Origin of the sequence: Nitratireductor indicus C115 (assembly GCF_000300515.1) — a bacterium.
Taxonomy (GTDB): Bacteria; Pseudomonadota; Alphaproteobacteria; order Rhizobiales; family Rhizobiaceae; genus Nitratireductor; species Nitratireductor indicus.
This window is the reverse complement of record NZ_AMSI01000005.1, coordinates 113767-169430: the sequence shown is the minus strand read 5'-3', so window position 1 is coordinate 169430 and position 55664 is coordinate 113767. Positions and strand designations below refer to the sequence as shown.

The following is a 55664-nucleotide window of genomic DNA, read 5'->3' as shown; positions in this document are numbered from 1 at the left end:
AGGGGCCGCGCTCGCTTTGGGAAATAGGCGTGTTGCGAAAATGGGTTTGCCCCGAAAGCATCAACGCTGAGGCGACCGTATCGCCAGTAGAGGCCTCTATGGGCTGCCCCTCGAAGCTGAAGGAAACCCTTGGGGTTTCGGTGGCTTTAATGCGCTTGAACATGCAGTCTCTTTCTCGAAAAGGCAGACATGGGCTCCTCCAGCCGGCCGCGAGCAATCATCGGGGCAAGGGTGCGTGCATGCGCGCCGGCAAGTGTGACGCCCGAATGGCAATTGACCGAGAAGACGCCGGGATGGCTCTCGGACTGTTGGTAGATGGGAAATCCGTCCGGGCTCATCACTCTGAGCGCTGCCCAGGAGCGTATGAGGCGCAGGTTCTTCAAGAACGGAAAGGAGCGGATTGCACGCGTCGCGATGTCGGCCATGATGCCGGGACGTGAGGTCAGGTCGAAGCCGGCATCCTCGTGGCTATCGCCGAGCAGGAAGGAACCCTCATCGGTCTGGCGGACGAAAAGTGTCGGCATGGAGAACTTCATCTCCGTGCGCTCCGTGACCAGGATCTGGCCCTTCTGCGGAAAGACCGGCACTTCCAGGCCGACAAGTGGGCCGAGCGAGCGGTTGCCGAGGCCTGCCGCCAGGACAACTTTTGCCCCGGAGAAGGAACCAGCCCTCGTGGTCACACGATAGCCTGAACCTTCCTTTGCAATGCCCTCGACACGGGCTTCGGCTCGGTATTCGCCGCCCGAGCGCGCGATGCTGTCGTGCAGCGCACGCAGCAGATAGAGCGGGCTCGCATGGCCATCATGCGGCGACCAGCTTGCTCCCACCACGTCCGGTCCGAGCCCGGGCAGCATCGTGTCGAGTTCCTTGCGCTCGATCATCACCGCGCCGTATTCGGCGGCCCCATGCACATTGTGCATGCGCTTGATGAGTGCCGACTGGCGCTCCCATGCTTCCTCCGAAAGGCACAGATGCGCGCCGCCAGCCTTGTGATAGGCCGTGTCGATGCCCGTTTCCTCGAGCAGGTCCTGCGAGAATTCCGGCCAGACATCGGCCGAATGACGGCTCCAGCGGGCATATTCAGGCATGCCGTCGCCTTTGGACTGCACCCAGACAAGGCCGAAATTGCCACGCGAGGCGCGGAATGCCACATCCCCCTCGTCCAGAACCAGAACCTTCTCGCCGAGCTTGCAAAGCCCCCGCGCTATGGCTGCGCCGACGAGCCCGCCGCCGACCACGATCGTGTCATAGCTCATCGCGCTTCTCCTCCGATCAGAAGCCGGTCGAGCCCATAGAGCTTGTTGACCGCAAGCATCAGGAGAACCGTCAGCAGGATGACCATGGTGGAGATCGACGCTATCAGCGGATCGGTCGTCTGCGTGATGTGCGAGAACAACCGGACGGGCAGTGTGGTCGTCGACGGATTGACGATGAACACCGTCACGGTCAACTCGTCGAAACTCGTGATGAAGGCCAACACCCAGCCGCCCACTACGCCGGGCAGAATGAGCGGCAGCGTCACGCGGCGAAACACGGTCCAATGGGATGCGCCGAGCGATGTCGCTGCCATCTCGATGGAACGGTCCACACCCGTGACCGAGGCAAGAACCAGCCTGAGGACGAAAGGCGTGACGATCACCGCATGGCACAGAACAAGCCCGAAAAACGTGCCGTTGATGTCGAACAGGCTCAGAAAGCGCAGGAAGGCGACACCCAGCACCACGGTGGGGACCGTGAGTGGCGACAGGAAAAGTCCCTGCAGCGCATCGCGCCCGCGAAAGCGTTCCCGTCCGATGGCCAGAGCGGCCGGTACTGCGAGAACCGTCGACAAGGTCGCCGATGCAAGACCGAGTTCGAGGCTGATCCAGGCCGCGTCGATAAAGTCGGGATTGTCGAGGATCGCCTTGAACCAGCGGAACGAGATCGCGCTGGGCGGAAACTCCAGATAGCCGGTCGGGGTAAAGGAAACCCCGATCACGATAAGCAGCGGGCCCACCATGAAAAGCGCAAACAATGCGTTGAAACACAGAGCGAAAATGCCGTTGCGGTTCATTCGAAGACCCCCGAATAGCGGCGCTCCACCAGCTTGTTCCAGGCGAGCATGATGGTCAGGACGGAGACCAGAAGCAGGATTGCGATGGCCGCACCCAGTGGCCAGTTGAGTGTGTTCAGGAACTCGTCATAAACCGTGGTTGAGACCATCTTGATGCGCCGCCCACCCAGCACCGCCGGCGTCGCAAAGGCGCTTGCCGACAGTGAGAAGACGATCAGCGAACCCGAGAGAACGCCGGGCATGGCCTGCGGCAGGACGATGCGCATGAAGATCGTGAGCGGACCGGCGCCAAGCGATTCCGCGGCGCGTTCCGTTGCCGGGTCCTGCCTCTGGAGCGCTGCCCAGACTGCCAGGATCATGAAGGGGATCATCACATGCACGAGCGCGATGACGATCCCTGTGGAGGTGTACATCATCCGGATGGGCGAGCTGATGAGGCCGATATCGCGCAGGAACTCGTTGATCACGCCCTTGTTGCCGAGCAGGATCGCCCATCCCAGCGTGCGCACCACGACCGAGATGAGGAGGGGCCCGAGCACGATGAGCAGCATGAATGAGCGCCAGGCGGGCTTCATGCGAAACAGGATATAAGCTTCGGGCAGGCCGAGCAGGGCGCAGATCGCCGTGGTGATGAAGGCGATCAGAAAGGTGCGACCGAAGATTTCATAGAAATAGACGTCACTCAGCACCTCGGCGTAATTCTGGAAGCCGAACGTGTTCTCGATGCCCCCGTAAAAGGAGAAGCTGTTGAAGGAAAGCAGGAAGGTCATGGCGAGCGGCGTCAGAAGCAGCGCTGCAAAGAGTGCCAATGCTGGTGCGCTGAGGAGCCATGGGGTACTGGTTCCGGTGGTTTTCATCAGCCCTCTCCGCGTGGCAGAAGCCGCATGGCCTCCGGCTCCCAGGAAAGGTGCAGCCTCTCGCCGACATTGGCTTCGCGCCGCCCCAGATTGCGCTGCATGACGAGCAGCTTGCCGATGGGCGTCTCGACCCGGAAGAGCCATTGATCGCCCAGGAAAACGCGCTCTATCACATTGCCTGAAATGGTCGCTTTCTCCGCATCTGTGAGTTCGATGCGTTCGGGGCGCAGCGAGACCTCGACCGGTCCGGCTGCAAGCGCCGTATCGGGGCCGGAAAGACGTGTGCCGTCGATGACGATGGTTGTCCCCGCCTTGTCGCGCTCCAGGGTTGCGGCAAGGCTGTTCGTCTTGCCGAGGAAGGTCGAGATGAAGGACGTTGCCGGTTTTTCATAGACGTCGAAGGGACTGTCTTCCTGAATGAGACGTCCGCCCTGCATGACCGCAACCCGGTCGCTCAAGGCCATGGCCTCCGACTGGTCATGCGTGACGAGAAGGGTCGTGACACCCGCTTCCTGCTGGATGCGGCGCAGCTCCAGCTGCATCTCCTCGCGCAGTTTCGCATCGAGGTTCGAGAGCGGCTCGTCCAGCAACAGGAGTTCCGGTTCGATCACGAGTGCACGGGCAAGCGCCACGCGCTGCCGCTGTCCGCCGCTCATGTTGCGGGGAAAACGGTCGCCGAGATGCGTCAGATGAACGAGGTCAAGCGCATCGGCAACGCGTCGCCGGCGCTCGTCGGCAGGGATTTTACGCATCTCCAGGCCGAAACCGACATTCTGCTCCACCGTCATGTGCGGGAAAAGCGCATAGGTCTGGAACACGATGCCGAGGCCGCGCTTGCGCGCCGGAACCGCACCCAGATCGCGCCCGTTCAGCATGATCGCGCCCGATGTCGGTTGCGTGAAGCCGGCGATCATCTGCAAGGTGGTGGTTTTGCCGCAGCCGGAAGGCCCCAGCAGCGAGACGAATTCGCCGCGCTCGATGCTGAGATTGAAGTCCTCCACGGCAACGACGTTGTTGTAACGCTTGTTCAGCGCCTGAAGCTCAAGAAAAGCCATTTGCAGCCCGTGATTGAAAGCTGGTTGATCCATGGCCGCCGCACCTGTCCGAAAGCTGCTGCCTTCTGACAAAGGCGCCCGACATCCGCAGCATGCGGAAATTCGTTCGGCAAAGCATCCCTTGTGCGTCCGTCTGGACGCACATCGCTCTGGCCGGGGCGGGTGCGGCGATCTCGATGTCGCGATCAGCGTTCGATTTCGCGGGCCCAGCGCTTGGTCCATTCCTCGCGCGCCGGGTTGATCGTATCCCAATCGACGGCGATCAGCTTGCCGATCTGCTCGGGTCCGTAAGGCAGCCACGCAGCCAACTCGTCAGGCAGCTTGGCGTTCTTGTTGACCGGGCCCGATCCCATGGCGTCGGCAAGACGCACCTGGATTTCGGGTTCGAGCAGGAAATCCACAAAGGCGTTGGCGAGGTCGGAGACATCGTTTTCAACGACGGGGCAGGCAGCAAGCATCAGCGCCACCGCGCCCTCCTTGGGGTAGGCGAACTTTGCCGGGAAGCCGGTGTCCGCAAGCGACTTGGTGCGGCCTGATCCCCAGATCGACAGTGCGATCTCTTCGGACTGGAACAGTTCGGACATCTTGCCGGAAGAGGGTTCGAATACCAGCACATTCGGGGCGACCTTGTCTGCCATCGTGCTGAAGCCGGGATCGATATCCTTTTCGCCGCCGCCGTTCAGGCGCGCCATCATCACGAGCGTATGCAGGCCATAGGTGTTGGAGATCGGCGGAATCGAAAGAATCTGGCTGTACTTCTCGTCCGCCAGGTCCATCCAGCTTGACGGCGGCTCCCAGCCCTCGCGCTCGAACCACTTGGTGTTGTAGGTGAAGCCGGTGGCCACGAAGCCGATGCCGATGGAGTTCGGTCCAAGCTTGGCTATGTCGTAGATTTCGTCGCCGGGTGTCGAGGTTTTCATGGGCGCGCAGAAGCCGAGCGCATCGGCCTGATACATCGGGCCGTCGTCGAGGATGACGACATCGAGTTCCTGATTGCCCTTCTGAGCCTGCAGGCGGGCGAGGTTCTCGGTGGAGTTTCCGGGCACGAACTGAATCTTCACCTCATGCCGGCTTTCGAATTCCGGAATGATGAGTTCCTTCATCAGCGTCTCGAACGACCCGCCATATCCTCCAACGGTCAGGGTCTTGTCCTGGGCCAGGGCCGAGCCCGTGGCGAGAATGGAACAACTCGCTGCCAGAATCCCGCTCGCAAGCGACAGCCTAATCCTTTTCATATGCTTCCCCTTTGTTCTTATACGGTGGCGAGCCTATTCAACGGAGAGCTTCCCTGAATTTCAAATCATATTATTTGCGATCCGTATTCCAAAAGGTTATGCAATTTGCATGCGCAAAACCAATGTCCGGCAGATCGAGGCGTTTAACGCTTTCATGACCAGCGGTTCGGTAACCAAGGCCGCCGAGGCGCTCAACGTGAGCCAGCCGGCTGTCAGCAAGCTCTTGCGATTGTTCGAGGATTCCTGCGAAATCACCTTGTTCAACCGCGATACGGGCAGGTTGGTGCCGACGCCGGAGGCGCGCGTTCTCCATACGGAGACGGCCAAGCTCGAAGCCGGAGTTCTGCGCGTTCAGAAGGCGGCGCGTGAAATCAGGGAGTTTGACCGGGGTCAGCTCACCATTGTCGGCTTCCCCGCGATCAGCCTTCAGCTCATTCCACGCGTCGTGGCCGACATGCTGGGCCGCGGCACCGGGCTCAAGGTCACGCTTCTCACGCGCACATCGCCAAGTATTGCCGATGTGATGCTGACGCGGTCCGCCGATTTCGGCCTGTCCCTGGTTCCCACCACCCACAGCATGCTGCATTGCGAGCCGTTCGCGCATCTCTCCATGATCTGCGCCCTGCCGGCCAACCACCGTCTGGCCAGCAAGGAAGTGGTTTCCCTGCGCGACTTGTGTGACGATCCCTTTATTGCGCTTGGGCGTAGCGACATGTCCTATCCCGCCATCTACGAAGCGTTCCACTCGATCGGCCTTGCGCCGCGCGAGGCTGCCGAGGTGCAGATGCTTGAAGCCGCCTGCGCCATGGTAAGCGCCGGTTTTGGCGTTTCGATCATCTCCAGCCTTGCAATGGTCGCCCCGCGCGACCCGTCCATCGTGTTTCGTCCGCTCGCCGAGCGTATCGAAACCCATGTCTGGCTCGTCACCTCCAGTGTTCTGGAGTTGCCGCTGGTCGCCCGGGAAATGATTGATCGTATTCGGGAGTCCGTCATACGGATCGAGACGGACTACGCAAATGTGCTGAGCCGCGGATAGAGGCCGGAGGTCCCGGCTGCGGGGCGTTTAAAGCGTTTGGAGAAAGCGCGCGAAGGTCAGCGAGCCTTCGGGCCATGGCCCGAAACCGGCTTCCGAATTGATGTGCCCGGCATCGCCCGCATCGAGAAAGAGCGATCCCCAGCTTGCTGCGATGTCTTCCGCGACGTCGAAGTCGCAGAAATGATCGTTGCGGCTGGCGATGGTCATGGAAGGGAAGGGCAGCGGGTCGCGCGGATACGGACCGAACGTCATGAGATGTTTTGGCCGAATCTTCGGGTTCGCAACATCCGGCGGCGCCACAAGGAACGCGCCGGCCACGGGCTTCTGAAATTGCGGGATGGCGTGGATTGTAGCCGCGACACCAAGCGAATGGGCGACGAGCACCACGGGGCGCTCCGCCGCGTTGACGGCCTCTGCGACCTTTGCCACCCAATCCTCGCGCACCGGCTTCGACCAGGCGTCCTGCTCTACCCGCCGGGCGGTTGAAAGGCGCGATTGCCAACGGGTCTGCCAGTGATCGGGGCCGGAATTGGTATAGCCCGGGATGATGAGAATATCGGCTTCAGCTGTTTTCATGGCCGGGCATGTAGCTATCTCGCACGCAGCATTCAACCTTGATTGTGCATCCGCCTTGAGAATGAACAGATTTTAGGAATTGGTTCGAAAAATGTGAACAGCGTGTTCGCTCTTGTCTTGTTGCCTCAAACCCCATTTCGCTCCAGCTATAGGACAGATGAAACGAACGAACGGCCACTGACCTTCTGGCGAAAGCGCTGTGCGCAGGCCGCCCTTGAAGAAAGACTTGTGTCGGGAGACTTGAAATGAGCGAATTTCCCTTTGCGGTGACGACGCCCGTCAGCGTCGAGAGCGTAGGCCTGAAGGCTCGCGATGCGGGGCGGCTGGCAGACTTCTATGGAAAGGTCCTCGGCCTTGAGGACAACGGGCGATCCGGCAATGTCTACAGGCTCGGCGCCGGTGGCCGCACGCTGCTGGAGATCGAGGAAGATCCATCCGCCATGCCTGACGATCCCCGCGAGGCCGGCCTCTTTCACACGGCTTTTCTTCTGCCGGAGCGGTCGGACCTTGCGCGCTGGTCAGTGTTTGCTCGTGACAACAGGCTGCCACTGGAAGGCGCTTCCGACCACCTTGTCAGTGAGGCGATCTACCTGTCGGACCCTGAAGGCAACGGCATCGAAATCTATGCGGATCGCGCACCTGAGAGCTGGCGCCGCACGACCTCTGGCATAGAGATGGCTACCAATCCTCTGGATTTTCAGAGCCTTCTCGGTACGCTCGGCGAGGGCGACCGGGGCTGGCAGGGCGTGCCTGAAAAAACGGTCGTCGGCCATGTGCATCTGCGTGTCGGTGATCCGCGCACGGCCGAGGGCTGGTGGCATGAAGCACAGGGCTTCGACACGATGGCACGCTACGGTTCGCAGGCGGTGTTCCTGGCAACCGGCGGCTATCACCATCACATCGGCGCCAACACCTGGCGGAGTGCCGGAGCAGGCGCTCGCGATCCCCGGCGCACCGGCCTTTCCTGGGTTCAACTGCAAAGCCGCAATGCAAGCGCGGAAAAGGAATTTGCCGACCCGTGGGGCACGGTGATCCGCGTTGCGCCTATGGCAAGGGATGGTGGCTAAAGCGTATCGCGATCTTTCAGATACGCTCCCTGCGCTTCAAGTTCTTGATCTAACGCATGTCCTTATCCCGGAACCGGTACCCACTTCCGGGAGACATGCGTTGGAGCATTTTGCAGTCGGATGGAAACATCCGACGCCCGCGCGAATGCGGCAAAATGAGGAGATGGAGCAGAAAAGCGTCTCCGTAAATCCCCGGGCTTGTCCCGGGGATTTACGTCATCAGGTTGGCGGTTGAGGAGAGCCTCAGCTCTCGCCGAAGACCCGCTTGAAGATCGTGTCGACATGCTTGGTGTGGTAACCAAGGTCGAACTTGTCGCGGATTTCCTCTTCGGAAAGTGCTGCACGCACATCCTTGTCGCCAAGAAGTTCCGTCAGGAAGTCCGCTCCCTGTTCCCAGACCTTCATGGCGTTGCGCTGCACGAGACGGTAGGCGTCCTCGCGCGAGACGCCTGCCTGCGTGAGCGCCAGAAGCACGCGCTGTGAGTGAACGAGGCCGCGGAAGCGATCCATGTTCTTCTGCATGGCTTCGGGGTAGACGACCAGCTTTTCCATCATGCCGGTGAGACGGCCAAGCGCGAAGTCGAGCGTGACGGTGGCGTCAGGCCCGATCATGCGTTCGACGGAAGAGTGCGAAATATCGCGCTCATGCCACAGCGCCACATTTTCGAGCGCTGGCGTTGCATAGGCGCGCACCATGCGTGCAAGCCCCGTCAGGTTTTCCGAAAGCACGGGATTGCGCTTGTGCGGCATCGCGGAAGAGCCTTTCTGGCCGGGCGAGAAATACTCCTCGGCTTCCAGAACTTCCGTGCGCTGCAGATGACGCACCTCAACCGACAGCCGCTCGATGGACGAAGCGATAACGGCAAGCGTTGCGAAATACATGGCGTGCCGGTCGCGCGGGATGACCTGCGTCGAAACGGGTTCGGGCGTCAGCCCCATCTTCGCCGCCACATGCTCCTCGACGCGCGGATCGATATTGGCGAAGGTGCCGACCGCACCGGAAATGGCGCAGGTGGCGATTTCCGCCCGCGCATTCACCAGGCGCTCGCGGCAGCGCGAGAATTCCGCATAGGCCTGCGCCAGCTTGACGCCGAAGGTGGTCGGTTCGGCATGGATGCCGTGGCTGCGGCCGATGGTAACCGTGTCCTTGTGCTCGAAGGCGCGCTTCTTGAGCGCGGCGAGCAGGGCATCGAGGTCGGCAAGCAGGATATCGGTGGCGCGCACGAGCTGGACGCTGAGGCAGGTGTCGAGCACGTCGGACGAGGTCATGCCCTGGTGCACGAAACGCGCTTCGGGTCCGACGATCTCGGCCAGATGCGTCAGGAAGGCGATCACATCATGTTTGGTCTCACGCTCGATCTCATCGATACGATCGATGTCGAACGTGGCCTTGCCGCCCTTGTCCCAGATAATCTTGGCCGCTTCCTTTGGAACGATACCGAGTTCAGCCATTGCGTCGGCGGCATATGCCTCGATTTCGAACCAGATGCGGAACTTGGTCTCGGGCGACCAGATGGCGACCATTTCCGGCCGCGAATAGCGCGGGATCATGCGAGCCTTGCCCTCGTTTCTATTGAGATTGGCGTTTCCGTATCAGAGCGGGACGCTTAGCTCAACGCGGCTTGGCAGCATAGTGAAGGGCAAGCAGGAAAAGAGCGGCAAATCCCCAGGGAAAATAGACCCTGAGACCGACAACGGCGAACTGATAAAGCGCTCCCGCCGTCGTGAACACGAATTGCAACACCCATTCGACGGAAAGAAAGGAGCCGTGCCACTGGGCGTAATAGAGGCGGTACTGGAGTGCATAGAGCCCTGCGGTGACGCCGATGGTCATGACCGCGAAGGACAGGAAAGCTGCCGCAAAGCGCGCCTCCACCGTGTCGCGCCGGCTGGTGAGCCGATAGGCAATATGGCCCAGGGGAAAGGCGATGGTCCCTCCGAGAAAGAACAGTAGGACCAGAGCGGTCATGCGCGATGGCGTGCGCCATTCGGCAAAGGTCAGGAAAACCCAGGCGTTGGCTCCGAGAAAGAGCCCCCACAGAAGCGCACCGGCCACCGCCGCAAGCGGCGATGGCAGCAGGGAGCGGCTGGAATGCCTCCACCGGGTCGTGTCTTCCCGGGTTATTCTCGCGCCTTTCTGATCTGCCCCCAAAGCGTCTATCCGCCTTAGAGCTTGCCGGTAACAGCAATGAAGCGGTGGTCGGGCCCTTCGAAGCCAAGATTGCGAATGGCGATCAGGACCGCAAAGACCGGGGCGCCGCCCTCGGGGTAGAAGGTCTGTATACCGGCAAGGCGATATCCGAGCGGGCAGCCCCGGCTTGAGGGAATGGAGCCATCCTCATGGATGGTTTTCGTGGTTGCTCCTGACACGGTTGCGATACGGGTCAGGCGGAAGCCGCGGGCTTCCCCCATGCCGTGACATTGCGCGCCATCGGGCATGGGCAGTTCTTCGAGCCTGAACTCCAGCGCGGCGTCGATGGCGGGAAAGACCGGCCGGGGATTGACCGAAAGCCGGAACGGATCGGCGGAAAGCTCCGTGACCGCATTCCAGCCAGCGCGAAAGCCGTGGTGCTCGGCCAGGATGGCATCGCCGATGATCGACTGTCCCTTGGTCCTTGCCTGGGCACGGGCATCGTTCACGCTGGCGCCGTCTTGATCGATCCTCACACGCACTGGTGTGCCGGGCAAGAATGTATCGTTGGCAGTGTCGACATAATAGCGATTGGCATAGGGAAAACCGGACCCGTCCTGAACGCCATATTCCTCGAAGGCGAAAACGGCGCCATCGGCGCTGAACCCCAGAATATCAACGTTGGCGGTGTCGCCGGCATGGCCGGAGGCGGCGAGGCAGAGAAGGCCGAAGATCGCTCCCAGCGACGAACGGACCAACCGGAAAAACGCTTTCATGTCAGCTCTCCCTTGTCATTGCGGGCCGATGCTCGAGTTGCGCCGCATAGTTTTGCGCCCATGTGGGGCATCTGTCATTTGCGGAAGGCGTTGCCGCATGCACGCCGCGGGCAATCGCACGCGCCATGGTGCTGGCTGCCGCCGCATTGAGGTCGAGCATGGCTTCCAGTTCGAGCGCCGTCTCGTTGCGCCCTGTGGCCAGCGCAAAGACGAGATCGCCATCGACCGGAGTGTGGGCGGGCCAGATGGCGCGGGCAAATCCGTCATGGGCGGCGATGGCAAGCCGCTTGGCGGCGGCCTTGTCGAGCTTCGCGTCGGTGGCGATCACCGCAATGGTGGTGTTGCCGCCAGCCGCCGCTCGCAATTTGGTGGTCACCGCCGCCGCATGCGAGGGCAGGGGATGAGGCAGGCCGAGCCCACCGAACTCCTTGTCCATCTCGAAGGGGGCTGCCCAGAAATGCGGTGTGTCACCGACCATGACCGAACCGACGGCATTGACGGCGACAAGCGCCCCCACAGTCACGCCGTTGTCGAGAACGGTCGATGCCGAGCCGAGCCCGCCCTTGAGCGTCGCCGTGGTGGCGCCCGTGCCCGCACCCGCCGTACCGAGGCTGAATTCCGCTCCGGCGGCCATGGCCGCGGCAAACCCGTAATCGCGATAGGGCGGGAAGCGGCCCCAGTTCTTGTTCCCTCCATTCGGCAGGTCGAACAGGATGGCTCCCGGCACGATGGGAACCCGGAATCCCATGATCTCGAAACCCTTGCCCTGTTCGCGAAGCGCCGCCTGCACGCCCGCTGCCGCATCGAGTCCGAAGGCTGAACCGCCCGAAAGCACGATGGCATCCACCGCGTCCACCAGATTGTGCGGGGAGAGGAGGTCGGTTTCTCGCGTGCCGGGCGCACCGCCCAGAACCTGTACGCCGGCAACGGCCGGCGTTTCGCAAAGAAGCGCCGTCACGCCGGATTTGACCGTCTCGTCGGAATGATTGCCCACCGACAGGCCCTCAACATCGGTGATCAGGTTGCGTCTGCCCGCACGCCACATCATTCGACCTCCCGGAAATCCTCGCCGTCGAAGCGGAAAAGCCTGTAGAAGCTCGTGTCGAGATCGCCTTTACCGTCGAAGGCGAAGGGGCCGAGTACCGTTTCGAAGCGCTCCTTTGCGAGCGCTGCATTCACATCGCCCTTCTCGCTTGCGGCGAGCGCCGTTTGCGCAGCGGCATAGGCGGGCAGCACATAGCCATCGGGAAGGATTTCGGCGGCCTTCAATGCTTGCAGAGCCTGCGGGCTGGCAATGTCGGCCCAGCGAGGCAGCCCCACCATCAACGTGCCCTCGGCGAGCGGAACCGTGCTGTTTTCCGCCCTCAATGCTTCGCCGCCTGCGATGGTAAGCACATAGTCCATGCCCTTTGCGTCGCGAGCGAGAATGGCAATGTCGCTGCGGTCGCCGCCGACGAAGACATGGGTCGCGCCAGCCCGCTTCAGCCGGCCGGCGAGCCCCACCTGATTGTCGAGCTGAGGCCGGAACGTATCCTTGAAGACAGGTTCGAGCTTTCGCAGTTCCGCGCTGGCGCGCAGGCTTTCGGCAAGCTCCCGGCCATAGATCGTGCCGTCATCGACGATGGCGAAGAACTCCTTGCGCCAGCGTTCGCTGAGAATCCGCGCGACCGCGTCGCGCTCCGCATCTGCTCGTGGCGCTGTCCGGTAAACGAGAAAGCCACTGCGTTCGCGGCCATCCGTCAGGGTGGCCGTGCGCACGCCGGGCGTTATCGTGGGAATGCCGGCCTCGGTTAGGAGCGGCAATGCGGCTTCGACGGCTTCCGTGCAGATGAACCCCACCACCACCGAGACACGGTCGGCAATGAGTGCACGCGCAGCCGCCGCACCACCTTCGGGGCTGCAGGCCGTGTCCTGTTCGAAGAGTTCCACCGCGTCATTGTCCTGAGCCAGCGCCACGCGCGCACCGTCGCGTATCTGTGAGCCCAGAATGGAGAAACTGCCGCTGAAGGGGGCAGCCACACCGATCCGGAAATCCTCAGCGTTCGATGGAGTTGCTGCCGCAAGCAGAAAAACGAGGGGGAGAGCAAGGCACCGCATGTCGGGAGTTTAACCGCCTCTTTGCTGGCCACGCCGTCGCGTGGGAATCACGCCACCTTGTCGGGAGCATAACGCCAAAGTCTGAGAACCGGTGTAAGTGCTGGATTTCATCCACACAAGTCTCCCTGCCATGCGTCATTTCTTCTGGCGCAGTGCATTTTTCCTATTCTGGTCTGGTATCGGAGGGTGGTTATCTGCTTGGTATGGCTCCCGTGCGAACCTATATCGCGAGCAGACAATTGGAAGAACAGATCGTGCTGAAGACCACCGAAGTATCATCGCAGCATTACCGAGACGCCATGGCCCGTTTTGCCGGCGCGGTGCACATCGTCACCACCGATGGCGCCGCCGGACGGCGCGGTGTGACAGCGATTGCAGCCTGTTCTGTCTCCGATGATCCGCCAACGGTGCTTGTGTGCCTCAATCGCCAGAATCCCAGTAATGATCTGTTCGTGAAAAACGGTGTTTTCGCCCTGAACACCCTCTCTTCCCGTCATGAGGAACTCTCCAAGGCCTTCGCCGGCCTGACGAAACACTCCTATGAAGAGCGTTTCGGCCTTGCTGAATGGGAAACGATCGTGACGGGCGCCCCGATCCTTCCTGGCGCGCTTGCGGTTTTCGACTGCAAGATCGTCAAGACCGTAGAGCTTGGGACGCATCGTGTCTATTTCGGCCATGTAACGGGCTTGCGCATCGGTGAAAATCTGCAGCCGCTCCTCTATCATGAGCGCGGTTACCGGGTATTGTAGCGTTTCGACCCTTGTCGAGCTTCCATGTGGAAGCCCCTGGACGTTCCTGGAAATCCTTGGAGGGTCTGCGGGCTTCAGTTTCTTGAGGGTAAGATGACCGAAGGAAATCCCCGCGCCTTGCCGCAATCCATCGATGAGACCCTCTCGCTTCTGACAGCGGGCGGCTATGTGGCCGACCGTGCGCTGGCCACCGTTCTCTTCCTCAGCCTCGGCATGAAGCGGCCACTGTTTCTGGAAGGCGAGGCGGGTGTCGGCAAGACGGAGATCGCCAAGGTTCTGGCCGCCGGTCTGGGGCGCAGGCTGATCCGTTTGCAATGCTATGAAGGCCTCGACGTTTCGTCGGCGGTCTATGAATGGAACTATGCTGCGCAGATGATCGAGATCCGCATGGCGGAGGCGGCGGGCACCACCGATCGTTCCGAGATGGAAAGCGGCGTTTTCTCCGAAAAGTATCTCATCCGCCGGCCTGTCCTGGAAGCGCTGGAAGGCGGGCTTGGCGGTGCGCCGGTGTTCCTCATCGATGAGCTGGACCGGGCCGACGAGGCGTTCGAAGCCTATCTTCTTGAAGTTTTGTCGGACTATCAGGTGAGCGTGCCCGAACTGGGAACCATTCGTGCGCAGGAACCGCCTATTGTCGTCATTACCACCAACCGAACGCGTGAAATTCACGACGCCTTGAAGCGCCGTTGTCTGTATCACTGGGTCGATTATCCCGATGCACGGCGCGAGCTCGAAATCCTGTCCCGCAAGGTGCCGGACGCCAATGAACGGCTTGCCGGCGAGGTGGTCGCTTTCGTGCAGAAGTTGCGTGAGATCGATCTGTTCAAGGCGCCGGGCGTTGCCGAAACCATTGACTGGGCAACGGCGTTGACGATGCTTGGGCGCGAGACGCTGGATGCGGCCACGGCCGCCGAAACGATGGGCGTGCTCCTCAAATATCAGGATGACATTGCCCGCCTGGAGGAAGGCGAGGGTGCGCGCATTCTGGATGAGGTGAAGGCAGGCTGAGATGGCCGGCGGGGCGCAGGACCTTCATGCGAACAAGCCCGCGCTTGAGGGCGCGCGGCTCGCAGACCGCATTGTCGGCTTTGCCCGTATGTTGCGGCGCACCGGCATGCGTGTCGGCCCGGCCGCCGTCATGGATGCCATCGAAGCTGTCTTGACGGTAGGCATCGAGGAGCGCGAGGATTTCTACTGGACGCTGCACGCGACGCTCGTCTCGCGACGCGAAGACCATGCCGTCTTCGATGCGGCGTTCCGGCTGTACTGGGCGCGCCGTGGAGATCGCGATGACGCACCCGATGCGGACGATGCCGAGGAGGCGGAAGTGTTGCGCGAGCGCCAGCGCGCAGGCAGCCGCCGTGCCGAGGATGCGTTCGATGAAGAGCGCCGGGCGATCATCCGCAAGCGCCCCGAATTCGAGCTCGATGCGCGGCTCTCCTTCACCGGGCTCGAAGTCCTGCGCAAGAAGGATTTTGCGCAGATGTCGGCGACCGAACTCGCCGAAGCGCGCCTTGCCATGCGCGATCTCGTCCTGCCCTTCGACCGGGTGGCGACACGCCGCTTCAAGGCAGATCCGCATGGCGCGCGCATCGACCCTCGCGCCATGTTGCGCGGCGGACTGCGCACGGGCGGGAGCCTTATCCTGCCGAAGTTTCGCTCGCGCCGGCAGGTCGCGCCGCCGCTTGTCGCCCTAGTCGATATTTCCGGCTCGATGAGCCAGTATTCGCGCATCTTCCTGCATTTCCTGCATGCGCTGACCGAGCATCGCCGCAGGGTTCACAGCTTCACCTTCGGCACACGGCTGACCAACATCACCCGTGCGCTCAGCCGCCGCGATCCCGATGAGGCGCTTGCGGAGGCATCGGCAAGCGTGCGCGACTGGTCCGGCGGCACACGTATTGGAACGGCGTTGGAAGATTTCAACCGCCTGTGGTCGCGCCGGGTTCTCGGGCAGGGCGCGATTGTCCTCCTCATCACGGATGGGCTGGAGCGGGACCGTATCGAAATCCTGTCGCGGGAGATGGAACGCCTGCACAAATCCTGTCGCCGGCTGATCTGGCTGAATCCGCTTCTGGGGTTCGAGGGGTTCGAGCCGAGAGCACGCGGCATGCGCGCCATGCTGCCGCATGTTGATGAGTTGCGCCCTGTGCATTCTCTCGATGCGCTTGCGGATTTGTGCAGTGCGCTGACAGCGCCGGGGCGGAGCGGGGGCTTGGCAGCGGCCTTCCGCCATGCCCATATGAAACATGCCCCTGAAAAGCGTGGAGGCAATACCGATGTCTGAAGCCATGGACCAAACACGCGAGCGCGATCCGCTGGTGATCGCGGAAAGCTGGATGAAGGATGGCCGCGACGTGGCGATAGCCACTGTGGTGGAGACCTGGGGCTCGGCCCCGCGCCCCGTCGGCAGCCATCTCGTGATTGATGCCGAGGGCAATTTCGAAGGGTCTGTTTCGGGCGGTTGTGTTGAGGGCGCGGTTGTCGCCGAGGCCGCCGAGGTTCTGGCCGATGGCGAGCCACGCATGCTGGAATTCGGTGTTGCCGATGAGACTGCCTGGCGGGTAGGCCTTTCCTGCGGCGGCAAGATTCGTGTCTATGTTGAAAGGCTTGGCTAGTGGATCCGCATTCCTTGAAGAAGCTCAACGCTCTACGCCGCGAACGCAAGGCCGCAATCCTGTTGACGGATCTGGGAGATGGCCGTGACCGGGTGGTCCAGGAGGCAGACACGGTGGCCGGCCCACTGGGCGAGGCCGTTGGCAAGGCGTTTCGCTCCGGCCGCTCCGGAGCGGTTGAAATCGAGGGCAGGGCGTTCTTTCTGAATGTTCACCTGCCTGCACCGCGCCTTGTGGTGGTCGGTGCGGTGCATATCAGCCAGGCATTGGCGCCGATGGCGCGCATTGCCGGTTTCGACCTGACGGTGATCGACCCGCGCACCGCATTCGCCTCGCCGGAACGCTTTCCGGGCGTTACGCTCCACGCCGAATGGCCGGACGAGGTTCTCGCCCGTGACCCGCTCGATGCTTACACGGCCGTTGCGGCGCTCACCCACGATCCCAAGATCGATGACCCCGCTCTTCTGGCCGCGCTTGGGGCTGGCTGTTTCTATATCGGGGCGCTGGGCAGCAGGAAGACCCATGCAAGGCGAGTGGAACGTCTCCTGGCGGCGGGTGTTTCCGAAGACCGGCTTGCCCGCATAGAGGCGCCCATCGGCATGAATATCGGTGCGTCATCACCTGCCGAGATTGCCGTGGCGGTTCTTGGATCGGTCATCGCGGCTCTGCGCTCGCGCGGGCTGGGGGCGAGGGAACAGGCGGCGTGAAGTTCGGGCCTGTCCAGGTCGAGTATGCCGAGGGCGCCATTCTCGCCCATGCGACGCTTGTGGGCGGAACCCGGCTGCGCAAGGCGCATCGCCTGACCGCTTCCGACATCGAGGCACTGAAGGCAGCCGGCATCACACGTGTTATCGCGGCACGCCTCTCCCCGGACGATCTGGACGAGGATGCCGCCGCTGCCCGGCTTGCCGAAATCTTCGCGACGGGTGAGATCGAAGCCCGTTCGCCGACGACCGGTCGTGTCAATCTCCATGCGGCGACGCCCGGCCTCTTTACGGTGAACCGTGCCGTGGTCGATGCCGTCAACACGGTCGATCCTGCTGTTACGCTGGCAACGCTTGCACCTTTCACGCCGGTGGTTCCGGGTCAGATGGTGGCGACCGTCAAGATCATCCCTTTTGCCGTGTCCTCGGGTCTGATCGAACAGGCGCGCGCCGCAGGCGGTGGAGCCTTCGCCGTCCATCCCTTCAGAAAAAAGCGTTTCGGCGTGGTGCAGACAGTGTTGCCGGGGGTGAAACCCAGCGTTCTTGACAAGACCGTGCGGATTACGGCCGGTCGGCTTGCCCGTTATGGCGGTGTCGTGGGGCGTGAGCTGCGCCCCCCGCATGAGGAACAGGCCGTTTCAGCGGCAATCGAGACGTTGCTCGATGAAAGCGATATGATCCTCGTCTTCGGCGCTTCTGCGGTTTGCGATGAGGGCGATGTGATCCCTGCGGCGATCCGCATCGCTGGCGGACGCGTGGAGAGGGTCGGCATGCCGGTCGATCCGGGAAACCTTCTTGTGCTCGGCGATGTGCGCGGACGGTGCGTGATCGGCGCACCCGGCTGCGCGCGCAGCCCCAAGACAAACGGTTTCGACTGGGTGCTCGACCGCCTGATGGCGGGACTTGATGTTGCTTCGGCCGATATCGCGGCCATGGGGGTTGGCGGGCTTCTGGCTGAAATCCCCAGCCGCCCGCAACCGCGCGAAGCGGAGAGAAAAAGCGGTTTTCTGCCGGTCTGGGGCCTGCTTCTGGCCGCCGGTCAGTCGCGGCGTATGGGGCCGGGCAACAAGCTTCTGGCAGAGTTCGACGGGGTGCCGCTGGTGCGTCGCACGGGTGCCGCCCTCGCTGGCGCGCAGGTCGATGGCGCCATAGCGGTGCTGGGGCACGAGGAGGAGCGCGTGCGTGCCGCGCTCGATGGGCTTGGCCTTGAAAGCGTGTTGAACCCGGCTTTCGCCGAAGGGCTTTCGACCTCGTTGCGGGCCGGCATCGCGGCCCTTCCTGGGGAAGCCGCCGGTGTTCTGGTGATGCTTGCGGATATGCCCGAGGTGACAACTGCCGATCTGGATCGACTGATTGCTGCCTTTCGCAATGCCGGGGGCAACAGCGTGGTGCGTGCCACATGCAATGGCAAGCGAGGAAACCCGGTCCTCCTGCCGCGTGCGTTGTTCGGGGAAATCGCCAGGCTTGAAGGAGATACGGGTGCGCGCCATGTGGTCGAGCAGGGCCTGTTCACTGTGATCGATATCGAACTCGGTCACGCCGCGGGGCTCGACGTGGACACTCCAGAGGCGCTGGCGCAGGCCGGCGGAACGTTGATTCAATGACTGTGCTTGTCCTGATAAGACGTTGGTTTTTCAGGGTGCTGCTTCTCTTGATCGAACCCTTGGCCGGTGTTTCTGCGCATGCGCTGGAGCTGGAACATCATAAGGACCGGCTGTTTGCCTATCCGAAGACCATAGAAGCGAGCGATGGTGGCGCGCGGCGCGTGATCGACTATCGCGAGATGCGCGATATCAATGGGCGCGACGCGGTGCCGGAGCGGCGAGCGCATGGGCAATATGTGGACACGGGAGTTCGTGCCGCGCAGAAGGACCTCGCTCTCAGGGGGCGCGTCGGTATCGTGCGCCATTTCGCGGTCGGCCGCACCGAAGGCGCTCGGGTCATCGTCATTTACCTGCACGGAAAGGGAGGGAATCGAAGACAGGGCGTTGACGACTTCACCTTCGGCGGCAATTTCAACCGCATCAAGAATCTGGTGGTCAAAAGCGGCGGATTGTATCTTTCGCCGGATTTCTCAGATTTTTCGCAGAAGGGGGCCGGCGAGATTGCCGCCCTGATCGAACACTATGCAAAAGCCTCGCCTGCCGCGCGCATCGTGGTCGCTTGCGGATCCATGGGAGGCGCTGTCTGCTGGGCGCTTGCCGATGGCAAGGCGAGTTCGCGTCATCTCGCGGGACTGATGCTTTTGGGGGCCATGTGGCATGAACGCTTTTTGAAAAGCCCAGGTTTCGCGGCACGCATTCCGGTGTTCTTTGGGCATGGCAGCCGCGATACGGTCTTTCCGGTCGAGCGGCAGGAAGCCTTCTTCAGAAAAATCCGCGCCGCCGCTCCGGGTTATCCCGTGCGCTTTGTCCGTTTCGAAACAGGCACTCACGGCACCCCGATCCGCATGACCGACTGGCGCGAGACGATCAACTGGATGCTATCGTCTCGCTGATGGTTTCGCTTTGAAATCAGACTTTTGCGATGAGATTCGGAATCATGCCGCGAAGTGTCATGGGCCAGTATGGTAATCCAGAACGGTCACGGGATCGATCTCGCCATTATAGGAAGCGTCCACCTCGTATTTCACGAGCGTGAAGCGACCTTCGCGGAAAATCCACATACCCGAGGATGAGGCATCGCCCACACCGCGCCATTTGGCATGGGAGGTGATGGTCAGCGTGTCGAGATCGAAATCCGAATTCACGAGCTGGTCCTGGGCGGTGTAACCGATGATACGCATATCCTCGACCTTGCCGTCCGAGTTGCCGTCTTCATATTGAACGTCGAGCTCCGGCGTCGCGAAGTCGACTATGGACACGCCGCCTTCCTCATTGGCCAGAAGATAGACATGCATTTCGTTATAGGCACCCCGGTCGCAGTAGAAGCGGAAGAGCCGCGCCTCGCGTTTGGGCGTATCCTCGCTGTCGTATGAATAGTTGAAGGGCACAGCATAGCTTTGCGGCTGCTCCATGTCTTCGGCGGGCAGGGTGCAGCTATTGGCATAGACGGCCTTGAAGAGAGCTTTTGCAGCTGCGAGCACCGTGTCGGCAGCAGCCGGCTCGCCGCCATCTCCGCATTGCGCAGGCAAAACATCGGTCAGTTCGCCTTCGGCGGCCTTCATGCTCGCCTTTTCGATGTGCAGGGGCTTGTAGGGCGAGCCCTGAACCTGCGGGTTGGAAAGGCGCAGCGTGTAGCAACCGGAAAACACCCGTTCGCTTCCGTCTGTCGCCGTGGCGCGGATCGCAACCGGTATCTGGTAATAAGTGCTGCCAGCGGCCCCCTCGGCAGTGGGTGTCCCGGTGATCACGCCAACATTCTGCGTGTCCTCATATCCTTTTTGATAGGCTTCAAGGTCTTTGGCCGGAGGTGTGGCGAAATAGTCGTAGGCGCGCGCATATTCCTTGCGGTTGATTGCATTGTAGAGCGATTGCAGGAGCGCTTCCGGGGAAGACCGGTCATCGAGATAGGCATCTTCTGCAAGAGCGGGTCCCTGCAGTATTCCAAGCATGACGGCGGCAATTGCTGCTGATCTCATCTCGGTTTCCTCCAACCTCTGCCCGGCCGCACTGAGCGGTGCGAGCGAATCGCACTATGGTGATGGCAAAGTCTGCATGTATTATGTCGCAATTGGCGAGAGAGTGCCGTTGTTTCAAATGGAACCGGCTGCGGCAGATGTTTCTTAACTGACCCCGGCTAAGTATTAGCTCCGAAACGACGGATGACGGATAAAGAGATCCAACGTGGGAAGAGGCATGGCCGGCGGCGCAAATCGTGATTTCGCGTCCTTCCTGGATGAGCTTATCAGCGAGGAGGCCGAAGAGGCCGCCGCCCGCACGGTGTCGCTCGATTATCTTTCCGTCGCCGATGAATTGCACTCGGGGCGCATCAATTTTTCCGATCGGCGCGCGCAGGCCGAATACGAGGCCAATCAAAAGGCGCGCAAACCGCAGGTCTCGGGCGCCGCAAAGCCTGAGGAAGAGAAGGTGCCTTCCACCGATCCCGATGAGATCGCCCGGGAGCTGGGCCTTTCAGGCACTGCGCAACCTGAAAATCTCGACCGTTTGCGCCGGGACTTCGCCTTCAGCAACCATCCCGACCGCGTTCCCTCACATCTGCGCGCCGTTGCGATGATCCGCATGCAGCTCGCCAATATGCTGATCGACGAGGCCAAACGGAGCCGCGTTACAACAGGGCGTTCGGGCTGACCCAGGGCAACAGCCTGTCGCGCCGCATCCAGCGGATGACCAGCAAAACGGAGACGACGGCGAGCCCCGTCACCAACCCGATCCACATGCCCACACCCCCGAAATTCAGCGGGAAGGCGAGTACGACGCCGAGCGTGAAGCCTATCCCCCAATAGCCGAGCAGCGAATAGATCATTGCGATCTTGGTGTCGTGCAGCCCACGCAGCATGCCGGCGGCCACAGCCTGCGCGCCGTCGAATATCTGAAACAGGCCGGCAAGCGCCAGAAAGGAAATCGCCAGTTCGATCACAGGCTGATTTTCCGGCAGGTCGAGATCGATGAAGCCGCTGATCAGGGTTCGCGGGAGAGTCACCATCAGGATGGCCATCAAGCCCATGAACCCGACGCCGATGCAGAACGCTGTCCAGCCTGCGCGCCGGATGCCATCGACGCTTCTGGCGCCAAATGCCCGGCCCACGCGAACCGTGGCCGCCTGGCTCAGGCCCATGGGCACCATGAAGCTTATCGACGCGATCTGGATAGCGATGGCATGGGCGGCGAGCGCCGGGGCGCTGATCAATCCCATGAGAAGGGCCGCGGCGTTGAAGATCGTGACCTCGAACGTCATGGCACCGGCAATCGGTAGGCCAAGTCGCAGCAACTCGCGAAAACGCGGCCAGTCCGGTCGCCAGAAACGGCCGAACAGCTGATAGCGTTTGAATTGACGCTCGACAGAAACGACCAGCGCCAGGCCGGCGAACATGAGGGCGCTGGAAATGGTCGTGGCAAGGCCGGAGCCGGGAACTCCTAGTGCCGGAAAGCCAAGATTTCCGAACATGAGGCACCAGTTGGCGAGCACATTAAAGGCCACCATCACGAACATGATGATGAGCGCCCAGCCCGGACGTTCCAGCGCCGAGATGAAGGAACGCAGAACCACATAGCCGAAGAACGGCAGCAAGGCCCATTGCAGCGTGCGCACATAGCTTGCCGCGGTGCGCGCCAGTTCCGGCTCCTGTCCCATGGCCAGAAGAAAGAACTCCGCCTGCCAGAGCAGCAGCCAGATCGGGATCGAAACGGCTATGGCCAGCCACAGCGCCTGGCGCACCGTGCGCCGCACGTCGCGAAGCGAATGGAGCTTGCGTCCGAGTGCGCTCGCCATCATGGGTGAGGCGGCCAACAGAAGACCGAGGCCGAAAATGACCGGCGCGAAATAGAGATTATACCCCAGTGTTCCGGCAGCAAGTGCCGTTGGACCGAGCCGGCCCATCATCATGACATCCGTGGTCGTCATGGCGATCTGGGCGAGATTGGTCAGCACCATCGGCCATGCGAGCGCCACTGTCGCCCGAATTTCGGCAAGCCAGGGAGCGGCCGGCCCGCGGCCGCCCGATGCAGACATCGTCATGTCGTCTACCTCTTGAGTGCGGCAGCTGGAGCAATGCCGGCAACACGCGGAAGGAGAATGCCTTCAGCGAACGCTCGCTTTTATAGTTTTGCCCGTGTCAGGCAAGACAGATTCTATTGGTCCATGAAAAGTGTCTGAGACGAAAAGGAGTGTATTTCGGTTTGCAAGCCCATGGCACGCCAGGGTTTTTCGTCGTTAAAAAGAAAAACCGCGTATCTTCGGGCGGGAAGAGACGCGGCTTTACTTTTACGCAAACCGAACTTTCGCGATACTCTTACGCTGCGAAAGCTTCCCGCCCGGTACGCGAGACCTGATCCGGGATCGGGGAGGCTTCAAATCCGCCTCGACACCAGTTCTAAATCTGCATGGTTACCGGGAAGTTAGCAGTGCAGATAAATTTCGATCTTTTTTTGCCGGCGTTCTATTTTTTTGCCCAGCCTGCCCGCGCAGGAAGTTGATGATGCCCGAGAAGTCCGTTCCCTCATGCCCCATGGCATTGAAGAGGGCATAGAGCTGTGTCGCCTCCGCGCCGAGCGGTGTTGCGGCCCCCGCGCTTTGGGCGGCTTCCTGGGCAAGACGGAGGTCCTTGAGCATTAGCCCCGCCGCAAAGCCTGGCTTGTAGTCGCGATTGGCCGGCGAGGTGGGAACGGGCCCTGGCACGGGACAATAGGTGGTGAGCGACCAGCATTGTCCCGATGAAGTGGACGCCACGTCGAAAAGAGCCTGGTGCGACAGACCGAGCTTTTCTCCCAGTGCAAAGGCTTCGCCAACGGCAATCATGGAAATGCCGAGGATCATGTTGTTGCAGATCTTGGCGGCCTGACCCGCGCCATCGGCGCCGCAATGCACGATGCGCCCAGCCATGGGTTCCAGGATCGGCTGTGCTTTTTCAAAGGCGGCGGCGGCTCCGCCGGCCATGAAGGTCAGCGTTCCAGCTTCCGCACCGCCGACACCGCCGGACACTGGCGCATCCACCGAAAGAAGCTTGTGCTCGGCAGCGATCGCATGAGCTCCCTTGGCCGAATCGACATCGATCGTCGACGAATCGATGAAGAGCGTGCCCTTGCGTGCCTTGGGTGCGATCTCCTTGTAGACGCCAAGCACATGTTTGCCGGCCGGCAGCATGGTGATGACGACATCCGCGTCCTTCACCGCAGCTTCGGCATTCGCCATGACGACGACGCCATTGCGTGCGGCGGTTTCCAGATTTTCAGTGACGAGATCGAAGCCGTGGATCGTGTGTCCGGCCTTGACCAGGTTGGCCGCCATGGGATTGCCCATATTGCCGAGGCCGATGAATGCAATGGTCGCCATTTTAGGGTTCCTCCAGGAAAGTTGAGAGGCGAGGCAGCGCGCGGGCTCTCCCTTTGGCGCGCTGCTGAATTTAGCGGATCAGGTGAATTTGCCTGAGGTTCGCACAAATGCGGGAAACGGCAAGGCAGAGGGCCTTGCGGCCGGCGGGGCGCATGCCGCTAGCTCCGCCCCACCAGATGACGCGCGATGATCACGCGCATGATTTCATTGGTGCCTTCGAGAATCTGGTGAACGCGCAGGTCGCGCACCAGTTTCTCGATGCCGTATTCATGCAGATAACCGTAACCGCCATGAAGCTGCAGCGCGTCGTTGGCAATGTCGAAGCAGGTGTCGGTCACGAAGCGCTTGGCCATGGCGGACCATTTGGAGGCATCGGCCGTCTTGCCGTCGAGCTTGGAGGCTGCCGTGTAGAGCATCATGCGCGAGGCCTGCAGCCCTGTTTCCATGTCTGCAAGCTTGAACTGCAAGGCTTGGAAGCGGTTGATCGCCTGGCCGAAGGCTTGGCGTTCCTGTGTGTAGGTGAGGGCTTTTTCGAGTGCTGTCTGCGCCCCCCCGAGCGAGCAGGCGGCGATATTGAGCCGCCCGCCGTCGAGGCCGGCCATGGCGATGCGAAAACCTTCTCCTTCGCGGGAGAGCAGGTTCTCTGCCGGCACCTTGCAATCCTCGAAGATCACCTGCCGGGTGGGCTGCATGTGCCAGCCCATCTTCTGTTCGGCCGGCCCGAAAGAGAGGCCGGGTGCATCCCTGGGGATGACTATGGTGGATACGCCCTTCGGCCCGTCCTCGCCGGTACGCACCATCGCGACATAGATGTCGTTGTCGCCAGCGCCGGAGATGAATTGCTTGGTGCCGTTGAGGATATAGTCGCCGCCGGATTTCACCGCACGGGCCCTCAGCGCCGCAGCGTCCGAACCGGAACCGGGTTCAGTCAGGCAGTAGCTCGCCAGCCATTCCATAGAGGTCAGCTTCGGCAGAAAGCGCTGGCGCTGCTCTTCGCTGCCGAACGTGTCGATCATCCAGCCGGCCATGTTGTGGATGGAGATGAATGACGAGAAGCCGGGGCAGGCTGCCGCCAGTGCCTCGAAGATCAAAACGGCATCGAGTCGGCCGAGGGCCGATCCGCCCACATCGTCGCGGACATAGATGCCGCCGAAGCCGAGCGGCCCGGTTTCGCGCACCACATCGGCCGGAAAATATTTCTCCCGGTCCCATTCGAGTGCGAACGGGGCAACGCGGTCGGCCGCGAAACTCTGGGTCATTTCCTGAATGGCACGCTGGTCGGCATTCAGCTCGAACTGCTCCGACGCGTGCGAAACGGTGGCATCCATGACGTCCTCCCGAAATGGAATTCCTTCCCTGAAACCGGAGTTTAGTGCATTGGAAGGGGAGCGCAACGCGAGGCGCGGCACAGTCGCTGTGCACCGCAAAAAGACAAGTCGGCGCGAGGCCGAAAATAGGGAAAGTAACATCATGGTGAGAGCCATTATGCTGCAGGGAACGGGCTCCGACGTCGGCAAGTCGGTACTCGTCGCCGGTCTCTGCCGCGTGGCCCACCGTCGGGGCATTGCCGTGCGCCCCTTCAAGCCGCAGAACATGTCCAACAACGCGGCGGTGGCGTCCATTCCCGGTAGCGTGACAATGGGCGAGATCGGCCGTGCACAATGGCTCCAGGCGCAAGCCTGCAGCGTGAAACCCAGCGTGGACATGAACCCGGTGCTGATCAAGCCAGAGAGCGACACGGGCGCGCAGATCGTGGTGCAGGGGCGCCCGCTCGGTTTTTCCGCTGCGCGTGACTATCAGTCCCTCAAGGGACGGTTGCTCGATGCTGTAATGGAATCCTTCACGCGCCTGTCTGCCGATGCCGATCTGGTCATTGTCGAAGGCGCGGGCTCGCCCGCAGAAATCAACCTGCGTGACCGCGATATCGCCAATATGGGATTTGCCACACGGGCGAAGGTTCCGGTCGTCCTTGTGGGCGATATCGACCGGGGTGGGGTTATCGCTGCTCTCGCCGGCACACACCGCATTCTTGATGAAGCCGACAGGGCCATGATCGTTGGCTATCTGATCAACAAGTTCCGGGGCGATCTCACGCTTTTTGATGAGGGGCTTGAGGCTATCGGCAGGTTTACCGGCTGGCGATCGTTCGGTGTCGTGCCGTGGCTCCGGGAGGTCGCAGCTTTGCCGGCGGAAGACACCGTGACACTGGCAAGAACGCCTCCTGTCGGGCAGGCAAGGTTGAAGGTGGTTGTTCCCATGTTGTCGCGGATCGCCAATTTCGATGATCTCGACCCGCTTGCAGCCGAGCCGGAAGTGGAGGTGGTTTTCGTGCCGCCGGGCCGACGGCTCCCTTCGGACGCGGATCTGATCGTACTGCCTGGAACGAAATCCACCATCGCCGATCTCGCATTTTTGAGGGTGCAGGGCTGGGAGGACGATCTTCGCGCCCTTCGCAGCAAGGGCACGGGCATTGTCGGGCTCTGCGGCGGCTATCAGATGCTGGGACGCTCGATATCCGACCCGGAAGGAATCGAGGGGGCGGCGGGTGAGGTCCCCGGTCTGGGTTTCCTTGATGTTGAAACCGTAATGCGATCTGAAAAGACGGTCAGGGAAGTGACCGCGCATTCAGCGCGATATGACGTGCCGCTCGAAGGCTACGAAATCCACATTGGCGATACTCGAGGGGATGATTGCTCATCTCCCGTCGCGATGATCGGAAACAGAGCAGACGGCGCGACCTCGCGTGACGGTCGCGTCTGGGGCTCCTATCTCCATGGTCTGTTCAGCGCCGATGCGTTTCGCAGAAGCTTTCTCGCCGAACGCGGTATCTCGTCCAGCACGACATCCTACCGCGACGGCGTGGAGAAGGCGCTCGACGCACTTGCTGAGCGCCTCGAGGAGCATATCGATTGCGACGCATTGCTGGCGGCCGCACGATAACGGCTAGATTCCCTTGAAGATCACGCCCGCCGACAGAAGAATATAGGCGATGGTCATGATCCAGAACGCAGGGAAGGGAATGAAGGAGAGCATGTTCAGCGCTGCGACAATCGCGATAATGGCGATGACCAGGCTGATCAGGAAAATGATTTTGGTGGGTGGGTTGAGCGTCATGGCGTCCTCGCGTTTTGTTGGCGCGGGGATAAGGCTGCCCGGGACCGGCGCTTATAGACCAATATAACGCGTGAGCGGATTGGTCGGGTCCATCATCAATCGCACCGCCAGCGCAAGGCAGACGAGGATCAGAAGCGGCTTGATGAGCTTTGCGCCTTTCTTCATCGCGAAGGTCGCGCCGATACGGGCGCCGATAATCTGGGCAAATCCCATGACGAGGCCGATCTTCCATGACACGACGCCGATGAAGGCGAAGGCGATGAAACCGCCGACATTGGAAGCGAAGTTCAGGAACTTCGTATGTGCGGTGGCCTTGAGAAGGCCCTGCCCGGCGAGGCTGACGAAGGCCAGCATGAAAAAGGAGCCGGTGCCCGGCCCGAATGCACCATCGTAAAAGCCCAGAAGCGGAACGGCAGTGAGGCCGAAAACGAAGGGGGTGAGCCGTTGGGTCCGGTCGATATCGCCGAGATTGGGCTTGAAGGCGAAATAGAGTGCCACTGCGATCAACAGGATCGGCAGCATGGCTCGAAGCAGATCCGCTGGCAGAAGCGTGGCGACGAAGGCGCCTGCGATGGAGGCAAGTCCGGCAAGAAGACCGGAAGACAATTGCTTTCGCACATCCACATGGCCGCCCTTCGCGTATGAATAGGCTGCTGAGGCGGTTCCGAACATTCCTTGCAGCTTGTTGGTGCCAAGTGCCTCTACGGGCGAAAAGCCTGCAAGAAGCAGGGTTGGCAGGGTGACAAGACCGCCGCCGCCGGCGATGGCATCCATGAACCCGGCGAAACAGGCCGCCGCGGCCAGGAGCAGAAGCATTTCTAGGCTTGCATCAAACATGGGAGAACAGTTCAGCGAGGGCAGGAAAAGGCGACTTGCACCACACCGGCAGGGTTTGCGCAAGGTGAAACGGTGCATGATTGTCATTCAGATGAAGCATTCGTCAGGTCCAGAACCCGGCGAAGAAGGAGGAGATATCGATTGACGGTCGCATATGACGAATTGCCCGTATCCCGTGCAGGCTTGGCCCTGACACTTTGCCGCCTAAATATTCTGCAAGATAGAGATTCGAAAACGGACTTACGGGCACCCGGAAAGTCTCGTTTTCAACCATATGCGATCTGATCTAAGGTTTGGGCGATAACCATTGAGTGCTTCAATCATGTCGTTACCCGACACACCCGGTTCCGGGGCGAACGGGCCCGCAATGGCCGCGGATTTGGGGAGTGAGGTCCTGCTCCTCCTTCGTGTGGCCATGACCGACAATGAACCGGGTGAGCGCGAGCGCGCTGTGCTGTATCGTGTGGCCCAGCGTCTGCAACACGACACCTCTGAGGAGGTCGATGAACTCGTCGCTGCCGCCTGCAGCTTCGGCGCTGAGATCGGCCCGATCCCGACACGGCTTCTGTTGCAGAGCGCAGGGACCGTGCGGGGCTTGGCGCTGGCGCATCTCGTGGGCGAAATCGCAGCCAGCGACGTGGACCTCGCGCCCCGTCGCGCGCGCTTGATGGCGCGCGTCGCCGATATTCTCGACATCAATCCCGACGATCTGGTGATGCCGACACCGCAATAGAGCATTTTCCGGTCGGGCTGAAACGCCTGTTGTCTGTATGGAAGGTGCAAGACAGAAAGACAAAGCGCCGTGCATCCGAAAGGACGCACGGCGCTCTGGTTTACGGCACCTTTGATCAGCTTTCGACGGTGGCCTTGCTCTTCTGAAGCGCTTCCACGGCTGCGAGTGCGGTCATGTTGACCACGCCGCGTGAGGTAACAGAAGGCGTCAGGATGTGGGCGGGCATGGCCGTGCCGAGCAGGATCGGGCCCACATGCAGGGCCTCCGTCATCACCTTCAATGTCGTGAGCGTGATGTTGGCTGCATCCAGATTGGGGAAGACCAGAAGATTGGCTTCTCCCGAAAGCTGTGCTTGCGGGTAGACGCGCTGACGCAGCGTTTCCGACAAGGCGGAATCGCCGTGCATCTCCCCCTCCGAAATCAGGTCCGGTGCGATCTTCTTGAGGATATGTGCGGCATCGCGCATTTTCATAGCGCTTTCGGAATCGCGCGACCCGAAATTCGAGTGCGACAGGAGCGCTGCTTTCGGCTCAATGCCGAAGCGCCGGATTTCCTCCGCCGCAAGCACCGTCATTTCCGCGATTTCGGAGGCCGATGGACACAGCGATACATAGGTGTCCGTGAAGAAGGTGACGCCGAACTGGGAGATCAGCATGGAAAGCGCCGAAAGGTCGCCGACACCCTCGCGTCTGCCGATGATCATGTCCACGTAGCGCAGGTGTTTCTCGAAGCGCCCTTCGAGACCGCAGATCATGGCGTCCGCTTCATCGCGCATCATGGCGATGGCGGCGATCACCGTCGTGTTGGTGCGAACGAGCGTGCGCGCGGCTTCGGGGGTCACACCGCGCCGTCCGGCGAGCTGCACGAGCAGATCGACATAATGGCGATAGCGCGGATCGTCTTCCGGATTGACGATGGAGAAGTCCTCTCCCGGCCGGATGCGCAGGCCATAGCGTTTGAGCCGGGTTTCCACCACATGCGGGCGACCGATGATGATCGGTTCCGCAATGCCTTCCTCGATAACGACCTGCGCGGCGCGCAGAACGCGCTCGTCTTCGCCGTCGGCATAGATGACCCGTTTGCGCCCCGCCGCCTTGGCTGCGGAGAAGACGGGTTTCATCACCAGGCCGGAGCGGAACACGAAACGGTTCAGCCGGTCCAGATACTGGTCCATGTCTTCGATGGGCCTTGAGGCAATACCGCTTTCCATGGCAGCCCGGGCGACCGCCGGTGCGATGCGCAGGATGAGACGGGGATCGAAGGGCGAGGGGATGAGGAAATCGGGTCCGAACATCGGCGTCTCGCCCGAATAGGCGCGTGCGGCGACATCGGAGGGCTCTTCGCGGGCAAGGGCCGCGATTGCCTTGACGGCAGCGAGCTTCATCTCCTCGTTGATCGCCGTGGCGCCCACGTCGAGCGCCCCGCGAAAGATGTAAGGAAAGCACAGGACGTTGTTGACCTGATTAGGGAAGTCGGAGCGTCCCGTGCAGATCATGGCGTCGGACCGTGCCGCGCGGGCGGCATCGGGCATGATTTCGGGCGTCGGGTTGGCGAGCGCCAGTATCAACGGCTTCTCGGCCATGCCGCTCAGCATTTCCGGTTTCAGTACACCGGCAGCCGACAGTCCGAGGAAGACGTCCGCGCCGCCGATCACCTGCGAGAGTTCGCGCTTGTCCGTGTCCTTGACATAAGGCGCCTTCCAGCGGTCCATCTCTTCCTTGCGGCCTTCGAAGACGACGCCATGGCGGTCGGTGAGCCAGATATTTTCAGGTTTCGCGCCGAGCGAGACGAGCAGGTTGAGGCAGGCGAGCGCGGCCGCACCGGCTCCCGAAGAAACGATCTTGACCTGCGAGATATCCTTGCCGGCAAGTTCCAGCCCGTTCGTTACTGCCGCCGCCACGATGATCGCGGTGCCGTGCTGGTCGTCGTGGAAGACCGGAATGCCCATGCGGGCTTTCAGCTGCTCCTCCACCTCGAAACATTCCGGGGCCTTGATGTCTTCGAGATTGATGCCGCCGAATGTTGGTTCAAGCGCTGCCACCGTCTCCACCATGCGGTCGATCTGGGGCGCATCGATCTCGATGTCGAACACGTCGATCCCGGCGAATTTCTTGAAGAGAACGGCCTTGCCTTCCATGACGGGTTTCGAGGCGAGGGGGCCGATATTGCCGAGACCGAGAACGGCGCTGCCATTGGATACGACGGCAACCAGGTTGGCGCGCCCCGTATAATCGGCTGCGACATTCGGATCGTCATGGATGGCCATGCAGGGCACGGCTACGCCGGGCGAATAGGCAAGCGCCAGGTCGCGCTGGTTGCCAAGCGGCTTGGTGGCCTGGATTTCCAGCTTTCCCGGTGTCGGGTAGCGGTGAAAGAAGAGCGCGGCCTCGTCAAATTCGGACCGTTGCGGCTTCTTCGTTTTCGGCGACATGCTGGCGGCTCTCCCTGCTGGCGGACCAAAACGGCCTCTCACCCATCGCATCACGAAAGCGATGAGCCCTCAAGCGCCGCTCCGCGCATTTCGAATGCTTTGGTGCTTTTAGCGCATGTCTCCGGAAAGTGGGAACAGGTTCCGGAATAAACACATTCGCGAAATCAAAAACCAAAGCGTGCTGAGCGAATCTGAAAGATCGCGACACGCTTTAGGCCGCGCCGCATGCTTTTTCCAGAGCCGAATGCGCCGGTGAGGCATTCCGTCCGCAAATCCCGCCTAGAAGCCGGGAATTACCCTGCCGTCCGCCCATCCTTACCGTAGCCGTCATATGGCTGTGACATGAATCGAGTCATAGAGGGGCCGATTTCATCTGGCTTGGGCGAGGCAATGAACGGCGCCGCACACCGCAATTTCCGCACCCTTTTCATCTCCGATGTCCACCTGGGCTCGAAGCCCGCGAAGGCGGAATTCCTGATCGATTTCCTGCGCTATCACGATGCGCAGAAGATATTCCTTGTGGGCGACATAGTGGATGGTTGGCGTCTGCGCCGTTCCTGGCATTGGCCTTCGAGTCACAACGATGTGGTGCAGAAGCTCTTACGCAAGGCGCGCAAAGGCACCGAGGTGGTCTATATTGCTGGAAATCACGACGAGTTTCTGCGGTCTTTCCAGGGCGTGCATTTCGGCGGGATCGTGGTTGCGGACCGGGCCATTCATGTGGGGGCCGATGGAAACCATTATCTGGTGATCCATGGCGATCAGTTCGACCAGGTGGTGCACAATGCACGCTGGCTCGCCTATCTGGGGGACAGGGCCTACGATCTTGCCATTGTCGTCAACCGGGTTGTTGCCCGCATTCGCCGCGTGTTCGGCTGGCCCTACTGGTCGTTTTCTTCATGGGCGAAGGTCAAGGTCAAGAAGGCGGTGAAGTTCATCGGCTCTTTCCAGGACGTGCTCGCCCAGGAGGCGCGGCGCTCGGAAGTCGAGGGCGTGATCTGCGGTCATATCCATCACGCGGCGATAGAGACGATCCGAGGCGTCAAATATATGAACACTGGCGATTGGGTGGAAAGCTGTACCGCACTTGCCGAAAACCTCGACGGCAGCTTTGAGATCATCCATTGGGCGAAAGTGCTCGAGAATGAGGTCGAACAGCCCGTGCCGAGCGTGGTCGTCTATGATCGCGGGCGCGTCAAAGCCGCTTAGAGCATCTTGCAGTCAGGCGGTTACAGTTGGTGTCTGTATAAATACGTAAAAACAATGAGATAGAGCTGGCAATGTTTCAATGAAACGATGAACCCGCCTGATGGGGTGTCGCCAAGGCATGTCCCCAGGAAGTGGGTGCCGGTTCGGGGATGAAATGCACTTAGGACAGGTGAAGTCTCGAACGCCGCTGTGAGCGCCCGACGCGGTATGCCGCCCGATGCGTATCCTCACCCCCACAGATGCGGCGAGGGTGGGGAAACCAGCGAGCCGGAATAGCTGAGCCCATGCGCGCGGTCACGCGCCAGAAGCAGCGGGCCGTCCAGATCCACGAAATCAGCGCCCTGCGCCAGGAGCACGGCCGGAGCCATTGCGAGCGACGTGCCGACCATGCAGCCCACCATCACGCCGAAGCCCATGTCGCGCGCCTTGTCGCGCAGTTCCAGCGCGGCGGTCAGGCCGCCGGTCTTGTCGAGCTTGATGTTGACGAAATCGTAGAGCCCGGCGATATCGTTCAGATTGTCCGCCGTGTGCACGCTTTCATCTGCGCAAATCGGCACGGGATGGGGGATGTCGCGCAGCAACCCGTCCTTGCCTGCCGGCAGGGGTTGTTCGATGAGCGCCACATGGAATTCCGCCGCGACAAGCATGTTTTCGCGGATATTTTCGGCGGTCCACCCCTCATTCGCATCGACGATCAGGCGGCTTTCGGGCGCTGCACCGGCAACGGCATGGATACGCGCTGCGTCGTTGTCGCTGCCGAGCTTTACCTTGAGGAGCGGGCGGGAAGCATGCGCCCGCGCCTGGGCGGCCATTTCATCGGGCGCTGCCAGTGAAATCGTATAGGCGGTCGGCAACGGGCGTGGCGGCACCGTGCAGGCGGTTATGGATGCACGCCTGCCGGACAGTTTGGCTTCCAGGTCCCAAAGGGCGCAATCGACGGCATTGCGCGCCGCTCCGGGCGCCATCCGGTCGAGAAGGCCGATACGGTCGAGGCCATTGGCAAGGTCCTGCCGGACAGCCTCGATCTCCTCGACCACGCTTTCCACCGTTTCGTCGTAGCGCGCATAGGGAACGCACTCGCCATGCCCGGAGACGCCGTTTTCGCTCAGGATGCAGGTGACAACCCGGGCTTCTGTCCGTGACCCGCGTGAGATGGTGAACACACCGGCGATGGGGAAACTCTCTATCTCGGTGGTCAATGCGCGTGTCATTTCTGCCCTACTTCTAAAAAAGCCTGAATTATCGGAGGATAACATGCCTTATAGGGTGGTTGTCCGGGAGGGCCAACGGTTCACTTTAGGCCTCCTCCACACTATTGATGGTACCATGTTGACCAATTCGCAGGGCGAGGCAAGCGGTGCGCCGCAGGCGGCTGGCGGGACGAGCGAGCCCCAGATCGACGTCCATCAGGACGGCGCGGCTCTGACTTGCCGGCTGAGCGGTCCTTGGAACACGCGCACGGTCGCCCGGGTGGACGCCCGGATGCGCGAACTGGAAAAACGCTCCGATGTTTCGAAGTTCATACTGGCCCTCGAAGAGGTGACAAGCCTCGACACGGCCGGTGCTTGGCTGATGCAGCGATTGATGCACGCCCTGCGCAAGCGCGGGGCCGAAGTTGAAATCAGCGGCCAGTCCGAATCCGCCGCGATCCTGCTCGGTGCGGTCGAGGAAGCCGCCGAGAACGGCGATGAAGCGAAGCCCGCCCGCCACGGTTTCTGGCTTTACCGGATTTTGGAATCCATCGGCCGCGCTATGTATGAGGCGCGCGACGACATCGTCTATGGTGCACACATTCTGGGCGCAACGATCGGCGGCGCGCAGATGAAGCTTGGGCGTGCACATGCGGTGAATCCCGCCGCCATCGTGCATCAGATCGACCGTATGGGCGTGGGTGCTGTTCCGATCATCGTTTTGATGTCGGGCATTGTGGGCGCCATCATCGCCCAGCAGGGCGCGTTTCAGCTGCGTTATTTCGGCGCCGAGATTTTCGTGGTCGATCTGGTCGGCATTCTCATTCTGCGCGAACTCGGCGTGCTGATGACGGCGATCATGATTGCGGGCCGCTCCGGCAGCGCCATCACTGCCGAAATCGGTTCCATGAAAATGCGTGAGGAAGTCGATGCGCTCACTGTCATTGGCCTCAATCCTGTCGGTGTGCTGGTCTTTCCGCGCCTTGTGGCGCTGATGGTGGCCGTACCGTGCCTGACCATTGTCGCGAACTTCGCAGCATTGGGAGGTGCGATCCTGATTGCCTGGTTCTATTCCGGTATTCCGCCGGAGGCCTTCATCGACCGGCTCCGCGAATCGATCGATCTTTCCACCATTTTCGCAGGCCTGATCAAGGCACCCTTCATGGCGCTTATCGTGGGCATCATTGCCTCCGTCGAGGGCATGAAGGTGGGCGGCAGCGCCGAATCGCTCGGCACGCATGTCACCGCGGCTGTGGTGAAGGCGATCTTCGTCGTTATCGTCGTCGATGGCTTTTTCGCCATCTTTTACGCTGCAATCGACTTCTGAGGGCCTGATGTCTGTTGTTGCCCAGGAACGCGCTCAGATGGTCGGCGACAGCCGCAATGTGGTCTTGTCCGTGCGCGAGGTCACCGTCGGTTTTGGCGACACGGTTGTGCTCGACAAGCTGTCACTCGATGTCTATCGCGGCGAGATTCTGGGGTTTGTCGGCGCATCGGGCGCCGGCAAGTCGGTGCTTCTCCGCACCATACTGGGCCTGATCCGCAAACGGTCCGGGACGATTACCCTGCTTGGCCAGGATCTCGACAAGGCCAACGACCGCCAGCGCATGCTGGTCGACATGCGCCAGGGCGTTCTCTTCCAGCACGGTGCGCTGTTTTCGGCGCTCACCGTCCTGGAGAACATTCAGGTGCCGATGCGCGAATATCTCGATCTGCCGCGTCAATTGATGGATGAACTCGCCTATCTGAAGATAGAGCTGGTAGGGTTGCCGCGCAGCGCTGCGCAAAAATATCCCTCGGAGCTTTCCGGCGGCATGATCAAGCGTGCGGCTCTTGCCCGTGCGCTGGCGCTCGATCCCGATATTGTCTTTCTCGATGAACCGACCTCCGGTCTCGACCCGATAGGGGCGGCGGAGTTCGACGAACTGGTGGCGAAACTGCGCGATACGATGGGGCTCACCGTCTACATGGTGACCCACGACCTTGACAGTCTGCTGACCGCCTGCGACCGCATCGCCGTGCTTGGGGAAAAGCGTGTTTTGGTGGAAGGCACCGTCGAGGATATGCTGGCCTGCGACGACCCTTGGGTGAAATCCTATTTCCGGGGCAAGCGGGCACGGCAGATCGACCGGACCGCGCGAGGTTAGGCGTTTATGGAAACAAAAGCGAATTACGTTCTTGTCGGCTTCTTCACTGTCCTTGCGATCGTGGCCGCTTTCGGCTTCGTCTACTGGACGGCGGCCGTGGGCGACCGGGGCGAGACAGCGCTTTTGCGCTTCCGTATCCCCGGCTCCGCCTCGGGCCTGTCGCGTGGCAGCGCGGTGCTGTTCAATGGCGTGAAGGTCGGCGATGTGCGCCGCGTCTATCTCGATCTCAACAATCCGAGCTTTGCGATTGCCGATGCGGAGGTGGACCGGTTGACGCCGATTACCCATTCCACAAAAGCCGACGTGGGTCTTGCCGGCCTGACCGGACAGGCCAATATCGAAATGCGCGGTGGCGATCCGAGCGAGCAGAACCTGTTCGACCTTGCCGAGGAGAAGGATACCGTGGCGGAGATCGAGGCCAGCCCCTCGGCCGTCACCAACCTCCTTCAAACCGCCCAGAGCCTTTTGACACGTGCCGATTCGGTGGTCTCGCAGCTTGAGGGCTTCACCAAGGATGCCCGCGAGCCGTTGACCCAGACCATCCGCAATGTCGAGCGTTTCTCCCAGGCGCTGGAATCCAACGCCGACGGCATCGATGACTTCCTGGCCAATGTGAGCAAGCTCTCGGAGACCATCTCCGGCGTATCCGGTCAGCTCGATTCGACCCTGAAGGCTGCCGAGGAGCTGATCAAGTCGGTGGATCGGGAGAAGGTTGCCTCGGTCGTTTCCAATTTCGAGCAGTTTTCGAGCCGGCTCGACAAGGCAAGCGAGAATTTCGACAGCGTGGTGAAGGGGGTCGACCAGACCGTCCGTTCCATCCAGACATTCTCGGAGGGCGCGAACCAGACGCTGACCAAGCTTGACGGGGTTCTCGACAGCGTCGATCCGGATACCGTCAAGGCTGCGCTCGGCAATTTCGGAGAGGCGAGCACCGCCTTCAATCAGGCAGCAAAGAACATCGCCGACGTCAGCGAGACGGTGGACAAGCGCCGCGACGACATCGACAAATTCATCTCTGATGCAAGCCAGCTCGCCGATCAGCTGAACCGTTCCTCGGTGAGGCTCGATTCTGTTCTGGCCAAGCTTGATGGTATGCTGGATTCGGGCGATGGCGAGGGCATTGTCGAGGAGGCGCGCGCCACGCTCAAATCCTTCCGCCAGATGGCCGAGACGCTGAACGCCCGCGTCAACACGATTTCAGGCGGCTTGGAGCGCTTCTCAGGCCAGGGGCTGCGTGAGGTGGAAGCCCTGGTTCGCGATGCCCGTCGTTCGATCAATCGCATCGAAAGCGCCGTCAGCGATTTCGAGCAGAACCCGCAGCGCATCATTACCGGGGGAGATGGTGACATTCGGCGTTATGATGGGCGGACGCGGCGTTGACATTCCGCCTGCGGCATCCCAAAAAAATCATGCGCTTGGCCTTCCGGGCGCCAGAGGGGCGAATCTTTCCGGTCTTTCGCTGGATGTCTGATTCGAGGAGCAGCTTTTGAGCACCAAGGCGAGGATTTCCGCGCTGTTGTTGATGGGGGCGACGCTCTCGGCCTGCGCGGCATTGCCGGGCGGCGGCCCGGCGCCGGTCGATGCCTTCGATCTCTCTACGCCGCGTGTGGCTGACAGCGGCCGGCGCGTGTCGCGCACGCAACTGCTCATCACGGAACCCACCGCTATCAAGGTGCTGGATGGACAGGACATCGTCATCCGCACCGGCAGCGGCGCCATTCAGCTTCTTGGTGGTGCGCGCTGGGCGGATCGTCTCCCGCGCGTCGTTCAGTCGCGCCTGGCGGATCTCTTTCAAAGATCTGGCCGCTTCGGCGGTGTCGGCAAGCCGGGTGAGGGGCTCGCCATCGATTACCAGCTCCTGGCGGATCTTCGTGCTTTCGATATTCGCGTTGGCGGAGGTGATCGCGCCGAAGTGGAGATTTTCGTCCGCCTTCTGAATGACCGCACCGGCGTCGTGCGTGCCTCGCGCACCTTTACGGCATCCGTTCCGGTTCAGGGCAAGGGCGGGCAGGCCTATGCTTCAGCCCTCGACCGGGCCTTCGCCGCTGCCGTTTCCGATCTCGTCGACTGGACGGTCTCGCAAATCTGATTTTGCGTCTCGCTCGCCTGAAACATTCGTGCCGGAACAGTGCGGGTGAGGGGGGGGGCGCGTTCCCAGCCGCCGCCACGTTTCCAGTCGTCTTTTCGGGGGCGTTCCGGCATGGTTTCTTGGGGCAAGCCCGAGGATGAAGAGATGTGGAAATGGATGTTCCCAATCGCAGCGGTTGGAGTGTGACGTGAACCTTTTTGTTCGTCGTTATCCTCGGCCTTGACCCGAGAAACCATGCCCGAATGGTCGAACGTGAGAGTGTTGAGCCAAGACCCGCAGCCAATGGCCTTCCCAAACAAAAACGGGCCCGCGAGGGCCCGTCTTCAGTTCCTGAGATCGTGTTTCCCGATCAGCGCAGCCGACCACTCGCATGTGCCAGCATGGTATAGACCTTGCCGGTGTCGGAGGTCAGGTAGGTCTGCGTCATCATATTGTCGCGGTCCGAACGCGACACGTCGCGCAGGAGCTTTTCAAAGTCGCGGCAGTAGAGATCGACCGCTGAGCGGAACTCGGCATCGTTGCGATACTTGCGCTGAATCTCGTCGAACGTCTGCTGACCTTTCAGCGTGTAGAGACGGCGCGTGAAGACGTTGCGTTCGCCACGACGATAGCGGTCCCACAGATCAATGGAGGCTTCGTGGTCGATGGCCCGCGCGATGTCCACGGACAGCGAGTTGAGCGATTCGACCACATGCAGGGCGGAACGGTCTTCCTTCTGAACGGAAGGATGGGTTTCACGCTGGGCAGGAGCCTCATTGTCGGATGCGCTGCGCAGAAGGTCGCGAATCCAGCCGCCGCCTGCCGAAGCCGGTTCAGGCTGCCTGACCTGCGGTGCAGCGGGTGCCGGAGCGGCGGCGGGGCGCTGCTGCTGGTCGAGGCGCTGCGGCGCGCGTTGTGCCGGAGCAGAGACCACGGGCTTGTCCATCACCGGAGCTGGTGCAACGGCGCGGGGCATGGGTGGAGCGCTGCGGACCGGTTCGGGCTGCGGCGGGGAAAGCGGTGCCGGAGTGGGGGGCATCGCCGGGTCGAACCCGTGCATCCGCCCGGACTTGGCCACGATTTCCGACAGCTCCTTAAGCGCGTTCACCTGCTCGGTGATAGCGTTGCGCATGGCCGAAGTGGACTGCTTGGCTTCCGCCGGCAGTTCGGCAATTCCGCGCTTCACATCGGAACGGGTTTGTTCGAGCTCTGTGCGGATTGCCGAAGCGGTCTGGCGGATTTCCTCCGTAGCGCCGGCGAAGCGGCTGGTTGCCGAATCGACCACTTCCGCGATCGCTGCACGCATGGAATCGACCGATTCCTTGGTGCGGCCTTCTGCGGTGCTGAGCAGGCGTTCGATGAAACCCTCGAAGGAATGCATCGTTTTTTCGATCTGCTCGGACTTGTTCACGAGGCCATGCACGAGCGCCTCGAGTGCCTCCTGGCGGCCTTCCATGTTTCCGGCGAGCGTATTCTGTGCTTTTTCGAAGAGTTCCGAAGCGCTTTCGAGCATCTTGCTGTGATCTTCGAAGCGGCTGGCAATGGCCGAAATCTCGCGCAGGGTGCGGTCGGAGAAGTCGGCGAGGCGACCGGAGTTGGCGTTGATGAGATTGGCGGAATTGGAGAAGGTGTCTGCGGCCTTCTCGGCATTTTCCGCAAAATGCATCGCCGTGCTGCTCAGCCGTTCGTCCACTTCCGTCAGGTTCTTGGAAGCCGACGCGATCAGCGAGCCGAGACGCTGTCCGGAGGCGCCGAGGCGCTGCAGCAGGCCATCCACATGGTTGGCAAGGCCCGACTGGGCATTTTCGAGGGCTGAAAGCGTCTCGTTGGTGCGGCTGGTGAGTGCCTGGACCAACGCCGCGTTTTCGCTCTGCAGCTTCTGCGTCGTTTCCTCGGTAAGAGCCTCGATGCTTTCGCGCAGTTCGCCGCCACTCGCAGCGAAACGGTCTACCAGCGGGCGTGCAGTCTCATCGAGAATGCGCGTCATCTCTGCCGTGCGTCCGGCAAGCATCGCATTCAGCTCACGGGTGCGTTCCTCAAGACTTGTGACTGTCTCATTGGTGCGCTTGCCGATGTGATCGTCCACCGACGCGAAGGTCTGGGCGATGGTGTCCGCAGTCGACACGAGGCGTGCCTGCGTGTTGGAAAGCTGCTGGTTGACGTGCTGAGCCACCGACTCGGCGCTTTCGCGCAGTTGCTTGTCCGCATCGTTGACATTGCCCGAGATCGAGGCGGCGATACGGCCAGCGCTTTCTGCAAAACGGCCCTCGATCTGCGCAAGCGAACTGTCGATGGTCTCCGCCCGCGCCCCAAGCTCGGCCGCGGTCTGCTGAGCGCGGGAGGCAAGCTTCTCGTCGAGATCTTCAAACACTTTTGCAATACCGTCCGTGCGCTCGCCGAGCTGGCCGGAAACGGCTTCCACGCGATGAGCAAGGCTTCGCTCGGCAGTTTCGAACGTATCGGCGATTTCCTGCGTGTGCTTGGAAAGCGTCTCGCCTGTCGAGGCGAGACGGATGGCGATGCGGTCGTCGACTTCGGCAAAGGTCTGTGCAAACAGGCCGGCGCGCTCGGTGAAGCGGGCCGATGCTTCATCGAAAGTCCGGTCGATATTGGCGATCCGCCCGTCGAGCGTATTGGCGCTCTCCGCAACGCGCGCAGCAATGCGCTGGTCGGCATCTTCGAAGAGTTTGCCGGTTTCCTCGTTGAGCGTGGTCGTGGCCTCGATGACCTTGTCGCGCAGTGCGCCGGCAACCACGACGGCACTCTTTTCAAGCGTGCTGCGCACATTCTCGACGCCCATGGAGAGAGCTTTCTCCATGGTCGATGTGCGTTCCTCGATGATGCCGGTCTGGCGCGTGAACATGTCGTTGATGCGCTCTGCGTCCGCCTCGATGACCTCGTTGAGCTTCTCGCGGCGCTCGTCGATCTTGGAAATGTTGTTGTCGAGGGCTTCAGCAAAGCCGTCGCGGCTCTTGTTGAGTTCCTCGATCTGATTGCCGATTCCTGCCTGGAATGCGGCGCGCGCTGCGTCGAGCTTGCCCATATCGTCGCGCAATGCGCCAGCAAGCTGTTCATGCGTCTTGCTAAAGGCTGAAATCTGGCCCTGAACCGTTTCCCCAAGGCTCGCCTGGACCGCGTCCAGACGCTCCAGGCCGGCCTCGAACTGGGTGCTCACCTGCGACCAGCCGCGATCTATGCTCTTGCCGAATTCGCCGGCTGTGTTTTCGAGCATGATATTCGTGGATGCGATCAGGTCGGCGAGCTCCGTATCGAGTGCGGTCTTGCCGGTTTCCACTGCCGCTGCAACCTCGTCCTTGCCGCGGGCGAAGGTGTCGGCAATCTCACGCGTGCGCTCGATCAGCGTCTCATTGATGCTACGGGCGCGAGCTTCAAGTGCGCTGTTGAGCTTCTGCGTGCCCGAATCCAGGGCTTCGGCGCGTGTCGTGAATTCGGAGATGAGGGCACGACCACGCTCGGTGATGGCGCTTTCGAGCTGGCCGAGACGCGAATCGAATTCTCCACTGAGGGATTCGCTTGCCTGACCGAGGGACGAGAGAAGGGTGGAGGTGCGCGTTTCGAACAGGGAACCGAGCGCACGGGTCGCCTCGTCGGACCGTTCAGTGAGCGTCGCGAGACGGGTATCGAACAGTTCGCCGAGCGTTTCGCGTGCTTCCTGGGTGGTCTGCGACAGATGCGACAGGCGGCTGTCGAGGATTTCGGTGAGGCTGTTGGTTGCCTGCTCGGTGCCCTTGGTGATTGCGTTCACACGCGTGTCCAGCAACTCGCCGATCGTGCGTGTGGCGTCATCCGTACCCTTGCTCAGGCTCGCGATCCGCGTGTCGAGCAGATTGGCGACCGCATCGCCCGAGGTGGAGATGCGCTGGGAAATGTCGCGGATACGATCGTCGATGCCCTGATGGATCGATCCCCCTGTGCCTTCGAGTTGCTTGAGAAGCGCTTCGCTCGACTGGGTGACGGTTGCCGCAAGCTGCTGGGAGGCGCTGGCGATGGTGTTGCGGATCATGTCGCCCGCGCTATCGAGCTCTTCCTTGAGGAGCTCGTGGGCACCGGCGATGGAGGCGCGAACGCGTTCCGCGTGGCCGATAATGCCTTCGCGCTCACTGCCGAGCCCATCCACCAGATGGCGGATTCGCACTTCATTCTCGCTATAGGCGCGCTCGAGTTCGCTGACTTCGGTGTGGACGAGCGTTTCCAGCTCCACCGCGCGCGACAGCGTGCGGTCCATGCCGTCGCCCATGGCCTGCACCTCGCGGCGCACGGCCTGTCCCACGGTCATGATGCGTTCCTGGGCGATATTGTCCGGCTCAGCCAGGCGGAAAGCCATCTCGGTCATGGACTGCGCCGCCTGGCGCATTTCCTGCGCGCGGCGCATCATCACCGCAAAGCCCCAGAACATGATCACCGGAATGATCGTGCCGACGAGCAGCGCGATGGCGTAGGGCGCGTTCATCAGGTCGTTGGCCGAGCGGATCTGCCAGAGCGATGAGCCGTAGAGGAAATTGCCGAGCATGAGCCCGCCGACGATCCAGAGCACGGAAAGCGCTCCCACCAGCCAATAGGCGGTGTTTGGCGTGCTGCGGCTGAGCTTGCGCGTGAATTGGTTGAAATCGCCCGCCTGGTCGTCATTGGCAGGTGAAAAGCCGGAAGCTGTCGAGGCCTGCGGGGCAGGGGTGGCAGGAGAAAGAGACGAACGGTCGAGGGGCTTCTCCTCGAGCCGGGCGGTCGTCTTTTCGGGCACTGTACGCTTGTCGATAGTGTCGGTCACGGGCGGCTTTGACTCTGCTGCAGCAGCTACTGGTTTGACTTCGGCAGCCGCCCCGCTGCCGTTCTTGTCGCGGCTTTCGCGCGCCAACTCTTCCGCCGCCTGCGAAATCTGCGCTTCCAGATCTTCCATGGAGGCTGCGATATCAAGACCGCCATTCTCCAGGTCTTCCGAAAGCTCAAGGTCGAGGGCATCCTCGAGTTCCTTGGCAAAATCGTGTTTCGCCTGCGTCTTGTTTGTTACACGCGCCATAATCGCCACACCTCAGCTACTCACAACCGGAGCCTCATAATCGAATAAGCCTCGTACTCCGGGTACATGCCCAAAATGAGCCAAGCGTATCGTACTGGGACACGGGCCGCTTGAAAACAAGCATTCGGCGAAATGCGTAAAAGTTTAAACATAGGGTTAACGACGTTTTGGCCGAATGCATCACTTTGAACCATCGCCATTAACCCCCTGTCCATCCGGGGTTAATAGGCTTTAAGGGCTGGAAAAGAGTACGGGGAAGCCCATGGCAAGGCCTGATGAAAGAGTGTGGCGGAGGTCGGGCGATGCGGTCGCCGAGACCAAATCTCCTGTGGATCGTGCGCATCTCGCACGCCAGACGATGGGAGACAGCGCTCTCGAGCGTGAGGTCCTCGGCATGTTTCTGCACCAGATCGAGACAATGGCGGCGAGGATGCGTGCGGCCGATCCTGCCGTGCGCCGGGAACTCGCTCACGCCCTGTGCGGGTCTGCGCGCGGTATAGGCGCGTTTGCCTTGGCCGAAACCGCAGCCGCCATCGAGGCTGACCCTCAAAATGCGGTCGAGATCGAGCATCTTGGCTGGCGCATCGACGAAGTGGTCGAGTTCATCGCGGCATATCGATAGATCGGTTGCCAGCTTCCCAAGCAGGATGACGACGCTTGGGCCGGGTTCCCCGCCATGTCCCGGTATGGCCGGATCGTCGCTTTGCAGGCTGCGTTCGGGGCGCGGCTTTGTGGCGCGCACCGCCAACGCAATCAATGGCTGCCTTGAGTTTCGCCCTCAAACTATCTAAGTCAGCGCCAACGCCCAAAAGGCATCTCAGGATTTTCCCGGAAACTGCGTATGACGAAGATCACCTACATTGCCGCCGATGGTGGCCGCTTCGAGGTCGAGGCCGATAACGGATCGACGGTCATGGAAAATGCTGTCCGCAATGCGGTCCCCGGTATCGAAGCCGAATGTGGTGGCGCATGCGCCTGTGCCACCTGTCATGTCTATGTGGATCCGGAATGGGCCGACAAGGTCGGTGAGCCGGAGCCGATGGAAGAGGACATGCTGGACTTCGCTTTTGACGTTCAGCCCACCTCGCGCCTGTCCTGCCAGATCATTGTGCGGGACGAACTCGATGGCCTCGTCGTCCGCGTGCCCGAACGGCAGGCGTAGGCAGGCATTCATTGTCAAAAAGGCGATCCGTGCGAGCCGTCGGGTCTCGTCAGCCGGGCAGGCGGCCCTTTGAAATCTGATCCAGCCGGTAGTTCAGAAGCCGCATGAGGCGATCCTCGAAATTGTGGCTCTCGATCCGGTCGAATTTCTCCTGCGCCGCATCGTGTTCTTCCAGGATGCGCGCGGTCTCCTTCTGGGCGATCTCCTGCAGTTTGCTGCAGGACGAGCGATAGGGCAGCGCTTCGACCGTATCTTCGATCTTGCGTGCATAGCGCTTGGCAATGCTGATGTGGCTGTCTTCGTGGCGCTTGATGTCGCGCGAGAGTGTATCCCAGATCAAAGCCGTTTCACGGTCGGCAGTGCGGCGATTGCGCCATTTCGGCAGGAATACGTTGGCCTTCACGGAAACGGCGGCCTTGGAAACCCGGCAATTTCCCTTGGTTTCGGCGTAACTGACTTTGGTGGTGAACTCCATCCGCGTTGCCCCCGGATGGCGCTGGCCGGTGCTTTGCACATGTGGCCCGCGCGACCGCAACTGCTGTTCGATGTCGCTCAGCGATTTTCCGCCGATCGAAAAATACGTGTAGCTCCGCGCCACATTGGCGGCAGACGCCGGTGCGCAGAGCGCGGCAAGAAGGGCGAGTGACAGTGCGATGTTCTTCATGGCGATTCCCCGATACAGCCTGCGGCCTGGCGTCTGTTCTGGCAATCGAATTTTCTGGCGAATTTCCTGGCAGAACATCGTGCTGACAAGCACAACAGCTATATGTGGGCATTGATTTTGGCAGCATTGCGCCGCACATACGGCGCGACGAGATCGAACCGCGGAAAAGCCGATGACAATCCGGTCCTGGAAACTTGCGCACGGGCGCAGCCTCGCTCTGGGCGAACGGGCGCTTGTGATGGGCATTCTCAACGTGACGCCTGACAGCTTTTCCGATGGCGGTCATTATGCTCAACTTGAAAATGCGCTCGCTCAGGCCCGCCGGATGATCGCCGAGGGGGCCGATATCATCGACATAGGCGGTGAATCGACCAGGCCCGGCGCCGCAGCGGTATCCTCAGCAGAAGAGCAGGATCGTGTCCTGCCCGTTATCGAGAGGCTGGCTGCGGAAACGGGTGCAATCCTCTCCGTTGACACGTATCGCGAGGAAACCGCGCGGCTTGCCGTTTCCGCAGGCGCTCACATCGTCAACGACGTGTGGGGTCTCCAGCGAGAGCCCGGCATTGCCCGTGTCGCCGCGGCAACGGGCGCCGGGCTTGTCATCATGCATACGGGGCGGGAGCGGGAGAAATTGCCGGATGTCATCGAGGATCAGTATGTTTTCCTGCATCGTTCGATAGAAATCGCGCGTGATGCCGGTATTGACGAAGAGGCGATCCTGCTTGATCCCGGTTTTGGCTTCGCCAAGGAGGCGGATGAGAATATCGAGCTGATGAACCGGCTTGGCGAATTGTCGGCTCTGGGCTTTCCATTGCTCGTGGGCACCTCGCGCAAACGCTTCGTCGGCCATATGACGGGTCGCGAGGCTGCCGAGGAACGCGATGCGGGAACGGCCGCGACGAGTGTCGCGCTGAGGCTAAAGGGCGCAGCCGCCTTCCGTGTGCACGATGTTGCAATGAACACAGATGCCCTGAAGGTTGCCGATGCTATGCTCAATGCTTCGGGCGAAGGATGGTGGAACAGATGAAATATGTAATCCGGATGCAGAATTGCGCGTTCTTCGCCCGTCACGGCGTGCACGATGAAGAAGAGCGCCTCGGACAGCGTTTTTATGTCGATGCTGTGCTCACGGTCGAGCCAGGCCGTGCACTGAGCGATGATTCTCTCGAAGGCACCGTGGACTACGGTGTTGCCTTCAAGGTGATCGAGGAGATCGTCACCGGCCAGCGCCGTTTTCTGATAGAAGCGCTGGCGCTCGAGGTAGCGCAGGCCTTAACGGCGCGTTTCCGCGAGATAAGCAGTGCCGAAATCACCATCCGTAAGCCCAACGCACCAGTCCCTGGCGTTCTCGACTACGTCGAGGTGACGGTGGTTTGGCCCCAATAGCATGAAGGCTACGCACGACGTCTATCTGGGCCTTGGTGGCAATATCGGCAATCCGCAAGCTGCCATACACTCCGTTTTGAGCATGCTTGATAGGCGCGGCGATACCGAGGTCGTCGCCGTTTCCTCTCTTTATCGCACCCCTCCCTGGGGTAAGGTCGACCAGCCCGATTTTCTCAATGCCGCCGCCCATATCCGGACAGATCTGGAGCCGCATGCGCTGCTGGCGGCCTGTCTCGACATGGAGCGCAGCCTAAAAAGGGTGCGCGACGAGCGCTGGGGACCGCGTTCCATCGATATCGATATCCTGCTTTACGATGATCGTATGGTGAATGAAGAGGGGCTTGCCATCCCCCATCCGCGCATGACGCAACGGGCCTTCGTGCTGGAGCCGCTGGCGGAACTGGCCCCGCAACGGCTGGTCGAGGGCCGCAGCATTGCGTCCTGGCTGGAGACCGTTGACCGAGTCGGCCTGGAGCGTGTCGCGCGCCCGCAAGATTGGTGGAAATGAAGCATTGGGCAGCCGCAACGCTTGCGGGCTGCCTGAACACGGACGACAGGAAGTTCAGGAATCCGATGCAAGTGCGAAAAGATGCACGGCGCGTCAGGCTCAGTCGCGGGCGATTGCGCCGACCGCACCCGTATCGACGCGCTTCAGCTTCATGCCGATCACCGGCACCATCTCTTCCTCGACCTTCACCGATATGGTGATCTGCATCGTATCGCGCCCGGTGATGCGCGCGCGCATTGCGCCGCTGAGCGAGGAGCGGTTGAGAGCGAAGATGACGTCATTGCCGATGACCTTGCCGCTCGTCACATCGAGCCCCTTGCCGGCGGCCCCATCAAGGAATGTGCCCTTGAAGCCGCCTTTGCCGCGAACCACGCTGGCCTTCATGGGTTGTGTGAAAACGCCCACGCGGCAATTGCCGTCGAGCGCCATTCCCACACCGCCCTGCGGCGTGTCGCCGTCGAAATTGCAGACGAATTTGGTGCCCTTATACTTACCCGCGACGATCTCGCCGGGCCCTGACCACGATCCTTCGACTGACTGGAAAAACACCTTCTCGCGCTCGGAGGCGTCCGCCTTCGTTGCAAGGCCGGCCAGCGGCGCGGCTGCGATGGTGGCGAGAGCGATCTTCAGCGCGGTTTTCAGCATGACGAGACGGCACCAGTTCATTCGGACAGGGGTTGCAAGAACCATGCAGCAGATTGGTTAACGCTTTGTCTACCATAGCGCGCCGGCAAATCGAAGAGCCGCTTTTATCTTCAGCCGGGACTTACCGTTGCTGTTCGGGATCCTTACCGTTCGCCTTCTGCGCCGTGAAGCTCGTCAGCGCTTTCAGGAAGTCTCCTATGCCTGGCCGGGGCAGGGCATTGAAGGAGAGGGGGCGGGCGGCCGCCATGGCGGCGATGCCGATGCGCGCGGTCATCATGCCATTGACAACCCCTTCGCCAAGCTTGGCGGAAAGCCTCGCCGCCAGACCGTGTCCGACCACCTGTTGCACCAGTGTCTCACCGGCGGCCATGGACCCGGTGACGGCGAGATGCGCCAGAATGTTGCGCACCAGATGCAGGAAGCCCAGAAAGCCCGGTCGGCCGCCATAGATGTCGGCAATACGCCGGGTAAGCCTCGCTGCCTCGAAAACCACATAGGCGACATCGACCAGTGCGCGGGGCGACACAGCCGTCACCACGGAAACCCGTTTGGCAGCGTCCAGCACCTGCTTGCGGGCGAGCGCATCGAGCGGCGCCATCAGCTCCTTTTCCGCCAGGGCCATGAGATCGGAGCCGTCGATGATATCGTCCTTCAGCCCGGCCAGTGTCCGGCGTCCGTGCGCGGTTTCGGGCTTGGCGGCCAGTAGCGAGGTGAGGTGCTCGACCGTCTTGCGCGCAGCCTTGGCATCGTCGCGCAGTATGGCGTCGTCGGCATCGCGCCGCACTTCTTCGATCGAGGCAAGGCGCATCAGCGCCAGGGCCTCGCGCGCAACGATTGCGGCAAGGGCGAACACGGCAATGCCCGCAGCCGCGAGCGCCAGCCAGCCGAGCCAGTCGGCACGGGTGAAGAGATCGCGTATCAGCCGATCTGTCCACAGGCCGATGGCGAGCGAAATCAGGAGACCGAAAGCCCCGAAGAAAATCCGCGCAAGCCATGAGCGCCGGCGCGGCGGCACTGGCGGCAGCTCCGCAAGGGCCAGATCTGTCTCCTCGAAATAGTCCTGCGGGTCCACGCGCACGGCCACCGCCTTCTGCGGGTCGATGGCGCGGGGCTTGCGCTTCGCAGCTGGCTTTTCTTCAGGTTCCGGCGTTGGGGGCTCGATAGGGAACGCGGCTGGCGGGCGGCTCATGCCAGATGATCTCCAATCAGGAACTGCAGCGCCCGGTCGAGGCGTATATGGGGAAGGGAGAGCGTAACGCCCTCTGCGGTGCGCTCCAGCCGTGGCGGACGAAACCGAACGAAACGTATCGGTGCTTCCGGCGACTGTTGCTCCATGGCCTGAAACAGCTGTCCGGGCTTTTCCGGCAGGTCGCCGGGAAAAACGGCGGTTTCCGCCTCACCGTTGAAAGTTTCTCCGCCAATGGTTTCGCCTGCAAGCGGGGTGCCGATGATGACGGGCAGCGTTTCCTTGCCCTGTTTTACCGTGCCTTCGCGGGTTGCCCGAACTGCAGCCATGGCAAGCACATCCACTGCGGCTCCTGAAAAGTCGGCCCGCGCAATGGCCCGGTCCGCCAGGCGCCGCACGATGGCCTGCAAGCGGTCATGGCTTTCATGATGAATGTGGTCGGCCTTGGTGGCCGCAATCAGGATGCGATCGATCCGGTGCGAGAAGAGGCCGGTCAGGAGATTGCCGCGTCCTTGCCGGAAGCAGGAAAGGATTTCGGTGATGGAGCGTTCGAGATCGGCCACCGCCTCTGCGCCCGCATTCATGGCCTGCATGGCGTCTACAAGCACGATCTGCCGATCGAGCCGCGCGATATGTTCGCGAAAGAAGGGGCGCACGACGTGGGTCTTGTAGGCTTCGTAACGCCGTTCCATCATCGCATGCAGGGAGCCGTTTTTGGCCTTTCCGGCAGGTTTGAGCGGCGCAAAGGTGAGGGCGGGCGATCCGTCGAGATCGCCCGGCATGAGAAACCGCCCGGGCGGAAGCGTCGACAGGGCCCGATGGTCGGCCTTGCACGCTTTGAGATAGGCCGAAAAGGCTTCAAAAAGCCGCCGCGCCGTCATCTCGTCCGCCGGCTGGTCGGGTTCGGCCCCTTCGGTGAGGGCCCGCCATTTCGCCGAAAGGTCTGCCCGGGCCGGCAGCGTGGCAAGTTCAAGTGCCTCCGCGGAAAATTCCGCATAGCTCTTTCCGAGAAGCGGCAGGTCGAGCAGCCACTCGCCGGGATAATCGACGATGTCGAAAGACAGTTTGCCGCGCGAAAAGAGACGGTTCCAGGCGGAGGCGGATTCGAATTCGACCGTCAGGCGCAATTCGGAGATGGCCCGTGTGGATTCAGGCCAGATCCTTTCATCGACGAGAGCGGCGATGTGATCCTCGTACTGAAAGCGGGGAACGGTGTCATCGGGCTGGTGTTCGAGATAAGCCTTGGTCAAACGCCCCGATTTCTGGGCGTCGAACATGGGAAGCCGCCCGCCATGGATCAGGTTGTGCACAAAGGCGGTGATGAAAACGGTCTTGCCCGCCCGCGACAGACCCGTGACGCCGAGCCTGAGCGATGGCGACACGATCCCGGCGGCTCGACCCGTCAGGGTGTCCAGTGCTATCCGGGCTTCATCGGAGAAGGTGGTCAGCGATGCCAACGGGCGAATTCCTCAAAAGATGCAGCGCCTTGCATATAGGAAACTCATCTGGCGATTGAAGGGCATCGTAAAAGCATGTCGCGTTATCGGCTGATACGCCCAGAGCCCATTAGTTCCTGCGTTCCGCAGGTGCCGGTCCTGTCTGGAAAACATGACTCAGACGCGTTCAGGTCTCAGGAAGGCTTCGAGGCTGCCGGTTCCCGGTTGGAGTTCCGACAGCGGGTTTTCAAAGCCCAGGACGGCAAGGCCGCAGGTTGGAAAACCGGAGGATGCAAGCCGCATCGCGTCCGCATTGCCGCCTCTGGGAAGCGCGAAGGCTAAATCCTCCATCACCGGGTTATGTCCAACGACCAGCAAGGCGGCATTTTCGGGCGCTTCCCGAATAATTTCCACATAGCGTGCGGCATCGGAATTGTAGAGCTCTTCATCATGGATAATGCGCGGTGTCATCTCGCCGAAAACCGAGAGAACCCGGTCGAGCGTTTCGCGTGCGCGTCTGGCGGTCGAGCACAGGACAAGGTCGGGCAGAAGGCCGGAATCACGCATATGTCGGCCGAGTGCTTCCGCATCGGAGATACCCGAAGCCGTTAGCGGGCGTTCGAAATCGGTCATTCCGGGTGCTGCCCAGCCGGATTTTGCATGCCTGAGAAGAAAAAGCCTGTGCACGGCGGAAATCCTCCCTGTTACCAGTTTTTGCACCAAAAAGCCGGCATTTTGCTCGTTTGAAACGGCAAATCGTCTTAAGCGACCCCGAATGAGCCTAATATGCATTTCGATTTCAAGGAAAAGCTTATGTGCGTTTTCCCATGAGCTTTAACAAAAGCGTGAAACCGTGCCGCTTTGCGCTTGTGGTTGCGGGGGGGCGCGAATATATAGGCGCCGGCGTTAGAACATCTTGGGGTGACTCGATGAATGAGCTCATTGATGCCGACTACGTGCCCTCCGAGGACGAGCCGTTCATGAACGAGCGGCAACGCTCCTACTTTCGCGCCAAGCTGATCGGCTGGAAGAACGAGATTCTGAAGGAAGCTCGTGAAACGCTGGAAGCTTTGCAGCAGGAGAGCGCCAACCATCCCGACCTGGCAGATCGTGCCTCTTCGGAGACCGATCGCGCCATTGAACTGCGTGCCCGTGATCGTCAGCGCAAGCTGATTTCGAAGATCGACGCGGCGTTGCAGCGTATAGAGGATGGAACCTACGGCTATTGCGAGGAGACCGGCGAACCGATCTCTCTCAAGCGTCTGGACGCCCGGCCCATTGCTACGCTCTCGATAGAGGCGCAGGAACGGCACGAGCGTCGGGAAAAGGTTTATCGTGACGATTGATGGTTCGCACCATTACCCGTTTAGCGAAACGCCGGGCCAAGCCCGGCGTTTTTTTATGGGTGTTGGCTGTGATTTCGCCTGACCGGAGGATGTGTTAGCGCGTCGCCCGATTGCATGGGAGACAGCGTAGTTCGCCCAGATCTGTGTCTTCACTTCATCCTGGGCAAGCTTGGCGAACCACGCACAACGCATCTGCCGTATGCTCCTGCGTCACGAAATTCGACGTGCGCCGCACCGGACACAGGAAGCGCACCGGTTGATCCTCAGGCGTCAAAACCCTTTAATGACCGGGTTTCCTGTCACTGCCGAGTTCTTCGAGCAGCTTGCTCATCTCGTCTTCAAGCGTGTCCTCGTGGGAACGGTTGATGTTGCGCGCTTCCGCATCGATGGCATCAGACAGATCGTCGAGCACAACCTCTTCCTCATAGGATGCCACGGCGTAAGGTTTGCTGTCCTCGACCGGCGTGGAGGTATGCTTCATCGCTGGCGTCGAAGGCAGTTCCGGCTGAGGTGACGACACAAAGCTCGCCGCTGCCGCAGGCGCGGCACGAATCCCAGCTTGCGCTAAGGAAACCTCCGGCTCGTTGCGCGCCGTATCCGTTGCCGGAGAGGCTGCAGGCGCTGTTCGCGGCTCGTATCCTGTTTCGGACCTCGGCTCAGGCCGGGGGGCAGGTTTGGGCTCTGCTCTGGTCTCCGCATGAGGCTCAGGCCGCCGCGCTTCAGCGATTTGCACCGGGGCTTCCGGCATGCGCGGCGGTTCCGCCGGGCGCGGTTCGGGTGCGGGCCTGGGCGGGGTTGGCTCGGCTGGAGGCGCTCTGCGCGGCGGTGCGGGGCGAGGCGAGGCCGCACGCGGCGCAAATTCTGGTTCGGGCCGTTCTGCTCCTCCGGACGTACGGATATTGCTTTCGACCACGATATCCGAGGGACCGCCAATGAGGATCAGATGCTCGACATTGTCGCGGCGCACCAGCACCAGGCGCCGGTGATTGTCCACCGGGGTTGCATCTGTCACCGCAAGGCGCGGCTGCCGCCCCTTGCCGCTGGAAATGAAGGTGCCCCCCGGACCGCCACGCGCCAGGCGCAGGACGATCCAAAGCACTATGGCGACGAGGATCAGCACAATGATCCAGAAGACCGCGGGGGCGTAAGCCTCTCCGAAAATGTCCACCAGCCAAGCGTTCATTGAATCGCTCCGAGATAATTACAATCGTTCAACAGTATGCCCGGCACAACCGTGCGGCAACCCGCGTGCCCGCTTATCCCTTTCCCGTGTAACTGTTTTCCGATGAAATAAGCTCTATTTGCCGTTCCATTACTGGCGCACGCTTGCAGATGTGTGAGGCCCTGATATATCCCGAATAAGCCGGTTCCGCGTGGAAACCCGGCAACCACTGGGCGCGACAGACGGAAGACGCATGGCCAAGCAATCGGGCGGACAAATCCACGCGGCACCTATCATCGACCAGAGTTCGCGCCCCGGCGCCATTACGCGTCTGGTCATTTTCATCCTGGTGCTGACTGTTTCGGCAATCGTCTTCTCGCTGTTCAAGGAGCGCCTGGGCGATCCGGTGCTTCTCGGCATATTGGGCGTCATGGCGATGATCGGCGTGGGCTTTCTCTTTGCCACCGCCATAGGCTTCGTCCAGGTCGCCCCGCGTTCGGCCGGTAGCGAACTCTCTCGTGCCTTCGTGGATTCCATGGAGGAGGGGCTCGTCGTCGCCGACGCCAAGGGGCGCATTCTCTATGCGAACCACGCCTATGCGCAGATGACCGGAGCAACCTCCGTCGCCGATGTGAAGACCGTGGACGCGCTTCTTTCGGACAATCCCGAAGCCGCCCCCGTCGTGGAACGTCTTGCCGCGGGGCTGCGCGACGGCCGCACGGGCGACGGTGAATTCCGCCTTTCCCGCTCCATCCGTCCCGGCGCGGAGCTTGGCGCGCGCTGGTATCGCGCCTGGGCCCGCGTCTTCAACCTGCCCGGTCATCGTCAGCCGGTTTCCGCCTGGCAGATCGCCGATATTTCCACGGAACGGGCGGAGCAGGAGCGCTTCTTTCTCGATCTGCAGAAAGCCATCGACCATTTGGACCATGCTCCGGCGGGCTTCTTCGCGGCAGACCCGGATGGCCGCGTTACCTATATCAACGCGACACTCGCCGAATGGTTGGGCATCGATCTTGCCAATTTCGTGCCCGGCGGCGTTCGTCTTTCGCAGATCGTCGCGGGCGACGGCATGGCGCTTATCCATGCGGTGCGCGCCGATCCGGGAACGGTGCGCGATGCGGTCGTCGATCTCGACCTTTCCACTATGAACGGCGAAGTGCTGCCGGTTCGTTTCATGCACCGCGTCACCGCAACGCGCGACGGCTCGGCCGGCCCGACGCGGACCATTGTCCTGAACCGCAGCCAGGGGGAGGATGCTTCCGCCGATCTGCGGGCATCGGAGGTCCGTTTCACGCGCTTCTTCAATTCCACGCCCATGGCCATCGCCTCGGTGGATCAGACGGGCCGCATCCTGCGCACCAATGCTCCGTTCCTTTCGCTCTTTTCAAGAGCAGTGGACAGCGGCGCGGTGGAGCGCCACATCCGCCTCGACAGCGTGATCCACGAGCGTGACCGCGAGGCTTTCGCAACCGCTCTGGAACGCGCCAAGCAGCGTCAGGCCGAGATTGCGCCGATCGACACGGTCCTGCCCGACGATGCCGAGCGCCATGTGCGCTTCTATGTGCATCCTGTTGTGGACCATGCCGGCGGAGAAGGCGCTGAGGAGGCGGCCATCGTCTACGCGGTTGAGACGACGGAACAGAAGGCGCTCGAGGCGCAGATGGCCCAGAGCCAGAAGATGCAGGCTGTGGGCCAGCTTGCGGGTGGCATCGCGCATGATTTCAACAATGTGCTCACGGCCATTATCATGGCCTCCGACCTTCTTCTGACGAACCACCGTCCGTCCGATCCGTCTTTTCCGGACATCATGAACATCAAGCAGAACGCCAACCGGGCGGCATCGCTGGTGCGCCAGCTCCTGGCCTTTTCGCGGCGCCAGACCCTGCGCCCCGAGGTTCTGAACCTGACGGATGTACTTGCCGATCTGCGCATGCTTCTTGCCCGTCTCGTGGGCAATGACATTTCGCTCAAGGTCGAACATGGCCGCGACCTCTGGCCCGTGAAGGCCGATATCGGCCAGTTCGAGCAGGTGGTGGTCAATCTGGCGGTCAATGCCCGCGATGCCATGCCCAATGGCGGCGCCCTGACAGTAAAGACCCGCAACATCACGGCTGCCGAATGCACGGCTTTCCCCTATCGCGAGCTCATTCCCGCCGATTATGTTGCGGTTGAGGTGCAGGACACCGGAACGGGTATCGACGCGGAGACGATCAAGAAGATCTTCGAGCCTTTCTTCACCACCAAGGAAGTGGGCAAGGGAACGGGTCTCGGCTTGTCGATGGTCTATGGCATCGTCAAGCAGACGGGCGGTTTCATCTTCTGCGATTCTGAAGTCGGCGAGGGAACCGTCTTCCGCATTTTCCTGCCACGCTACATCCCGACCGAGGCCGAAAAGGCTGCCTCCGAGGCGAATGGCGGCGATGAGGGGCAGGGGCGCTCCAAGGCCAAGGAAGAAAGCCGAGATCTTTCCGGCTCAGCGCGCGTTCTCCTCGTGGAAGACGAGGATGCGGTGCGCATGGGCAGCGTTCGCGCACTGTCCTCGCGTGGCTATGAAGTGCATGAGGCGAGTTCGGGTACCGAGGCGCTGGAGGTCTTCCACGAATTGGAAGGCAAGGTCGACCTCGTGGTTTCCGACGTCGTCATGCCCGAAATGGATGGCCCGACGCTTCTGGGCGAATTGCGCAAGGTGCAACCCGACATCAAGTTCATTTTCGTGTCGGGCTATGCCGAAGATGCCTTCGCCAAGAACCTGCCGGAAGATGCACAGTTCGGCTTCCTTCCCAAACCTTTCTCGCTCAAGCAGCTTGCGACCGTCGTCAAGGAAATGCTGGAGAGCTGAGGTCACGAGCGGCGATTGCCGCCCTGCGATGGAAACGCGGTCGCTCTACACCAGAACAGCCCGGCTCATCCGGTTCTGCGCGCCGAAAAGCTTGAGATAGCGCTGGATTTCCTTGGGGTCGCCGGTCGCCTTTTCCGGATTGTCGGACAGTTTTACGGCAGGCCGGCCATTGGCTTTGCTTACCTTGCACACCATGGAGATTGCCTTCAGCCCGTTGATTTCACGTGGGGCGCAATCCTCGAAATCGTTGGTGAGGTTGGTACCCCAGCCGAAGGCCATGCGCACCTTGCCGTTGAAATGCCGATAGGCCGACTCGATCGTATCCACGTCGAGCCCGTCGGAAAAGATGAGAAGCTTGTCCCTGGGGTCTTTCCCGTGCTGACGCCAGAACTCCATGATGCGCTCGCCGCCTTCGATGGGCGGGGCGCTGTCGGGCCGGAAGCCGGTCCAGTCGGCGACCCAGGAGGGGGCGTCGCGCAGGAAGGATTCCGTCCCGAATGCGTCGGGCAACACAATCAGAAGATTGCCGCCATAATAGCTCTGCCAATCCTGGAGCACCTTGTAGGGGGATGCTCTCAGCTCCTCGTCGTTCTTGGCGAGCGCAGCCAGGACCATGGGCAGTTCATGGGCATTGGTTCCAAGCGCTTCGAGGTCGGTATCCATG

52 protein-coding genes (2 of these 52 only partly in view) are annotated in these 55664 nt (G+C 61.4%); 24 read left to right on the top strand and 28 right to left on the bottom strand.

The genetic code is table 11. The features are described 5' to 3' along the window. From NA8A_RS09010 to NA8A_RS08985, 6 genes are all read right to left on the bottom strand, one after another. Positions 1-163 carry the 5' portion of a (2Fe-2S)-binding protein gene (locus NA8A_RS09010; RefSeq protein WP_009450122.1) on the bottom strand. It extends 137 nt beyond the left edge of the window, so 163 of the gene's 300 nt are visible here — the first part of the coding sequence; it begins with the start codon at positions 161-163; its stop codon lies beyond the left edge, outside the window. Continuing rightward, the gene (locus NA8A_RS09005) at positions 147-1256 is read right to left on the bottom strand and encodes an NAD(P)/FAD-dependent oxidoreductase (RefSeq protein ID WP_009450121.1); all 1110 of its coding nucleotides are present in this window, start codon (positions 1254-1256) and stop codon (positions 147-149) included. Before NA8A_RS09005 ends, NA8A_RS09010 begins: the two co-directional genes overlap by 17 nt. Next, entirely contained in the window at positions 1253-2053 is an 801-nt protein-coding gene (locus NA8A_RS09000) for an ABC transporter permease (RefSeq protein WP_009450120.1), read from the bottom strand. Before NA8A_RS09000 ends, NA8A_RS09005 begins: the two co-directional genes overlap by 4 nt. Next, positions 2050-2910: an ABC transporter permease gene (locus tag NA8A_RS08995; protein WP_009450119.1), complete on the bottom strand. Its 861-nt coding sequence runs from the start codon at positions 2908-2910 to the stop codon at positions 2050-2052. Before NA8A_RS08995 ends, NA8A_RS09000 begins: the two co-directional genes overlap by 4 nt. Next, positions 2910-3998: an ABC transporter ATP-binding protein gene (locus NA8A_RS08990; protein WP_009450118.1), complete on the bottom strand. Its 1089-nt coding sequence runs from the start codon at positions 3996-3998 to the stop codon at positions 2910-2912. The genes NA8A_RS08995 and NA8A_RS08990 overlap by 1 nt, the downstream gene beginning before the upstream one ends. Before the next feature lie 152 nt (positions 3999-4150). Next, on the bottom strand, positions 4151-5200 hold the full coding sequence (locus tag NA8A_RS08985) for an ABC transporter substrate-binding protein (protein ID WP_009450117.1): 1050 nt from the start codon (positions 5198-5200) through the stop codon (positions 4151-4153). Positions 5201-5309: 109 nt separating this feature from the next. Between NA8A_RS08985 and NA8A_RS08980 the strand changes: the two genes are divergently transcribed. Beyond that, the gene (locus tag NA8A_RS08980; protein ID WP_009450116.1) at positions 5310-6236 is read left to right on the top strand and encodes a LysR substrate-binding domain-containing protein; all 927 of its coding nucleotides are present in this window, start codon (positions 5310-5312) and stop codon (positions 6234-6236) included. A gap of 27 nt (positions 6237-6263) precedes the next feature. Here the strand turns inward: NA8A_RS08980 and NA8A_RS08975 are convergent, their stop codons facing one another. Further along, positions 6264-6812, bottom strand: coding sequence for an RBBP9/YdeN family alpha/beta hydrolase (locus NA8A_RS08975; protein WP_009450115.1), 549 nt, complete (start codon positions 6810-6812; stop codon positions 6264-6266). Positions 6813-7057: 245 nt separating this feature from the next. Here NA8A_RS08975 and NA8A_RS08970 point away from each other — a divergent pair, with 245 nt between their 5' ends. Beyond that, positions 7058-7879 (top strand): VOC family protein, encoded by an 822-nt coding sequence (locus NA8A_RS08970; protein ID WP_009450114.1) that lies wholly within the window; start codon positions 7058-7060, stop codon positions 7877-7879. A 243-nt stretch (positions 7880-8122) separates the two neighbouring features. Here NA8A_RS08970 and purB read toward each other — a convergent pair whose 3' ends face one another. The 5 genes from purB to NA8A_RS08945 all read right to left on the bottom strand — a co-directional run bounded on the left by purB (position 8123) and on the right by NA8A_RS08945 (position 12883). After that, positions 8123-9430 carry an adenylosuccinate lyase gene (gene purB / locus NA8A_RS08965; RefSeq protein WP_009450113.1) on the bottom strand — a complete coding sequence of 436 codons (1308 nt, stop codon included), beginning with the start codon at positions 9428-9430 and terminating at the stop codon, positions 8123-8125. Positions 9431-9491: 61 nt separating this feature from the next. Then, a complete protein-coding gene (locus NA8A_RS08960) occupies positions 9492-10031 on the bottom strand; it encodes a hypothetical protein (RefSeq protein WP_009450112.1) in 540 nt (179 codons plus the stop codon). Positions 10032-10045: 14 nt separating this feature from the next. Continuing rightward, the gene (locus NA8A_RS08955) at positions 10046-10786 is read right to left on the bottom strand and encodes a DUF2259 domain-containing protein (protein ID WP_009450111.1); all 741 of its coding nucleotides are present in this window, start codon (positions 10784-10786) and stop codon (positions 10046-10048) included. 1 nt (position 10787) lies between these two features. Further along, positions 10788-11831: a P1 family peptidase gene (locus tag NA8A_RS08950; protein ID WP_009450110.1), complete on the bottom strand. Its 1044-nt coding sequence runs from the start codon at positions 11829-11831 to the stop codon at positions 10788-10790. After that, complete coding sequence (locus NA8A_RS08945; protein ID WP_009450109.1) at positions 11831-12883, bottom strand: branched-chain amino acid ABC transporter substrate-binding protein; 1053 nt, start codon at positions 12881-12883, stop codon at positions 11831-11833. Before NA8A_RS08945 ends, NA8A_RS08950 begins: the two co-directional genes overlap by 1 nt. A 299-nt stretch (positions 12884-13182) precedes the next feature. Here NA8A_RS08945 and NA8A_RS08940 point away from each other — a divergent pair, with 299 nt between their 5' ends. The 7 genes from NA8A_RS08940 to NA8A_RS08910 all read left to right on the top strand — a co-directional run bounded on the left by NA8A_RS08940 (position 13183) and on the right by NA8A_RS08910 (position 19448). Further along, entirely contained in the window at positions 13183-13632 is a 450-nt protein-coding gene (locus NA8A_RS08940; RefSeq protein WP_420864575.1) for a flavin reductase, read from the top strand. 93 nt (positions 13633-13725) lie between these two features. Further along, positions 13726-14640 (top strand): AAA family ATPase, encoded by a 915-nt coding sequence (locus tag NA8A_RS08935; protein WP_009450107.1) that lies wholly within the window; start codon positions 13726-13728, stop codon positions 14638-14640. 1 nt (position 14641) lies between these two features. Then, positions 14642-15919: a vWA domain-containing protein gene (locus tag NA8A_RS08930; RefSeq protein ID WP_009450106.1), complete on the top strand. Its 1278-nt coding sequence runs from the start codon at positions 14642-14644 to the stop codon at positions 15917-15919. Further along, entirely contained in the window at positions 15912-16250 is a 339-nt protein-coding gene (locus tag NA8A_RS08925; RefSeq protein ID WP_009450105.1) for an XdhC family protein, read from the top strand. The genes NA8A_RS08930 and NA8A_RS08925 overlap by 8 nt, the downstream gene beginning before the upstream one ends. Continuing rightward, entirely contained in the window at positions 16250-16954 is a 705-nt protein-coding gene (locus NA8A_RS08920; RefSeq protein ID WP_009450104.1) for an XdhC family protein, read from the top strand. Before NA8A_RS08925 ends, NA8A_RS08920 begins: the two co-directional genes overlap by 1 nt. Next, entirely contained in the window at positions 16951-18555 is a 1605-nt protein-coding gene (locus NA8A_RS08915) for an NTP transferase domain-containing protein (protein ID WP_009450103.1), read from the top strand. Before NA8A_RS08920 ends, NA8A_RS08915 begins: the two co-directional genes overlap by 4 nt. Next, a complete protein-coding gene (locus tag NA8A_RS08910) occupies positions 18552-19448 on the top strand; it encodes an alpha/beta hydrolase family protein (protein WP_009450102.1) in 897 nt (298 codons plus the stop codon). Before NA8A_RS08915 ends, NA8A_RS08910 begins: the two co-directional genes overlap by 4 nt. A 57-nt stretch (positions 19449-19505) precedes the next feature. Here the strand turns inward: NA8A_RS08910 and NA8A_RS08905 are convergent, their stop codons facing one another. Next, positions 19506-20531, bottom strand: a complete 1026-nt coding sequence (locus NA8A_RS08905) for a DUF1176 domain-containing protein (protein ID WP_009450101.1) — start codon at positions 20529-20531, stop codon at positions 19506-19508. A 217-nt stretch (positions 20532-20748) separates the two neighbouring features. Between NA8A_RS08905 and NA8A_RS08900 the strand changes: the two genes are divergently transcribed. After that, positions 20749-21201, top strand: coding sequence for a hypothetical protein (locus NA8A_RS08900; RefSeq protein ID WP_009450099.1), 453 nt, complete (start codon positions 20749-20751; stop codon positions 21199-21201). Here NA8A_RS08900 and NA8A_RS08895 read toward each other — a convergent pair. The 3 genes from NA8A_RS08895 to NA8A_RS08885 form a co-directional block, all read right to left on the bottom strand. Next, positions 21179-22588, bottom strand: coding sequence for an MATE family efflux transporter (locus NA8A_RS08895; protein ID WP_009450098.1), 1410 nt, complete (start codon positions 22586-22588; stop codon positions 21179-21181). The two genes, NA8A_RS08900 and NA8A_RS08895, sit on opposite strands and share 23 nt — an antisense overlap. Positions 22589-22957: 369 nt before the next feature. After that, positions 22958-23902: a 3-hydroxyisobutyrate dehydrogenase gene (gene mmsB / locus NA8A_RS08890; RefSeq protein ID WP_009450097.1), complete on the bottom strand. Its 945-nt coding sequence runs from the start codon at positions 23900-23902 to the stop codon at positions 22958-22960. Between the two features lie 158 nt (positions 23903-24060). Further along, complete coding sequence (locus NA8A_RS08885) at positions 24061-25230, bottom strand: isobutyryl-CoA dehydrogenase (RefSeq protein ID WP_009450095.1); 1170 nt, start codon at positions 25228-25230, stop codon at positions 24061-24063. 142 nt (positions 25231-25372) lie between these two features. Here NA8A_RS08885 and NA8A_RS08880 point away from each other — a divergent pair, with 142 nt between their 5' ends. Beyond that, on the top strand, positions 25373-26842 hold the full coding sequence (locus tag NA8A_RS08880; protein ID WP_009450094.1) for a cobyric acid synthase: 1470 nt from the start codon (positions 25373-25375) through the stop codon (positions 26840-26842). Between the two features lie 3 nt (positions 26843-26845). Here NA8A_RS08880 and NA8A_RS25255 read toward each other — a convergent pair whose 3' ends face one another. Next, positions 26846-27016, bottom strand: coding sequence for a hypothetical protein (locus NA8A_RS25255; RefSeq protein ID WP_009450093.1), 171 nt, complete (start codon positions 27014-27016; stop codon positions 26846-26848). Positions 27017-27067: 51 nt separating this feature from the next. After that, positions 27068-27853: a TSUP family transporter gene (locus NA8A_RS08875; protein ID WP_040672182.1), complete on the bottom strand. Its 786-nt coding sequence runs from the start codon at positions 27851-27853 to the stop codon at positions 27068-27070. A 322-nt stretch (positions 27854-28175) separates the two neighbouring features. Between NA8A_RS08875 and NA8A_RS08870 the strand changes: the two genes are divergently transcribed. Beyond that, a complete protein-coding gene (locus NA8A_RS08870) occupies positions 28176-28586 on the top strand; it encodes a TerB family tellurite resistance protein (RefSeq protein ID WP_081581928.1) in 411 nt (136 codons plus the stop codon). A gap of 115 nt (positions 28587-28701) precedes the next feature. On the opposite strand, the gene NA8A_RS08865 is transcribed toward NA8A_RS08870, so the two are convergent. Next, positions 28702-31017: an NADP-dependent malic enzyme gene (locus tag NA8A_RS08865; RefSeq protein WP_009450090.1), complete on the bottom strand. Its 2316-nt coding sequence runs from the start codon at positions 31015-31017 to the stop codon at positions 28702-28704. A gap of 390 nt (positions 31018-31407) precedes the next feature. Between NA8A_RS08865 and NA8A_RS08860 the strand changes: the two genes are divergently transcribed. Then, on the top strand, positions 31408-32226 hold the full coding sequence (locus NA8A_RS08860; RefSeq protein ID WP_040672181.1) for a UDP-2,3-diacylglucosamine diphosphatase: 819 nt from the start codon (positions 31408-31410) through the stop codon (positions 32224-32226). Between the two features lie 227 nt (positions 32227-32453). Here the strand turns inward: NA8A_RS08860 and dgcA are convergent, their stop codons facing one another. After that, complete coding sequence (gene dgcA / locus NA8A_RS08855; protein ID WP_009450088.1) at positions 32454-33437, bottom strand: N-acetyl-D-Glu racemase DgcA; 984 nt, start codon at positions 33435-33437, stop codon at positions 32454-32456. A 115-nt stretch (positions 33438-33552) separates the two neighbouring features. Here dgcA and NA8A_RS08850 point away from each other — a divergent pair, with 115 nt between their 5' ends. The 4 genes from NA8A_RS08850 to NA8A_RS08835 all read left to right on the top strand — a co-directional run bounded on the left by NA8A_RS08850 (position 33553) and on the right by NA8A_RS08835 (position 37652). Continuing rightward, positions 33553-34743, top strand: a complete 1191-nt coding sequence (locus NA8A_RS08850; RefSeq protein ID WP_009450087.1) for an ABC transporter permease — start codon at positions 33553-33555, stop codon at positions 34741-34743. A 7-nt stretch (positions 34744-34750) separates the two neighbouring features. Next, positions 34751-35563, top strand: coding sequence for an ABC transporter ATP-binding protein (locus NA8A_RS08845; RefSeq protein ID WP_009450086.1), 813 nt, complete (start codon positions 34751-34753; stop codon positions 35561-35563). Positions 35564-35569: 6 nt separating this feature from the next. Further along, positions 35570-36943: an MlaD family protein gene (locus NA8A_RS08840; RefSeq protein ID WP_009450085.1), complete on the top strand. Its 1374-nt coding sequence runs from the start codon at positions 35570-35572 to the stop codon at positions 36941-36943. 106 nt (positions 36944-37049) lie between these two features. Next, positions 37050-37652 carry an ABC-type transport auxiliary lipoprotein family protein gene (locus NA8A_RS08835; RefSeq protein WP_009450084.1) on the top strand — a complete coding sequence of 201 codons (603 nt, stop codon included), beginning with the start codon at positions 37050-37052 and terminating at the stop codon, positions 37650-37652. Between the two features lie 349 nt (positions 37653-38001). On the opposite strand, the gene NA8A_RS08830 is transcribed toward NA8A_RS08835, so the two are convergent. Next, the gene (locus NA8A_RS08830) at positions 38002-42666 is read right to left on the bottom strand and encodes an apolipoprotein A-IV repeat region-like domain-containing protein (RefSeq protein WP_009450083.1); all 4665 of its coding nucleotides are present in this window, start codon (positions 42664-42666) and stop codon (positions 38002-38004) included. A 262-nt stretch (positions 42667-42928) separates the two neighbouring features. On the opposite strand from NA8A_RS08830, the gene NA8A_RS08825 reads away from it, so the two are divergent. Both NA8A_RS08825 and NA8A_RS08820 read left to right on the top strand, forming a co-directional pair. Further along, complete coding sequence (locus NA8A_RS08825; RefSeq protein WP_009450082.1) at positions 42929-43288, top strand: hypothetical protein; 360 nt, start codon at positions 42929-42931, stop codon at positions 43286-43288. A 219-nt stretch (positions 43289-43507) separates the two neighbouring features. Next, positions 43508-43828: a 2Fe-2S iron-sulfur cluster-binding protein gene (locus NA8A_RS08820; RefSeq protein ID WP_009450081.1), complete on the top strand. Its 321-nt coding sequence runs from the start codon at positions 43508-43510 to the stop codon at positions 43826-43828. Between the two features lie 49 nt (positions 43829-43877). Here the strand turns inward: NA8A_RS08820 and NA8A_RS08815 are convergent, their stop codons facing one another. Continuing rightward, positions 43878-44492 carry a DUF922 domain-containing Zn-dependent protease gene (locus tag NA8A_RS08815; RefSeq protein ID WP_009450080.1) on the bottom strand — a complete coding sequence of 205 codons (615 nt, stop codon included), beginning with the start codon at positions 44490-44492 and terminating at the stop codon, positions 43878-43880. Between the two features lie 172 nt (positions 44493-44664). On the opposite strand from NA8A_RS08815, the gene folP reads away from it, so the two are divergent. From folP to folK, 3 genes are read left to right on the top strand one after another with little or no spacing between them, the layout of a single operon-like run. Continuing rightward, the gene (gene folP / locus NA8A_RS08810; protein WP_009450079.1) at positions 44665-45519 is read left to right on the top strand and encodes a dihydropteroate synthase; all 855 of its coding nucleotides are present in this window, start codon (positions 44665-44667) and stop codon (positions 45517-45519) included. After that, entirely contained in the window at positions 45516-45878 is a 363-nt protein-coding gene (gene folB, locus NA8A_RS08805; protein ID WP_009450078.1) for a dihydroneopterin aldolase, read from the top strand. Before folP ends, folB begins: the two co-directional genes overlap by 4 nt. A gap of 1 nt (position 45879) precedes the next feature. Continuing rightward, entirely contained in the window at positions 45880-46386 is a 507-nt protein-coding gene (gene folK / locus NA8A_RS08800) for a 2-amino-4-hydroxy-6-hydroxymethyldihydropteridine diphosphokinase (RefSeq protein WP_009450077.1), read from the top strand. A 99-nt stretch (positions 46387-46485) separates the two neighbouring features. Here the strand turns inward: folK and NA8A_RS08795 are convergent, their stop codons facing one another. From NA8A_RS08795 to NA8A_RS08780, 4 genes are all read right to left on the bottom strand, one after another. Next, a complete protein-coding gene (locus NA8A_RS08795) occupies positions 46486-47031 on the bottom strand; it encodes a hypothetical protein (RefSeq protein WP_009450076.1) in 546 nt (181 codons plus the stop codon). Between the two features lie 121 nt (positions 47032-47152). Then, the gene (locus NA8A_RS08790; RefSeq protein ID WP_009450074.1) at positions 47153-48220 is read right to left on the bottom strand and encodes a YcjF family protein; all 1068 of its coding nucleotides are present in this window, start codon (positions 48218-48220) and stop codon (positions 47153-47155) included. Further along, on the bottom strand, positions 48217-49674 hold the full coding sequence (locus tag NA8A_RS08785; protein ID WP_009450073.1) for a YcjX family GTP-binding protein: 1458 nt from the start codon (positions 49672-49674) through the stop codon (positions 48217-48219). Before NA8A_RS08785 ends, NA8A_RS08790 begins: the two co-directional genes overlap by 4 nt. A gap of 156 nt (positions 49675-49830) precedes the next feature. Continuing rightward, the gene (locus tag NA8A_RS08780; protein ID WP_009450072.1) at positions 49831-50340 is read right to left on the bottom strand and encodes a SixA phosphatase family protein; all 510 of its coding nucleotides are present in this window, start codon (positions 50338-50340) and stop codon (positions 49831-49833) included. A gap of 242 nt (positions 50341-50582) precedes the next feature. On the opposite strand from NA8A_RS08780, the gene dksA reads away from it, so the two are divergent. Next, complete coding sequence (gene dksA, locus NA8A_RS08775; RefSeq protein WP_009450071.1) at positions 50583-50999, top strand: RNA polymerase-binding protein DksA; 417 nt, start codon at positions 50583-50585, stop codon at positions 50997-50999. A gap of 280 nt (positions 51000-51279) precedes the next feature. Here dksA and NA8A_RS24320 read toward each other — a convergent pair whose 3' ends face one another. Then, positions 51280-52182, bottom strand: a complete 903-nt coding sequence (locus NA8A_RS24320; protein ID WP_009450070.1) for a flagellar biosynthetic protein FliO — start codon at positions 52180-52182, stop codon at positions 51280-51282. A 232-nt stretch (positions 52183-52414) separates the two neighbouring features. Between NA8A_RS24320 and cckA the strand changes: the two genes are divergently transcribed. Further along, positions 52415-55000 carry a cell cycle histidine kinase CckA gene (cckA, locus tag NA8A_RS08765; RefSeq protein ID WP_009450069.1) on the top strand — a complete coding sequence of 862 codons (2586 nt, stop codon included), beginning with the start codon at positions 52415-52417 and terminating at the stop codon, positions 54998-55000. A gap of 45 nt (positions 55001-55045) precedes the next feature. Here cckA and pncB read toward each other — a convergent pair whose 3' ends face one another. Then, positions 55046-55664 carry the 3' portion of a nicotinate phosphoribosyltransferase gene (gene pncB, locus NA8A_RS08760; RefSeq protein ID WP_009450067.1) on the bottom strand. It continues 686 nt past the right edge of the window, so only the last 619 of its 1305 coding nucleotides appear in the window; the start codon falls outside the window, past its right edge — the gene reads right to left on this strand; the stop codon is at positions 55046-55048.

What these genes read in the sequence shown, in the direction of transcription:
- NA8A_RS09005 (WP_009450121.1), bottom strand. Translation starts at nt 1,256, where the DNA reads ATGAGCTATGACACGATCGTGGTCGGCGGCGGGCTCGTCGGCGCAGCC.
- NA8A_RS09000 (WP_009450120.1), bottom strand. Translation starts at nt 2,053, where the DNA reads ATGAACCGCAACGGCATTTTCGCTCTGTGTTTCAACGCATTGTTTGCG.
- NA8A_RS08995 (WP_009450119.1), bottom strand. Translation starts at nt 2,910, where the DNA reads ATGAAAACCACCGGAACCAGTACCCCATGGCTCCTCAGCGCACCAGCA.
- NA8A_RS08990 (WP_009450118.1), bottom strand. Translation starts at nt 3,998, where the DNA reads ATGGATCAACCAGCTTTCAATCACGGGCTGCAAATGGCTTTTCTTGAG.
- NA8A_RS08985 (WP_009450117.1), bottom strand. Translation starts at nt 5,200, where the DNA reads ATGAAAAGGATTAGGCTGTCGCTTGCGAGCGGGATTCTGGCAGCGAGT.
- NA8A_RS08980 (WP_009450116.1), top strand. Translation starts at nt 5,310, where the DNA reads ATGCGCAAAACCAATGTCCGGCAGATCGAGGCGTTTAACGCTTTCATG.
- NA8A_RS08975 (WP_009450115.1), bottom strand. Translation starts at nt 6,812, where the DNA reads ATGAAAACAGCTGAAGCCGATATTCTCATCATCCCGGGCTATACCAAT.
- NA8A_RS08970 (WP_009450114.1), top strand. Translation starts at nt 7,058, where the DNA reads ATGAGCGAATTTCCCTTTGCGGTGACGACGCCCGTCAGCGTCGAGAGC.
- purB (WP_009450113.1), bottom strand. Translation starts at nt 9,430, where the DNA reads ATGATCCCGCGCTATTCGCGGCCGGAAATGGTCGCCATCTGGTCGCCC.
- NA8A_RS08955 (WP_009450111.1), bottom strand. Translation starts at nt 10,786, where the DNA reads ATGAAAGCGTTTTTCCGGTTGGTCCGTTCGTCGCTGGGAGCGATCTTC.
- NA8A_RS08950 (WP_009450110.1), bottom strand. Translation starts at nt 11,831, where the DNA reads ATGTGGCGTGCGGGCAGACGCAACCTGATCACCGATGTTGAGGGCCTG.
- NA8A_RS08945 (WP_009450109.1), bottom strand. Translation starts at nt 12,883, where the DNA reads ATGCGGTGCCTTGCTCTCCCCCTCGTTTTTCTGCTTGCGGCAGCAACT.
- NA8A_RS08940 (WP_420864575.1), top strand. Translation starts at nt 13,183, where the DNA reads ATGGCCCGTTTTGCCGGCGCGGTGCACATCGTCACCACCGATGGCGCC.
- NA8A_RS08935 (WP_009450107.1), top strand. Translation starts at nt 13,726, where the DNA reads ATGACCGAAGGAAATCCCCGCGCCTTGCCGCAATCCATCGATGAGACC.
- NA8A_RS08930 (WP_009450106.1), top strand. Translation starts at nt 14,642, where the DNA reads ATGGCCGGCGGGGCGCAGGACCTTCATGCGAACAAGCCCGCGCTTGAG.
- NA8A_RS08925 (WP_009450105.1), top strand. Translation starts at nt 15,912, where the DNA reads ATGTCTGAAGCCATGGACCAAACACGCGAGCGCGATCCGCTGGTGATC.
- NA8A_RS08910 (WP_009450102.1), top strand. Translation starts at nt 18,552, where the DNA reads ATGACTGTGCTTGTCCTGATAAGACGTTGGTTTTTCAGGGTGCTGCTT.
- NA8A_RS08905 (WP_009450101.1), bottom strand. Translation starts at nt 20,531, where the DNA reads ATGAGATCAGCAGCAATTGCCGCCGTCATGCTTGGAATACTGCAGGGA.
- NA8A_RS08900 (WP_009450099.1), top strand. Translation starts at nt 20,749, where the DNA reads ATGGCCGGCGGCGCAAATCGTGATTTCGCGTCCTTCCTGGATGAGCTT.
- NA8A_RS08895 (WP_009450098.1), bottom strand. Translation starts at nt 22,588, where the DNA reads ATGACGATGTCTGCATCGGGCGGCCGCGGGCCGGCCGCTCCCTGGCTT.
- mmsB (WP_009450097.1), bottom strand. Translation starts at nt 23,902, where the DNA reads ATGGCGACCATTGCATTCATCGGCCTCGGCAATATGGGCAATCCCATG.
- NA8A_RS08885 (WP_009450095.1), bottom strand. Translation starts at nt 25,230, where the DNA reads ATGGATGCCACCGTTTCGCACGCGTCGGAGCAGTTCGAGCTGAATGCC.
- NA8A_RS08880 (WP_009450094.1), top strand. Translation starts at nt 25,373, where the DNA reads ATGGTGAGAGCCATTATGCTGCAGGGAACGGGCTCCGACGTCGGCAAG.
- NA8A_RS25255 (WP_009450093.1), bottom strand. Translation starts at nt 27,016, where the DNA reads ATGACGCTCAACCCACCCACCAAAATCATTTTCCTGATCAGCCTGGTC.
- NA8A_RS08875 (WP_040672182.1), bottom strand. Translation starts at nt 27,853, where the DNA reads ATGTTTGATGCAAGCCTAGAAATGCTTCTGCTCCTGGCCGCGGCGGCC.
- NA8A_RS08870 (WP_081581928.1), top strand. Translation starts at nt 28,176, where the DNA reads ATGTCGTTACCCGACACACCCGGTTCCGGGGCGAACGGGCCCGCAATG.
- NA8A_RS08865 (WP_009450090.1), bottom strand. Translation starts at nt 31,017, where the DNA reads ATGTCGCCGAAAACGAAGAAGCCGCAACGGTCCGAATTTGACGAGGCC.
- NA8A_RS08860 (WP_040672181.1), top strand. Translation starts at nt 31,408, where the DNA reads ATGAACGGCGCCGCACACCGCAATTTCCGCACCCTTTTCATCTCCGAT.
- dgcA (WP_009450088.1), bottom strand. Translation starts at nt 33,437, where the DNA reads ATGACACGCGCATTGACCACCGAGATAGAGAGTTTCCCCATCGCCGGT.
- NA8A_RS08850 (WP_009450087.1), top strand. Translation starts at nt 33,553, where the DNA reads ATGTTGACCAATTCGCAGGGCGAGGCAAGCGGTGCGCCGCAGGCGGCT.
- NA8A_RS08845 (WP_009450086.1), top strand. Translation starts at nt 34,751, where the DNA reads ATGTCTGTTGTTGCCCAGGAACGCGCTCAGATGGTCGGCGACAGCCGC.
- NA8A_RS08840 (WP_009450085.1), top strand. Translation starts at nt 35,570, where the DNA reads ATGGAAACAAAAGCGAATTACGTTCTTGTCGGCTTCTTCACTGTCCTT.
- NA8A_RS08830 (WP_009450083.1), bottom strand. Translation starts at nt 42,666, where the DNA reads ATGGCGCGTGTAACAAACAAGACGCAGGCGAAACACGATTTTGCCAAG.
- NA8A_RS08825 (WP_009450082.1), top strand. Translation starts at nt 42,929, where the DNA reads ATGGCAAGGCCTGATGAAAGAGTGTGGCGGAGGTCGGGCGATGCGGTC.
- NA8A_RS08820 (WP_009450081.1), top strand. Translation starts at nt 43,508, where the DNA reads ATGACGAAGATCACCTACATTGCCGCCGATGGTGGCCGCTTCGAGGTC.
- NA8A_RS08815 (WP_009450080.1), bottom strand. Translation starts at nt 44,492, where the DNA reads ATGAAGAACATCGCACTGTCACTCGCCCTTCTTGCCGCGCTCTGCGCA.
- folP (WP_009450079.1), top strand. Translation starts at nt 44,665, where the DNA reads ATGACAATCCGGTCCTGGAAACTTGCGCACGGGCGCAGCCTCGCTCTG.
- folB (WP_009450078.1), top strand. Translation starts at nt 45,516, where the DNA reads ATGAAATATGTAATCCGGATGCAGAATTGCGCGTTCTTCGCCCGTCAC.
- folK (WP_009450077.1), top strand. Translation starts at nt 45,880, where the DNA reads ATGAAGGCTACGCACGACGTCTATCTGGGCCTTGGTGGCAATATCGGC.
- NA8A_RS08795 (WP_009450076.1), bottom strand. Translation starts at nt 47,031, where the DNA reads ATGCTGAAAACCGCGCTGAAGATCGCTCTCGCCACCATCGCAGCCGCG.
- NA8A_RS08790 (WP_009450074.1), bottom strand. Translation starts at nt 48,220, where the DNA reads ATGAGCCGCCCGCCAGCCGCGTTCCCTATCGAGCCCCCAACGCCGGAA.
- dksA (WP_009450071.1), top strand. Translation starts at nt 50,583, where the DNA reads ATGAATGAGCTCATTGATGCCGACTACGTGCCCTCCGAGGACGAGCCG.
- NA8A_RS24320 (WP_009450070.1), bottom strand. Translation starts at nt 52,182, where the DNA reads ATGAACGCTTGGCTGGTGGACATTTTCGGAGAGGCTTACGCCCCCGCG.
- cckA (WP_009450069.1), top strand. Translation starts at nt 52,415, where the DNA reads ATGGCCAAGCAATCGGGCGGACAAATCCACGCGGCACCTATCATCGAC.